The 57,671-nt window shown below is 64.6% G+C and carries 41 protein-coding genes, 2 tRNA genes and 3 pseudogenes (2 of these 46 running past the window's edge); 14 read left to right on the plus strand and 32 right to left on the minus strand.

Annotated elements, in window-relative coordinates; translation table 11 throughout:
* From AC1D2F_RS10375 to AC1D2F_RS10385, 3 genes are all read left to right on the plus strand, one after another.
* Window positions 1–297: the 3' end of a glycosyl hydrolase gene (locus AC1D2F_RS10375; RefSeq protein ID WP_229992689.1), read on the plus strand. It extends 576 nt beyond the left edge of the window; 297 of the gene's 873 nt are visible here — the last part of the coding sequence; the start codon falls outside the window, past its left edge; the stop codon is at window positions 295–297.
* Window positions 298–526: 229 nt separating this feature from the next.
* Window positions 527–1,357 carry a glycosyl hydrolase gene (locus AC1D2F_RS10380; RefSeq protein WP_229992690.1) on the plus strand — a complete coding sequence of 277 codons (831 nt, stop codon included), beginning with the start codon at window positions 527–529 and terminating at the stop codon, window positions 1,355–1,357.
* Between the two features lie 511 nt (window positions 1,358–1,868).
* Window positions 1,869–2,132, plus strand: a complete 264-nt coding sequence (locus AC1D2F_RS10385; protein WP_229992691.1) for an IS110 family transposase — start codon at window positions 1,869–1,871, stop codon at window positions 2,130–2,132.
* 113 nt (window positions 2,133–2,245) lie between these two features.
* On the opposite strand, the gene AC1D2F_RS10390 is transcribed toward AC1D2F_RS10385, so the two are convergent.
* Both AC1D2F_RS10390 and AC1D2F_RS10395 read right to left on the minus strand, forming a co-directional pair.
* Entirely contained in the window at window positions 2,246–2,626 is a 381-nt protein-coding gene (locus AC1D2F_RS10390) for a hypothetical protein (protein WP_476966673.1), read from the minus strand.
* Window positions 2,627–2,842: 216 nt separating this feature from the next.
* Window positions 2,843–4,516, minus strand: a complete 1,674-nt coding sequence (locus AC1D2F_RS10395; protein ID WP_364747994.1) for a sialate O-acetylesterase — start codon at window positions 4,514–4,516, stop codon at window positions 2,843–2,845.
* A gap of 225 nt (window positions 4,517–4,741) precedes the next feature.
* On the opposite strand from AC1D2F_RS10395, the pseudogene AC1D2F_RS10400 reads away from it, so the two are divergent.
* Window positions 4,742–5,669: pseudogene (locus AC1D2F_RS10400) on the plus strand (IS110 family transposase); the annotation flags it as partial.
* A gap of 213 nt (window positions 5,670–5,882) precedes the next feature.
* On the opposite strand, the gene AC1D2F_RS10405 reads toward AC1D2F_RS10400, so the two are convergent.
* Entirely contained in the window at window positions 5,883–7,232 is a 1,350-nt protein-coding gene (locus tag AC1D2F_RS10405; protein WP_290369324.1) for a UDP-glucose dehydrogenase family protein, read from the minus strand.
* Between the two features lie 424 nt (window positions 7,233–7,656).
* Window positions 7,657–8,571, minus strand: coding sequence for a hypothetical protein (locus AC1D2F_RS10410; RefSeq protein WP_229992694.1), 915 nt, complete (start codon window positions 8,569–8,571; stop codon window positions 7,657–7,659).
* Window positions 8,572–9,156: 585 nt separating this feature from the next.
* Here AC1D2F_RS10410 and AC1D2F_RS10415 point away from each other — a divergent pair.
* Window positions 9,157–9,315 (plus strand): annotated as a pseudogene (locus AC1D2F_RS10415) (IS481 family transposase); the annotation flags it as partial.
* Here the strand turns inward: AC1D2F_RS10415 and AC1D2F_RS10420 are convergent.
* Window positions 9,307–10,683 carry an ATP-grasp fold amidoligase family protein gene (locus tag AC1D2F_RS10420; protein ID WP_364747997.1) on the minus strand — a complete coding sequence of 459 codons (1,377 nt, stop codon included), beginning with the start codon at window positions 10,681–10,683 and terminating at the stop codon, window positions 9,307–9,309. The pseudogene AC1D2F_RS10415 and the gene AC1D2F_RS10420 sit on opposite strands and share 9 nt — an antisense overlap.
* Window positions 10,684–10,946: 263 nt before the next feature.
* Here AC1D2F_RS10420 and AC1D2F_RS10425 point away from each other — a divergent pair, with 263 nt between their 5' ends.
* A complete protein-coding gene (locus AC1D2F_RS10425; protein ID WP_229992696.1) occupies window positions 10,947–12,299 on the plus strand; it encodes an alginate O-acetyltransferase AlgX-related protein in 1,353 nt (450 codons plus the stop codon).
* A 91-nt stretch (window positions 12,300–12,390) separates the two neighbouring features.
* Here AC1D2F_RS10425 and AC1D2F_RS10430 read toward each other — a convergent pair whose 3' ends face one another.
* The 13 genes from AC1D2F_RS10430 to AC1D2F_RS10490 form a co-directional block, all read right to left on the minus strand.
* Entirely contained in the window at window positions 12,391–13,506 is a 1,116-nt protein-coding gene (locus AC1D2F_RS10430) for a hypothetical protein (RefSeq protein ID WP_229992697.1), read from the minus strand.
* A 47-nt stretch (window positions 13,507–13,553) separates the two neighbouring features.
* Complete coding sequence (locus tag AC1D2F_RS10435; RefSeq protein ID WP_229992698.1) at window positions 13,554–16,568, minus strand: glycosyltransferase; 3,015 nt, start codon at window positions 16,566–16,568, stop codon at window positions 13,554–13,556.
* A 228-nt stretch (window positions 16,569–16,796) separates the two neighbouring features.
* Window positions 16,797–17,708, minus strand: a complete 912-nt coding sequence (locus tag AC1D2F_RS10440; RefSeq protein WP_364748003.1) for a hypothetical protein — start codon at window positions 17,706–17,708, stop codon at window positions 16,797–16,799.
* Window positions 17,705–19,999 carry a glycosyltransferase family 2 protein gene (locus AC1D2F_RS10445; protein WP_476966674.1) on the minus strand — a complete coding sequence of 765 codons (2,295 nt, stop codon included), beginning with the start codon at window positions 19,997–19,999 and terminating at the stop codon, window positions 17,705–17,707. Before AC1D2F_RS10445 ends, AC1D2F_RS10440 begins: the two co-directional genes overlap by 4 nt.
* Before the next feature lie 12 nt (window positions 20,000–20,011).
* The gene (locus tag AC1D2F_RS10450) at window positions 20,012–21,934 is read right to left on the minus strand and encodes a glycosyltransferase family 2 protein (RefSeq protein ID WP_476966675.1); all 1,923 of its coding nucleotides are present in this window, start codon (window positions 21,932–21,934) and stop codon (window positions 20,012–20,014) included.
* Between the two features lie 4 nt (window positions 21,935–21,938).
* Window positions 21,939–22,754, minus strand: a complete 816-nt coding sequence (locus AC1D2F_RS10455; protein WP_476966676.1) for a hypothetical protein — start codon at window positions 22,752–22,754, stop codon at window positions 21,939–21,941.
* Window positions 22,755–22,767: 13 nt separating this feature from the next.
* Entirely contained in the window at window positions 22,768–24,078 is a 1,311-nt protein-coding gene (gene wecC, locus AC1D2F_RS10460) for a UDP-N-acetyl-D-mannosamine dehydrogenase (RefSeq protein WP_476966677.1), read from the minus strand.
* Between the two features lie 6 nt (window positions 24,079–24,084).
* On the minus strand, window positions 24,085–26,007 hold the full coding sequence (locus AC1D2F_RS10465) for a glycosyltransferase family protein (protein ID WP_476966678.1): 1,923 nt from the start codon (window positions 26,005–26,007) through the stop codon (window positions 24,085–24,087).
* A gap of 3 nt (window positions 26,008–26,010) precedes the next feature.
* Window positions 26,011–26,901 (minus strand): ABC transporter ATP-binding protein, encoded by an 891-nt coding sequence (locus AC1D2F_RS10470; RefSeq protein ID WP_476966679.1) that lies wholly within the window; start codon window positions 26,899–26,901, stop codon window positions 26,011–26,013.
* Entirely contained in the window at window positions 26,888–27,781 is an 894-nt protein-coding gene (locus AC1D2F_RS10475) for an ABC transporter permease (protein ID WP_476966680.1), read from the minus strand. Before AC1D2F_RS10475 ends, AC1D2F_RS10470 begins: the two co-directional genes overlap by 14 nt.
* Window positions 27,778–29,517 (minus strand): glycosyltransferase, encoded by a 1,740-nt coding sequence (locus AC1D2F_RS10480; protein WP_229992706.1) that lies wholly within the window; start codon window positions 29,515–29,517, stop codon window positions 27,778–27,780. Before AC1D2F_RS10480 ends, AC1D2F_RS10475 begins: the two co-directional genes overlap by 4 nt.
* Entirely contained in the window at window positions 29,514–30,773 is a 1,260-nt protein-coding gene (locus AC1D2F_RS10485) for a glycosyltransferase family 4 protein (RefSeq protein WP_229992707.1), read from the minus strand. The genes AC1D2F_RS10480 and AC1D2F_RS10485 overlap by 4 nt, the downstream gene beginning before the upstream one ends.
* A 5-nt stretch (window positions 30,774–30,778) precedes the next feature.
* On the minus strand, window positions 30,779–31,021 hold the full coding sequence (locus tag AC1D2F_RS10490) for a hypothetical protein (protein ID WP_229992708.1): 243 nt from the start codon (window positions 31,019–31,021) through the stop codon (window positions 30,779–30,781).
* A gap of 70 nt (window positions 31,022–31,091) precedes the next feature.
* On the opposite strand from AC1D2F_RS10490, the gene AC1D2F_RS10495 reads away from it, so the two are divergent.
* Window positions 31,092–31,331 carry a hypothetical protein gene (locus tag AC1D2F_RS10495; protein ID WP_229992709.1) on the plus strand — a complete coding sequence of 80 codons (240 nt, stop codon included), beginning with the start codon at window positions 31,092–31,094 and terminating at the stop codon, window positions 31,329–31,331.
* Window positions 31,332–31,620: 289 nt separating this feature from the next.
* On the plus strand, window positions 31,621–32,121 hold the full coding sequence (locus tag AC1D2F_RS10500; protein ID WP_476966681.1) for a DUF3515 family protein: 501 nt from the start codon (window positions 31,621–31,623) through the stop codon (window positions 32,119–32,121).
* A 2-nt stretch (window positions 32,122–32,123) separates the two neighbouring features.
* On the opposite strand, the gene AC1D2F_RS10505 is transcribed toward AC1D2F_RS10500, so the two are convergent.
* The 4 genes from AC1D2F_RS10505 to murA are packed head-to-tail and all read right to left on the minus strand — an operon-like array spanning window position 32,124 to window position 36,419.
* On the minus strand, window positions 32,124–33,254 hold the full coding sequence (locus tag AC1D2F_RS10505) for a D-alanine--D-alanine ligase family protein (protein ID WP_414645557.1): 1,131 nt from the start codon (window positions 33,252–33,254) through the stop codon (window positions 32,124–32,126).
* Between the two features lie 17 nt (window positions 33,255–33,271).
* Entirely contained in the window at window positions 33,272–34,339 is a 1,068-nt protein-coding gene (locus tag AC1D2F_RS10510) for an NAD(P)H-dependent glycerol-3-phosphate dehydrogenase (RefSeq protein ID WP_229992712.1), read from the minus strand.
* On the minus strand, window positions 34,336–35,082 hold the full coding sequence (locus AC1D2F_RS10515; protein WP_229992713.1) for a lysophospholipid acyltransferase family protein: 747 nt from the start codon (window positions 35,080–35,082) through the stop codon (window positions 34,336–34,338). Before AC1D2F_RS10515 ends, AC1D2F_RS10510 begins: the two co-directional genes overlap by 4 nt.
* Before the next feature lie 11 nt (window positions 35,083–35,093).
* Window positions 35,094–36,419: a UDP-N-acetylglucosamine 1-carboxyvinyltransferase gene (gene murA / locus AC1D2F_RS10520; RefSeq protein WP_229992714.1), complete on the minus strand. Its 1,326-nt coding sequence runs from the start codon at window positions 36,417–36,419 to the stop codon at window positions 35,094–35,096.
* A gap of 644 nt (window positions 36,420–37,063) precedes the next feature.
* Here murA and AC1D2F_RS10525 point away from each other — a divergent pair.
* Both AC1D2F_RS10525 and AC1D2F_RS10530 read left to right on the plus strand, forming a co-directional pair.
* Window positions 37,064–39,526 carry a discoidin domain-containing protein gene (locus tag AC1D2F_RS10525; protein ID WP_476966730.1) on the plus strand — a complete coding sequence of 821 codons (2,463 nt, stop codon included), beginning with the start codon at window positions 37,064–37,066 and terminating at the stop codon, window positions 39,524–39,526.
* A 156-nt stretch (window positions 39,527–39,682) separates the two neighbouring features.
* Window positions 39,683–40,867 (plus strand): annotated as a pseudogene (locus tag AC1D2F_RS10530) (IS30 family transposase).
* A 206-nt stretch (window positions 40,868–41,073) separates the two neighbouring features.
* Here the strand turns inward: AC1D2F_RS10530 and leuD are convergent.
* Together leuD and leuC are read right to left on the minus strand one after the other, a co-directional pair.
* The gene (gene leuD, locus AC1D2F_RS10535; protein WP_476966682.1) at window positions 41,074–41,676 is read right to left on the minus strand and encodes a 3-isopropylmalate dehydratase small subunit; all 603 of its coding nucleotides are present in this window, start codon (window positions 41,674–41,676) and stop codon (window positions 41,074–41,076) included.
* Between the two features lie 107 nt (window positions 41,677–41,783).
* On the minus strand, window positions 41,784–43,238 hold the full coding sequence (gene leuC / locus AC1D2F_RS10540) for a 3-isopropylmalate dehydratase large subunit (protein WP_229994611.1): 1,455 nt from the start codon (window positions 43,236–43,238) through the stop codon (window positions 41,784–41,786).
* Between the two features lie 129 nt (window positions 43,239–43,367).
* On the opposite strand from leuC, the gene AC1D2F_RS10545 reads away from it, so the two are divergent.
* Together AC1D2F_RS10545 and AC1D2F_RS10550 are read left to right on the plus strand one after the other, a co-directional pair.
* Window positions 43,368–44,087, plus strand: coding sequence for an IclR family transcriptional regulator (locus tag AC1D2F_RS10545; protein WP_476966683.1), 720 nt, complete (start codon window positions 43,368–43,370; stop codon window positions 44,085–44,087).
* A gap of 13 nt (window positions 44,088–44,100) precedes the next feature.
* A complete protein-coding gene (locus tag AC1D2F_RS10550; RefSeq protein WP_229994610.1) occupies window positions 44,101–44,637 on the plus strand; it encodes a DUF1697 domain-containing protein in 537 nt (178 codons plus the stop codon).
* Window positions 44,638–44,673: 36 nt separating this feature from the next.
* Here the strand turns inward: AC1D2F_RS10550 and AC1D2F_RS10555 are convergent, their stop codons facing one another.
* The 4 genes from AC1D2F_RS10555 to AC1D2F_RS10570 form a co-directional block, all read right to left on the minus strand.
* Window positions 44,674–46,323, minus strand: a complete 1,650-nt coding sequence (locus AC1D2F_RS10555) for a GTPase (protein WP_229994609.1) — start codon at window positions 46,321–46,323, stop codon at window positions 44,674–44,676.
* Complete coding sequence (locus AC1D2F_RS10560) at window positions 46,320–48,092, minus strand: dynamin family protein (RefSeq protein WP_414645558.1); 1,773 nt, start codon at window positions 48,090–48,092, stop codon at window positions 46,320–46,322. The genes AC1D2F_RS10555 and AC1D2F_RS10560 overlap by 4 nt, the downstream gene beginning before the upstream one ends.
* A 130-nt stretch (window positions 48,093–48,222) precedes the next feature.
* Window positions 48,223–48,298: transfer RNA gene (locus AC1D2F_RS10565), tRNA-Glu, on the minus strand.
* A gap of 129 nt (window positions 48,299–48,427) precedes the next feature.
* Window positions 48,428–48,499: transfer RNA gene (locus AC1D2F_RS10570), tRNA-Gln, on the minus strand.
* 594 nt (window positions 48,500–49,093) lie between these two features.
* On the opposite strand from AC1D2F_RS10570, the gene AC1D2F_RS10575 reads away from it, so the two are divergent.
* Both AC1D2F_RS10575 and AC1D2F_RS10580 read left to right on the plus strand, forming a co-directional pair.
* Window positions 49,094–50,452 carry an IS110 family RNA-guided transposase gene (locus tag AC1D2F_RS10575; protein WP_476966684.1) on the plus strand — a complete coding sequence of 453 codons (1,359 nt, stop codon included), beginning with the start codon at window positions 49,094–49,096 and terminating at the stop codon, window positions 50,450–50,452.
* 318 nt (window positions 50,453–50,770) lie between these two features.
* Entirely contained in the window at window positions 50,771–52,063 is a 1,293-nt protein-coding gene (locus AC1D2F_RS10580; protein WP_476966685.1) for an ISL3 family transposase, read from the plus strand.
* Between the two features lie 116 nt (window positions 52,064–52,179).
* Here the strand turns inward: AC1D2F_RS10580 and AC1D2F_RS10585 are convergent, their stop codons facing one another.
* From AC1D2F_RS10585 to AC1D2F_RS10600, 4 genes are all read right to left on the minus strand, one after another.
* On the minus strand, window positions 52,180–54,906 hold the full coding sequence (locus AC1D2F_RS10585) for a sialate O-acetylesterase (RefSeq protein ID WP_476966686.1): 2,727 nt from the start codon (window positions 54,904–54,906) through the stop codon (window positions 52,180–52,182).
* A 138-nt stretch (window positions 54,907–55,044) separates the two neighbouring features.
* A complete protein-coding gene (locus tag AC1D2F_RS10590; RefSeq protein WP_364748027.1) occupies window positions 55,045–55,758 on the minus strand; it encodes an HAD family hydrolase in 714 nt (237 codons plus the stop codon).
* Window position 55,759: 1 nt separating this feature from the next.
* Window positions 55,760–57,295, minus strand: a complete 1,536-nt coding sequence (gene gltX, locus AC1D2F_RS10595; protein WP_476966687.1) for a glutamate--tRNA ligase — start codon at window positions 57,293–57,295, stop codon at window positions 55,760–55,762.
* Between the two features lie 140 nt (window positions 57,296–57,435).
* Window positions 57,436–57,671 carry the end of a fumarylacetoacetate hydrolase family protein gene (locus AC1D2F_RS10600; RefSeq protein WP_364748032.1) on the minus strand. 541 nt of this gene lie beyond the right edge of the window, so 236 of the gene's 777 nt are visible here — the last part of the coding sequence; the start codon falls outside the window, past its right edge — the gene reads right to left on this strand; the stop codon is at window positions 57,436–57,438.

Raw genomic sequence — 57,671 nt, forward strand, 5'->3', positions numbered from 1 at the left:
TCCGAGTCCTTCCTGAACAGCGTCCAGGAGCTCTACGACCGGTACGAAAAGCCCATCTGGATCACCGAATACGCCGTCGCGGACTGGAAAGCCTCCGAAAAGTCGCCCACGCGCTACACCGAAAAAGAGATCATGGCGTTCATGAGCGAAACGGCCGCAGGGCTCCGCCAGATGCCGTTCGTGGAGCGCTTTGCCTGGAAGACCCGGGCCGAAGGGGACCCCATCATGGGCGCCTCGGCCCTGTTCCGCAAGGACGGATCGCTCTCCCCCACAGGCGAGCTCTACAAGTCCCTGTAGGGGGCGCGCCGCGCCCGGGACGCCAACATCCGACGCCGTGGTGAGGCTCACCGTCCACTGAGAAAACCTTGCGTTTTTCCTGCGCTTACCCGGGAGTTTCCTGCGTGTTTTCCGTGCTAGGTTTGCTCGAGCTTGAGTGCCGGGGGAGTTGATGCACGTCGCCCGTGGTGCCGGCTAACAATCTGGTCCCTACCGAGAGCGACTCATGGAACGCCGTAAGTTTCTTACCATGCCCTTGGCAGCTATGGCCGCCCCGGGGGCTCTGCTGGCTGCCAACGCGGCAACCGCCGAAGCGGTTGTGAGCGTCCCTTCCATCACCACGCCCGCCAACACCTTGAAGGGTTTCGGGCATGGCGGCAAGGACGCTTTGGCGCTCCAGCAAATCAAGAGCCTCAACCTGAAATGGCACTACACCTGGGGTTCGCACCCTAACGTGACCACCACCCCTGCCTTCGTGCCCATGATCAAGAGCGCCAAGACGATGCTGGAGCAGGACGCCCTTGGCTATGTCACACGCCAGTTGGCCGAAACGAAGGCCACGCACCTGCTCGGCTTCAACGAACCCGACGTCGTGGCACAGGCGAACATGAGCGTGGACCAGGCCATCAGCCTTTGGCCCAAGCTTCAGGCAACGGGCCTACGGCTCGGCTCCCCTGCCACGACCAGTCCGAGCAGCACCTGGTTGGCGGCTTTCATGGCGAAGGCAAAGACGAGAGGCCTCCGCGTAGACTTCATGACCACCCACATCTATGCCTGGCCCCGGGCGGACGACTTCCTGAACAAGCTCACCATGATGCACGAGAAGTACGGGAAGCCGATCTGGGTCACCGAATACGCGGTGGCGGACTGGGACGCCACCGCGTCCAGGCCCTGCAAGTACTCCCGCGCCCAGACAGAGGACTTCATGCGGGCCACCGTAGCCGGAATGCGTGCGCTCCCCTTCGTGGAACGCTTTGCCTGGAAGACCCGCCCAGCAGGCGACATCAAGATGGGATGCTCCACCCTGTTCAACGCGAACGGCACCCTCACCAGCACCGGACGCCTCTACGCGGCGCTGTAAGGCTCTGTAGAGCCTCCCAACAGCGTTCCGGGCCTTGCGGACCTTGGAGCGGCTGCTCTAGCCAAGGAGGCCCCACCGGAGATTTATCCGGTAGGGCCTCCCTCATGTTCGAAGTTGCCGTGCGGTGGAAATATACGGGCAGACTGCTTCGAAGGCACTGGCCGGCCGTTATCGCGGGGGCGCTCCTGCAGCGCCGGCTTGGTGTAATCCGGTGCCTCCGGCCGGGGGCGGCGTTGGCGGGCCTGAACCCGGTCGATGATGTCCTTATCCGGACAGGCAGGCAAGGGCAGGAGCCTAAGGAGCCGGGGCCATCTGTTTCACAGCGTCCGTGGGTTGCCATTAGCAGCTCCCTTGGCCTGACGCCTTCTCGGGGGTGCGATGGCAGTGTCACATGTGAGGTTTGGGAGGTCGAATCAGGGCCCTACTGGGTTCGTTCTGGCCCGGTATCTGCGTGCTGCGGGCATCAACTGCGTCGTTGCGGCGTCCTCGAAACTGCTGCCCCGGGGACCGCGTGAAAACCGACCGCCGCGACGCCCGCGTGTTGGCCGAAATGCTCGCGGTCGGCTCGGTCACCGAGGTCCGCATCCCGGATCCGGACGAAGAAGCACTGCGGGACCTGTCACGGCTGCGCTCCGGCACGGCCGGGGACCTCGCGCACGCCCGCCAGCACTTTGACGAACCGGCACTGCAGTTCACCTACGACGCCGACGTCGAACAGGCCGGAACTGCTCACCGCGCACCCCAGATTCCCCGTGCCATCACGGAGGACCCCTAGAAACCGCCCAGGGGCCGCGGGCCTGCCGACAGTGAACATTCCCGCCGCCGGCGGGATAGTGGTCAGTGGCCGGAACGTCCCGATCCCCGTCGCTACGGGCAACAGCTGACCAGCTAGCCAGCAATGGATGAGGTGTTACCCAACGCGGGACAGTAGATGCTCAGGGCAAGGTTCTCGATTTCAAGCGAAGACCCCTCGAGCGGGGGCTTGTAGCCGTCGAAGCGCCGCTGGCAAGCCTCCGCAGCCCGACCGTAGAACGTCTCGGCCTGCTCGGGAGGGACGTTAGAGCTCAGGCCCGAGCCGTCCATTTTCTCGTGGAACAGGGCTTCCTTGTCAGCGGAATGCCACTGCTTTGCAAGCTCGATAATCTTCGCTGAGTCCGCGGGCGTCGCCTTCGTGTAGTCTCCGGTGAAGTGGACCTTGCCCTCGGCGAGTTGGTTGGGAATGGCGGTCGGCGGCAGTTGCCCCGGAGGCAGCGCCGCGTCCGGGACCACGGCCGAGTCCGTGGATTCGGCCGCGGTCCCCGGCGGCGGCGCTGACGCCGTCGTGGCAGCCGGGCTTTCCGGGGCCTAATTGGTGCCCTGAGACTGACCGGTGCATCCAGTAAGCCCAAAGAGGCCGATTAATGCTACAGCAGTGAGTAGTGAAACCTTCATGGTTGTTTCCCTGGTTCGTTGATCTGAAAACGCGAAGCGGCGTACGGCCGCGCGCTACCCCGCCACTTTAGTGCCAGTGGACTCTTTGGTGACCGTGGAGTAGCCGGTCTTGGAGCCTGTGACCTTGACGGTGATGGTCCTCCCCGCGTCACCAGTGCGGACCTTATAGGTGGAAGCTGTGGCATCACTGATCAGAACGTGYGAGCGGTACCAACGGTACGTCAGCGTCACCGGCGCAGGTCCCCAGGCGCCGGGCACGGCCGTCAGGGTGGACCCTAGCGCCGCGGTGCCCGTGATCTTGGGAATCGGCGCGGCGAGAGTGCCCTTGGCGATGGTAGCGGTGGCGGGGGACGTCTTGGAGGCCGTGTTGAAGGCAGTCTTGGAGCCAGTGACCTTCACGGTGATGGTCCTGCCCGCATCACCGGAGCGCAGCTTGTACGTGGCACTGCTGGCATCGCTGATCAACGTACCGGACCGGTACCACTTGTAAGTCAAGGTCACCGGCGCCGGGCCCCAGGTTCCGGGCACGGCGGTCAGGGTGGACCCGACCTTCCGGGTGCCGGCAATCGTCGGCGTGGGAGCCGCGAGGGTGCCCTTGACGATCGAAGCCGTGGCGGCAGATGTCTTGGAGACCGTCGGGTAGCCGGACTTGGAACCGGTGACCTTCACGGTGATCGTCGCACCCAGATCACCGGCGACAGGAGTGTAGGCGGCGCCGATGGCGCCGCTAATCGCGGTCCCCGAGCGGTACCACTGGTACGCCAGGGTCACCGGCGCCGGGCGCCAGCCGCCAGGCACCGCTGTCAGAATGGCCCCGACCTTCGCCGAACCTTGGATCGACGGCATCTGAGCGTTCAGGGAGCCGTTGTCGACGACGGCGGCGGCGGTGGCCTGCTGGTATCCGGATAGGTAGTTTTTGCCCAGGAATTCGACGCCGGTCCGGGAAAAGTGGATTATGTCGCCAGTATTCGTGCCGCCAGCCATGGCCGCGGCAAATCCGGTGTACGGAACCCGCGACGGGGTTTCCCGGTGCGATCTGTCGACGTTGAGCCGGACCGGATCTGCTGCGATTCCCTCAGGTGCCATTTGCCCCACCACGACGGGGAGGTTCGGGACCGCCAACTGGGACCGGAAGTAAGCAATGACTGTATCCAGCCTGGCATTGTAGCCGGAAGTGGTCAGCGTCGCGTTGTTTTCCCCCTGGTGCCAGAGGACGCCCTTGAGCTCAACCGTACGACCGGACGCCTTGGCCGCCGCGATGCCTTCGAGGGTCTGTTTTACCGCCAGCGCGGAAAGATCGAGTTCCGGGGCGGAGGCCGCGCCGGGAATCCACGTGAGGGTGGACGCGGCAGTGGTGAATCCCGTGCCGCCGTGCGCCGCCGGGATGAGCAGCACCCCGACGTTGCCGGGCTGGGTCTTCAAGTACTCACGGGCAAGAGTTGTGGCCGGCGAAAGCCCGGTCGCGATGTCGTGCATGTCCAGGGGCACACCCGCCTTCTGAAGCTCGCGGTCACTCGCGCCAAACTCAAAAATCCGAGGGTCCGCGGGGTCATCCGTGCTACCGGCGGGCAGGCCCCGCCCGGACATATTCGACTGCCCCGCCGCCAGGAACACATGCAGGACGGTGAGCGTCTCCGCTGCCCGCGCAGGCGCCACGCCCGCGAGCATCAGGGCAGTAACCGCCAGGCCGACCAGCAGCCCTCGAATCCCGCTCGCCAAATTCCTCATTACGGATCCCCATTCCGTCAATGGGCGGCGCACCACCCGAACCTGCAAAGACGCAGAACCCTTAACCCTAGCCCTAAAACACCCTGCCCTGTCCGCGGTTGACGGTCGAGTCGCCGATTAGTTCCTTTCTGCGGTGTCCCTGAGTCTAGATCGGTGACGGAAACCACCGGCACCTATATGCCCTGCTAGTCATTGCATTGGTGGTCGGCCTGATCTTCGGAGGGCGGCCGCCGCCGAGGTCAATACATCTCGACGGTGACCAGATGGGCGTCGACCAAAAACGAGGTTCTGGCCTTGCGCGGGCATCTGCTGTGTGAGCAAGTGACGCTGGTGGTGATGGAAGCCACCAGCGACTATTGGAAGCAGTTCTATTTCCTGCTGGAGGACGGGCTGAACGTGATGCTTACGAACGCCCAACAGGTAAGGAACATGCCCGGGCGCAAGACCGACGTCTCGGACGCGGCGTGGCTGGCCCAGCTCGGCGCGTTCGGACTCGTGCGTGCCTCGTTCGTTCCGCCCGAGCCCGTCCGTCAGCTCCGGGACCTGACACGCACGCGCACGATGTCCATCCGGCAGCGCGGCAGTGAGATCCAGCGCCTGGAGAAGCTGCTGGAAGACGCCGGGATCAAGCTGTGTTCCGTGGCCACGGATCTGACAGGTGTCTCCTCCAGGGCGATGCTGGGGACCCTCATTGAGGGCCAGGGGATCCGGCCGTACTGGCCGATCTTGCCGTCTACAGCCTGCGAACGAAGATTCCCGCCCTGACCGAAGCACTCAACGGAAGATTCAACGCCCACCATGCGTTCCTGGCCGGACTGCACCTGAACATCATTGACGGACACACCCTGGCCATAGAACAGCTCAGAGCCTGGACTGAAGCAGTCCTGGCACCCTTCGGCCCGGGACCTGCCGGTGTACTTCGGCGCCAAATACCGGCGCCTCGCGGCCAGACGGGGACCCATGAAAGCCCTTGTAGCCGTCGAACATGCAATACTTACCGCGGTCTGGAACATGCTCAGGACCGGGGAACTCTACAGGGCCCCGGACCCGACTACTACACCCGCCTGCAACCGGCCAAAACGCGGGCACGCGCAGCCAGCTCGAATCCATGGGTTTCACGGTCACCATCGAACCCACACAACAAACCGCCTGACCGACCCCTTGGGCGGCCCGATACATACTCGCCCACGCCGTCGCACACCATCCGCGGTCACCTTAATTTTCGTGGGAGCCTTGACACTGCAGTCACCAAAAAGACTCGCCAACACCCCCGTCACCGCGACCGGCGGGCATAGACGAACGTCCCCCGGAACCAAAACTCCAGGAGCCGTTCATCTATGCCTCTTGACAACCGAACCTACATAAATCAGTTGGCGGAAGCGGCCAGGTCCAGCAGTTCGCTCTTGTGGCCGAGCGAGACGATGTCCCAGCCGGCAGCGCTCCACTTGTCGTGGTCCAGGACGTTGCGTCCGTCGAAAATGCGCTTGCGCGAAACCGCAGCAGAGAGTTCCGCAGGATCGACGTTCACGAACTCGGTCCATTCCGTCAGCACCATGACCAGGTCGGCGTCAGCCGCTGCCGTGGCGAGCGAATCGACGTAGTTCAGGCGCGGGTACCGTTTGCCGGCGTTGGCGTTCGCAGCGGGGTCGTAGACGCTGACGTCCGCTCCGCTGTTGAAGAGCCTGGCCGCCACGTCGAGGGCCGGTGAATCGCGGACGTCGTCGCTGTTGGGCTTGAACGCGACGCCGAGGACGGCAATGCGCTTGCCCTCGAGCGAGCCGAGCAACGTTTCGGCAACGTGGACCGCACGGTCACGACGGCGGAGGTTTACTTCGTCGATTTCGTTCAGGAACCGCATGGTGCTGTCCAGGCCGAGCTCGGAGACCCGGGCCTGGAGCGCGCGGATGTCCTTGGGCAGGCAGCCGCCGCCGAAGCCGATGCCGGCGTTGAGGAAGCGGCGGCCGATCCGGGCGTCGAGGCCGATAGCATCCGCCAGGGTGCGGATGTTGCCGCCAACGGTCTCGGTGACCTCGGAGAAGGCGTTGATGAAGGAGATCTTGGTCGCAAGGAACGCGTTTGCAGCGACCTTGACCAGTTCCGCCGTCTCGAAGTCCGTGGCGATGAACGGGGTGTCGCGGCTGATGGCGTCGGCGTAGACCTCACGCAGGGTGGTCTCGGCAGCGTCGGAGTCAGAGCCGATAACCAGGCGGTCCGGACGCAGGGTGTCCTCCACGGCGAAGCCTTCCCGCAGGAACTCGGGGTTCCAGGCGAAGTTGACCTGAACGCCGTCGCGCGATTCTTCGGCGACGAGGCCCTTCAGGCGACGTGCTGAGCCAACCGGAACGGTGGACTTGCCGACGATCAGGGAGTCCTTCGTGGCGGCACGTGCAATCGCTGTCACGGACGCGTCAACGTAGGTCATGTCGGCAGCGTGCTCGCCGGCCCGCTGAGGGGTACCGACGGCAATAAAGTGCACGTCACCGAAGGCGCCGGCTTCTTCGAACGAGGTAGTGAAGCGCAGGCGGCCGGATTCTGTGTGCTTGCGCAGCAGTTCGGGCAGGCCAGGTTCGTGGATGGGTAGTTCGCCTCGGCTGAGGCTATCGATCTTCTCTTTGTCGACGTCGACACCCAGAACTTCGAATCCGAGTTCCGCCATGCATGCCGCATGGGTCGCGCCGAGGTATCCCGTACCGATCACGGTTAGTCGTAGTGTCACTAGTCCCCCAGTAGCCGCAGTTGATTTCTTTGCCTTGGGCGCCAAACAGCGCAACCAAACGCGTCCACTATATAACTGTTGCTCGCGATATCCGATTTCAGTTCGCCACCGTGACCAACGTCATCCCTCTACAACTGGTGTCGCGCACTTGAAGGCCGGATGTCTTGAGTACTGACGCATGATGCTCGCGGGTCTCGATTCCCAAATGGCCGCGGACATTGACTTTCCGACGACAGAGCAAGGCCTGCTGACGACGAGCGGCGCCGGGCTGGGCGGTGGAAGCGCTGGTCCGCTTAGCGGCTCCCAAGCCCGACAGGACGTCAATCCACGTCCACGGTGCCGCTGGATCATCACGGAACGACCAATCACGGAACGATGGACTTCGGGCCCTAATCAGCTTGCTCTGATGTGCTGAGCCCAGAGGCTATACGTAGAGGACGCTACTTATGTCGCAATAGTTCGATCTTCTGTTGATGTTGTGACCCCAGAACCCACCGCCATTCTTGTGGTGGGTCTCGGTAAGTTCGCCGTAGAAGCCCTCTAGCAGATCGTTGAAAGTCGGAATCACGTCGACGGAACGGAGCCCTGCGAAGAAATCAGCCTTTTTCTCCTGAGGATTCAACCAATTACCGCCGCGCCCCTGATCCACCTGTCCCACGGAGAGCTCGTATTGACGCCTCTGCGCGGCCCTCTCCAAGGACATTTCTTGATCCACACTTCTCAGATGGAGCAAACCCAAAGACGTCTCGTACGCAAAGTCCTCGCGAGATCGGTGCAGCCCAGCACCGAATTCACTGCGGGCCTTCCAGATTACGGGCTTTGTGTACCCGGAGGCGAAGAATCCGTAGCCGCGCTGCAATTCAATGTCCTGAGACGGATCAAAAGGCGCCTCTTTCTCCGTGTGCTGGACAATTTCGAAGCCGATTGGCGCGGTTATCCCGTCCAAGGACTGCAGCTTGGGCAACACTTCATCGGCGCCGATCCCCAAGCCGACGAGCAATTCGTCGCAGTCCGTTGCTACGACGATGTCATAGCAGTGCAACAACATCTTGGCAAAGCCGGACATCGCCATCGCCTTGAAGTCGTCGTCAAAGGGCACTGGGGGGATACTGACAAAATTGAGGTTTACACCGTTGTAGCCGGGGCTATTGGCCAGAGACTCCGACAGCGATGGGCTGGAGGCGTGGTCGATCACGTAAAAGGCCGCTTCTGGACAGATGCGAAGCCCGTTTTTTACCCACGCCTCAAGCAGGATGGTCTCATCCCGTGCCATCGTAAGGAAGGCAATGGGAGCCTGGCGGCTTCTCGCCGGCCAAAACTCAAGGCGAAAATCCGCCATTCTAAACTCCACTCGATAGTGATCCAGGCAGATGCTGAATAAGATCAACGACAGTCGCCCTCGCTTCTGAGGGTGTGCGCGGTCGAGGCCCCCAACAGCATAGAACAACTCAAGTGGCTTCCGTACTTTCGCCGTCGCCTCGGGCTGCAGCACCCGTGCGTCGTCGCGCGCCCGCTTTGCAGCGACCGGTGTGAAGGGCTTCCTGGCGCCGTGATGGGCAATCGATTCGTTGAGATAGGCTGAATCGCCCTATTAATGTCCGAGGCTGCGAAGCAGAGGGGTGAGCGGCCACACGGAGCGCGATGCGTTTAGAACCAGGACGACGGCTCAAATCCAGTATGACCAGGATGAAGGAGCCGCAGTGAAGGAATCGGCTCGATTTCGTAGAATCCGACGCACAGTTCGAGGCCGGCGGTACGGCCGTGCTGATCGAGAGGATTCCACCAAGATTAATGGGTCTGAGTCGGGAGTCCATCAAGCGGCGGTCGGTCCCTCTCCTCAAGTACCGAGCAGTGCAACACAAACTAGTCATCGCCAGGATCGCCAGGTGCGCAGCCCAGCCCAGCCCCGCCCAAGCCGGAAGGCTGGGCCTACCGGCAGCCGTTCACATCCAATCAGGCCCGCGCTGATGCCCTGCAGCCATGGCTAGACGTCTACCACATCCACCGGCCCCACAGCAGCCTCGGAGGCAACCCACAAATCAGCAGGTGCAACCAAACTACTGACTGTGTACATCTAGGCTGACGCGTGCGCCGCCTCATATCCGGCCACAACCCGCCGGGCATGTTCGTAACCTCCGTCTGCCAAGGCCTTGAGAGTTTCCAGCGCGGACTGGTCACCCGAACTCAACCGCACCTCCGCCGCCCGCGAGGTGTGCCACGGGTTGCCCGCTGATCGCTCATCATGGAAGGCGGTTGCGGCTTCCTCAAACTCAGCCAATCGCCGCGTTCCATAGAAGTGCTTACCGCCGCGTCGGACGGCGGCCTGAATGTTAAATGCCTGGCTGCCATCGCCGCTGAGGTGGCCGATGACGTAGGCCGCCAGGCTAAAGACGGCCTTTGTAGAATCCTGCACCAGCAGAGCGGGCAGGAGTTGTGCATAGCGGGCATCGCCCTGTGACGCGCCGCCGGAGAGCCTCGCCACGAGGTGCTCGTCGGCCACTATCGTCGCGTTCGGCGACAGATCCTGCCGGAACTTGTCGAGGTCGATATCAAACCCGGACAAGGCTGCAGCACGACCAGTCAACATGGCAGCATCGAGGGCCCGGATGATGCGTTCGCTGTAGCGGAGCATGCCTGTGTCGTCGCCGCCGGAGGCGAAGGTGAACTCGCCGAAGACGGGACCGTTGGGCCCGTCGTAACAATCCACCTTAACAAACCGGGTTTCGAGGTTCAGCGACAATGTCGACGCCATTTCCAGCATCGCCCCCGCGAACCGTGGGAGGACGTGCTGCTCCGGCAGCCATCGATTCTCATCAATCGAATAGTCCTTCCCGAGCTCGAGCGGGATAAATGCCCCGTCGAACAGGGCAACCCGCGGCGGGGACACATTCCGGTCGATTTGGGTGATGTGGCTGACCTGTCCCCGGAAGGCATAGATCTTATAGTCCAACGGAACGGGCTTGCCTGCCGGCAATGACGGAATGCATTCCTCAGCGAGCCAGTAATCAGGCGCGGCACCCACTGCCTTGATGTCGGCGGCAGCGAGGACCTTCATCCTCAACAGGTCGAGGTAGGAGCCTTCGCCGAGCTTCTCAAGCACGTAGACACCGGAAGCCGAATGGCGGTTCGGCTGCTTGATCACGAGCCTGTCCCCGAACAGCTCCCCCGCTGCCAAGGCCTCGGCCGCGCTGCTTGTCCGCGCATACCGCGGGACGGCATATCCGGCCTGCTCAACGTACTTGTAGGCCGTTTCCTTGTCGTCCAGTTCCCACGGTACGGGATCCAGCCCAGGATCGTTTCGCTGGTTGAACCTCTGGCGCATCAGCCCCAGGAACGAAATCCCGTCCATGTGCAGTTCCTTCCCTAACTCTTCGCGCGTGGGCGGACATTGTTTGCCGACCGCCGTTCGGTGGAGTGTCAACCGGCACTCTGCGCTGAGTGCGGTCATCATAATCTCCCCGCGATCTAGCGGTGGCGGAGCACCCAATCGGAGTTCTTGACGGAATTGACCCATCAGAGTGTCGGCGTGATCTCATCGCATATCCTACGCTGGCGGCGGACATGCTGCGTACGCTCCCGGCGGGGACAGCCGGGAAGGCCCTGGAGGCCCAGCATCTGAAGGCACACTGGCCTCGACCACGGCCCGCGACACCCGGCGAGTAGCGCGCCCTTGGTGTGGAAGAATCGAGTCCAGAAAACAGTGATGAGGGAAAAATGCTCAAAGGCTACGTCGATTCAATCTCACCGAACAAGCGGTCGCTCACTGGCTGGGTTCAAGTAGGAGAGGGCGGTGAAGACCCGGATCTCTGGCTCGATCTCGACGGCGAACAGGTTGGAAAAGCTGTCTTCGGTGCCGAACGCGCGGACGTCCGTTCCGCTCTGGGGCTGGCCAACAAGTCCTTCACCCTGACTCTCGAGACACCTGTCCAGAGTCAGAACGTCCTGGCGAAGGCTCACCAAGTAGCTGCGGTGGCCGACGGCGTGAGGAGTTTCATTCCGCTGGGTGGCAGCGCCTACCACCAGATGCTGGCAGATTTCGTCCGGGCCTCGGCCGCCAACGTCAGGGGTGCGCGCGAGGTGATACTTGATGCCCTCGAAGTCAACGAACTCAAGCTCTCAAAGCACTTCGCGGAAGTGAGGGAGTCGTCGGAGGCAGGCGAACTCTCCTACCTTGGATTTCCGGTCGGGTTGCGGTCCAGTGACGACGTCGGACAGATTGGCAAGGACGGCCACCTATTCCTGACGGGCGGCAGCAACGCGCTGCGAGACCAGTACAGGGCGCCCGAAGACGCGGCGGAGGAGGCCCTGCTGGAAAAAAGGGCCACTATGTGGGCCTCGGCGATCCGCACCAACAGCGAGGTGCTGGACGATCTGGGAATCCCGTTCCTTCAGGTCGTCATACCCGAGAAGTTGACGGCCCTGCGGCACCTCGCCCCGCTGGCAATAACTGGCCCGACCCCGCTGTACCGTCGCCTCGATGAACTCATGGCGAATGAGCCCAACTACGTGAGTTTCCTGAGCATGTTCGAGGGCTGGTCGGGTGATATCGGAGCTTGGCAGCGGAACGACACTCATTGTTCCCCGGCCGGCACGTTGGCAATGGCACGTGCACTTCTGGATCGGCTCCCCGGCTGCGATCCAGCCATTCTTGACGGAGTCGAACTGACGGGAACCATATACCGCAACGGCGATCTGGCGCCGAAGTTCTTCGATATCCCGCTCTGGGACAAGCAGCAAATTCCTGCCCCTGGAACACTGGGTGATCCAGAAATCGAACTCGCGTTCTCTCATAGTCCGGGAAATTTCGTCGGCTCGCACAACGTCTGGACTAACGAGAGCGCGCCGATCAAGAAAAAGGTGGTTGTCTTTGGCAACTCATTCTTCGGTAGCGTGACGAGCCCAACCCGGTTGAGCTGGTGGTTCGCCCGTCTCTTCAGCGAATACCACCTGAAGTGGGAAAACACCGTCGACATGGACTACGTGCGGGACGTCCGTCCTGACTATGTCATCGCGCAGTCAATCGAGCGGTTCCTGGTACGGCCACCGAGGATCCCAGGCACGAGCTAGCGGCATAACCGAAGACCCCGGCAGATTCAGTCTGCCGGGGTCTTCGGTTACCGTCGCGAAAGACGTAAGTCCTCTCGTGCTGCCCCAGGGCTTACTTCTGGCTTCCGGCAAGTCGTTGGGTTGCCCGGAGCCAGTTCCGCACGTAGTGTCCGACCAGGTTCTGCTGCCGCGAATGCGCACTCGCCTCTGCTCCTTCCAGCGTCGAAGGCGCCGCCGGGCGTTCGTCCAATGTCAACAACACTTCCTGAAGAGCAGTCGACAGCGTGAATCTCGACAGGTCCCCGGACTTCAACTCGACCGCAAAGTCGGTCGCTGCTTCAATGCCGCTGGCCAGTTCGGTTGCGATATCTTCCGGACTCTTGACTGCGAAGCCCCTGCCCGAAAAGTTATGGAATTCCGCCACGGCAAAGTTTTCAGCATCCAGCCAGCCAGGGCCACCGAACTTGTCGTAGCAATATACCGGCACACCGGCCAGCATCGCGTACTGTACCGTCTTGCCAATTGTCACCACCCCGTCCAGCGCAGCAAGCGTCTCGGGCGTGACGCGGGCGGCGACCGAGTTGGCCACATCGCCACTGCCAATGGGCAAAAAATCCACTCCGGCCGGCGGGTCTTCCAGCACCTTACCCAGCTCGCCAGGGACATGGTTAGAAACGACGCCGATCAACTGCTTCCTGCCCCGGCTCGGCTTGCCCGCCGCTCCGAAGGCATCAGGGGCGGGGTTGGCAAATACCTTCATCCGGGCCGGGTCAAACGCCTCTGCCGCCCCGTCTGCGAGATGCGCCTCCAAGGTCTCTGCAGAGTTGTAGACGTGCAAGCCCGCAAGCTTGGCCTCCACGACTGCTGACCACGACGATTCCAGAGGGTGGGCAGACGACATGTGATTGAACACAAACGCCGTCACGCCCGGATTCTGGAGGAGCCACTGAGGGACGATCTGGTGATGGATCCATGCCAGTTGCGGCGGATCGCTCTCTAGCACCTTTGAAAGCTGGTCGTCGTCGATGTCGAAGTAGGAAATATTGGCGCGGTCGGTCAAATGCGACAGTACCGGCCTGCCAGCGCTCCATGTTCCGATGGTTACCTTGGAGCCCGCAGCAGCAAAATGCTCCGCGAGCTCCAAAGTGACCATTTCCGAACCGCCGTAACTTACCAAGTGAGCTTGGGAAATAAAGACGTGGGAAAGCGGCGATGTGCTGTTATTCATGTGCGGGTCTCTCAGTTGGTTCCCGTTGCCTTGGCGAACAGTCGTATCTACAGGGCAGGCGTGCTGTCGTTGTCGGCACCATCCGACACTGATTTCCGGTGCGCCCGGGCTGCCTCCAGCAGGGTCTCGGCACGCTTGTCAAAGTTGTGTTCGTCGCGGATCATCTGGCTGATAGCAGCCATCTCCGAATCATCGGGGAAGCCGCTCGGATCAGCCAGAATTTCGGCAAGCTGCTCGAGCGAAGCATATGTCCGGACGGCGCCCTTGAAGATCTCGTCGATACCGTCCACGTCGTCACTGATCACCCTCGCACCGGAGGCCACGGCATCGTAGAGGCGGTTGTTGGCGAAGCCCCACCTTGCCATGTCTTCAAAATGATCGTTGAGGACAATTGTGGACGAGTTGTAGACAGCAGCAAGGTCATCGTTGTCGATGAAATCGGCCACCACCAATTCTGCCGGGATGAACTGCTCCCACCGGGGGCCCCACACACTGACATTTTGGCCAAGGCCAACACAATCGGCGACGATCTTGCGCCCAATTGGTTTTCGCGGGCCCCCCACGAAAGTCAGGTCGAACTGGGGGCTTCCCTCAGTCGCCGCCGTCGGGTGGAATCGCTTCGGATTCGTGGCCTGAGGCAGGTAATGGGCTTCGATCCCCCACTCGCTGCGGACATACTCGCACCAGATTCCGGACGCCCCGAAAATGAGGTCGAACTCAAGGAGTTCTTCTTTGGCAATCAAGTCCGGCCGGCTGATCGCCCACAGGATATTTGTCTTTCCTGGCTGAGGATCGCAGCGGTGCAGGCCGCGAATGACCACCACAACATCGTCCAGGTGATTGGAGGGCCGCGCGAGGGCTGCGGCCCTGTCGACCACAACCTCCTGGCCGCGGGCAGTGAGTGCCTCTGCAAGGTCCGCCGCATACGGAACGTCGCCCCAGCGGTCTCCGCCGACACTGAACTCAGCGCCGATCTTGATCGCCCATCGCAGACGCTCCGCCGGATCCGACCCGGAGGTCTGCCTGACGACTACCGGCGCCGCAGGCTGGAGCCTCGGGTTTCGTGGCGCAGTGAACGCAACGACGTCCAGGCCAATGTCACGGTAGTGGGCTTCAACCGGCCGCGCAGGCTCCTTGGATGCACTCAGCCAATCCGCATCCGCGGCGGACAAGGAAGGGTGCTCCGCATAAGCATCCGCCGAATGGTCTACTGCGACCGCTGCGCCCTCCACGACGAACTCCCCTGCCCCGGAGTTGCCGAGCCTCCGCAGAAAATCGGTCACTGCCGCTTCGCCGGCAAAGATCGTATTGAATCGTCCTAGCCGTTCGAACGCCTCCCTTCGCACCACAAAGGCGGCTGGTGCCAACTCGTCAACCACCCTGCCGCCGTGGCGCCGGGCATCGGCAATGTTCAAGCCCCGGAACAAGGGGACGGCGAGGCTGTTGCGGTGCGCAACAGCGCCAGCGGAGACGACGACTCCAGCGGGATCGGTCAACAGGGGCTGTGCCGCAACGACGGATGGATGGTCAAGCTGTTCCAGGAGCTTGTCTAGGGCACCGGCGCGAAATTCGACATTTTCCTTGGCGAACAGTAGGTTCGCTCCGTCAGCGTGGACGGAACCAATGTTGTAGGCGATCGCTTCCGTGTAGCGTCGCGGCAGCTTGATGTATTTTAAGCCGGACAGGCCAGCGAGAGCGGCCCGCAGGCGCAGCGAAGTGCGGAAGCCCTGGACCTCGTCGAGCACAACCAGTTCGACCAAGTCGGCGTCGACAGTTTCCTGGATCCGGCGAACATTCCGGATCGCCTGGTCGATGTTCTCCGTGATGCGCATTATTACCGACAGGGAAGGAACCCTCACCCGTTCCGGAACAGAATCAGGAACAAACCGCCCTTGAACGTTCTTGCCCAGTACCGCGTATTCCCAGTTCCCGGACTCCTTGCGGGTGATTCTGTCATCGTTGTCGTCGTCTACGTAATCGCAACCGATAAAGGGGAAGTACTCGATGCTGGTCGTCTCGGTAATCCGAAGGACGAGGTCATAGTCAACCCAGCGGCGCAGAGAGTTGTCGAAACCGCCCAACTCCCGGATAAAGGACGTCCGCACCACGAGAACATTGAGATCCACGTAGTTGCGCACCAAGAGTTGATCAGCCGTGATGGGTTGGCCGGTGAATTCCAGCCGGCCGTTCAGCATGCGTACGGCAGAGTAGCCCGCCTGGCCGCCGCTGGCAATGAGCCCGGCATGCATGTTCCTAAGAAAATCCGGTCGCCAGGTGTTGTCGGAATCCAGGAAGGCCAAGAAATCTCCCCGGGCCTCCTCGATACCCCGGTTTCGGGCTGCGCAGACTCCCAGGTGATCCGCCTCAATCAAGCGGATTCGGCTGTCCAGAAGTGCGTACGCGCGCACGACGTCCCGCGTCCCATCGGTACTGCCGTCGTCGACTACGATGAGTTCCCACGCCTTGAGGCTCTGCTGGCGTACCGACTCGATGGCATCCAGAATCGCAGTTTCCCGGTTCCAAGCAGGCATGACGATGCTCACTACCGGTGCCGACCCATTTGACGCCAAAGGTACATGTTTGACGCTCTGAAGCCATTCCTTCTCCGTCACTTCGGACCACGTAGGGAGGCGCAGCGGTTTCTTGCCAACCTCGTAAGTCTTGGCCGTCAGGGCGTGGGCAATAACGATCGCCCTTACTGCCGGCCAAGCCGGGGCTGAGCCGGGCAGCTTGTCTGGAACGGGCAGGGCTCGTGCCTTACCGGGACGGTACCGTGACAGCAGCACGGAACCCGCTGTGCCAGATTCGTCGAGTCCAGCGGGGTCAAAAAGCCAAGACCACGGGTGCTCGCGCGACTCCGGGCTCCGCAGGTAGGCCAGCAGGGACTCGACATCGCCGGTCTTGTAACGGTCCCGAACGGGCGCCGGAAACATCCCAAGATCAAACAATGGATGGAAGCTAAGTCCAGCCTTCATGCCATATTGAACGAAGTGACGTGCAGCCGCCGTCTTCGAGACGAAGTCCCTCCCGCACTCTGCGGCGTAGTACTCGGCGTCGAACACTTCCGTTTTGATCAGCCGCAGGCTGCGGGCTGAAATGGGGTCAAGGACTTGGCTCGAGGCGTTCATTAGTCACGTTTCCTTAGTCTGTTGCAAACTTAGCTGGCGTGCCGTCCGGCGGCAGCATCATCAATCTGGCTCCAACTCGCCGCCCGTGATCCGGACAGCGAGCCGTCGTCAGCCGGCCTCATCGACGCTGACCACGGTTATTGCGGGGCTTCTACGCGAATCTCATTTCCCGTCGTCGGCGAGGACCCCGAGCTCCTCACCGAAGAACGCCTTGTGCGCATCCTGGACGTTACTGCGGAAGCGTCCGCGGGACGGCGGTTCGTGCCCTTCCTGAAGCTCCTGCGGCACGAAGTTAATGCGGCCGGATTCGTCCAGTCCGCCCAGGACGGGATCCACGCCGCGCGCTTCGGCGAAGGGGGTGTAGTGCTTCTCGAAGTGCGAGGCATCAAGGGTGTTCTGCACATACCAGACGAAGTTCCGGTCCCGCGTGTTTGAGTAGAGGTGCCGAAGGTCCAGCCGCATGCGGTTGTTCTCTTCCATGCTGTCGTAGCTCTCGAACTCGGGAAAGCAGACCCTGGAGAAGGTCCGAACGGCCTGCCGCTCGTAGTCCCCCACTCGGGTTTGCGGCGAGAAGCAAACAGCCAGGGAACCGCTGATCTGCCGGGAGATGGCCAATGATGCGAAGCCGCCGCCGCTGGAGCCGGTCAGCAGGATTCGCTCGTATCCTGCGACCGCTGCAATCTCTTTGATCAGCTCTGCCACGTCCGAGGTTAGGTCCTGTGCTTCATTGCCGACGTACCACGCCAGCGGAATGCTGCTGCTGAGGTTCAGGCTGGAATCTGCGATAAAGAGCTGGGCGGCGTCAATGGATGCCAGCGACTTCCGCCATTCAAAGCGCGGGAGCTGGTACTTGGACCGCTGCAGTGAGCCGTGGAAAGTGACGATCAGAGTCTTCGACACTCTGGGCGCGTACAGTGCCACGATATCGAGCGGACCGCCGGAAGCAGCCGGGACCACGAATTCATACGGCTCCGCCGCATTGTGGTCAATCTCGCTGGCCGAGGCGATGCGGCGGATCTCTACATTGTTCCGCTCATCCCAAGCCGTTTCCTGGGTGGTGTTTTGCAAATTCACGGAGCCTCTCCTGCTTCAAAAGCGCCCACATTGGAGCCTGTCAGTGCCAGCGGAGCTTCCTCCGCCGGGGTGTCGGGAATTGTCAGCGTGTCCGGCTGCGCCACGTGGTCGCCGATGGACTTTTGTCCGTGCCCGGACTGCGTGATGATCCGCAGTGTCCGTTCATTGAGCGGAATCCACCGTATGGGGCCGCCAAACACGGCCAACAGGTTGCGTTCCACAGTCCCGACCTCGTACTTGTGTTCATCCGTTTCCCAGTTATAGGGCGGCTCGTCTGTCCACACAGACACTCGTTCCGCCGCATGCCCGCTGCGCAACTCGCGGCTGTACTGGAACGCGGTGGGATCGTAGACGTTGACCGCGGCAGACTGCACACGGTCCGTAACCTCCACCCGGACAAGACGCCCGTCATGGAAAGCCTCCATGACCTCGTCAGAGAATGACCGGTCGATGGCGGCCGTGTGAAGAATGCTCGGGTAGTGCATGAGTCCAACCCGCTGCCCCTTTCCGACCGCAGACGCCAGATGTTCCAGCATCAGCACGCCCACGAGGGAATCAGCGCCGAAATCGCCGACAAGCAGGATATCAAGTTCCAGGTCCTGCTGCTTCGCACCCGCCGGCAGGAACCGGGACGGTGCCGGGAACACCCGCTCGGCAAGCGGGAAGTCCAGGTAGCCGGAGTGTTCGCCCGCCTCGATCCTCTTGTGCCAGTGCTCGTAAGAGTCACGGTAGGACACGCGGTCCGGCGACCTGTAGCCGAGGCGGAAATCTTCCATGGAAAGGTTCGAGGCGCCGACGAGGGACAGCGTCAAGGGCGCCTCGCTTACCTCGAAGGGCTCCTCGCTATTGACGAGGGCCTGGTAGCGGAGAATGAACTCCGTGTCGGCGGCTTTGCGGACGGAATCCCAGTGACCCAAGTGCTCCCGGATGGTGGGAGTGTGGAACATTGTGGATACGTGGGCCGGCGTGATGAAGGCTCCGCGCCATCCGCGGTAGTGGAAGAAAAGGTCTTCGTCCGCGCGCGTCCAGGGAGCGGACACGAGTCTTCCGTCGGTCTGCTCCTGTGACCCCCGGACCAAGAGGGCGATCTTCTGCGGGTGCTGCCAGTCGTCGCCGTCGAAAATCGTCATGAACTCGCCCTGGGCCATGGAGTAGCCAATATTGCGCGACGTGTAGGCACCTGCGTTGGGCTCGTTGAGCACCACCTTGATGCGCCCGTCCACTGCCGGCCATTTGTTGAGCCGTTCGGCCGCATCCCCGCCGGAACCGTCGTCAACGATGATGATTTCGATGTTGCGGTAGCTCTGGTCGACGGCCGACTGAATCGCGAGATCCGTGTACTCGTCCGGCTTGTAGACGGGCATGACAATGCTGACGAGAGGTCCGTCCGTGACCGGTGCCGGCGCTTCCGCCTGCAGGCGGAGGAAGGCCGGGGCGGTACCTTCGGCCAGCGAAAGCCGGGACAGCCCCGCCAGCTGGTAGATGTCGTTGATTTCGGCGAGCCACTCGTCGACATCGACTGAATTGTCCTTGAACGGGTTGGCTGCGTTGGCCCGGTAGAGGTGGAGGTCGTTGGAGTTCATTTCGTCGGCCTTGTAGAGGCCCTGAAGCCGAATTACTTCCTCCCCCTGCCCGGTCCGGGCTAAGGCGTCAAGGAAGAACTCCCCGCGCCGCTTTTCCCGGAACGGCTTGGCTCCGAGTCGCTGAAAGACGTACTTGTACAGCGTGGCTGCGTTGAGGATGTCGTCCTGGAGGATGTCCTGCCGGAAGCAGAGGTCGCCCAAGTGCAGCAGCACGGAGCGCGGTGTCTTGTCCAGGACGGGCTTTACGCTGCGACGGGTCTTCCCCCCGATCCGGTACATTTCCAGGGCTACGGCCATGTCCCGCCAGCCCCATTGGCCGGTGGTTGCCGTGGCGACCAAGATATCGCGGCCGTCAACGGAACGCAGCTTGGTGAGGCGCTGGGCAAGCCGCGCCTCCGGGATGCGGGAGCGTGCACCCCACTCGACAAGGGCACCGGGGCGTGTGTCCTGCTGAACCGGAGCGGGCTTTGCCAGTGCGGCAGATGCCCGCTTCGCCGCCCGTCGGGACGCCTTCAGCAGACGGTCCACGTAGAGCGCGCCGACGGCCAGCGCGGCCGCGAAGACCAGCACCAGCAGGCCTAGGAGCCACGGGTTGCGTGCGTATGCAGCCACCACTACCAAGGCAAGGAGGACGGCGAACGCGGCGGCGGCCACCTTTTTCTTCGGGGACAGCCGCGCAATTCTGCGGAGAGCTTGTTGAAATTTCATTCCCTGAGCCTTCTAAGTATGCGAGTGAGTAGTAAGTGCGGATTGAGCCGGGACTGGAACTGGCACCCGGGCGAAGTGGCTGCGCATGGAACCCAGCCGCGCTCCGGAAGGTGAGCTCGGAACAGCGTCGATCTGCGGCGGCGGCTGGAATCCGTCCCACTGTTCGGCCACACTCTGTAAGAAGATGCTGTCTTCCGGATTCCAGGTATGGCCGCCGTGCGAATCCGCCCCGGAGTGGCGGTGCATCATGTAATTCTGCCCGTGGGAGCGGTAGATGAGTCCCCCGGAGGCCTGGACTGCTTGTAGGAGGCAGCGGTCAACGGCGCGATGGACGGGCCGCCATCCTCCCAGCTGACGCAGCTCATCCCTGCCGAGCATTATAGTGCCGCCCGCGACGTGGTCCGAATATTGCTCCCCGAGTGGGGGCCTGCGCGTGGTGATGTCCAGGCTCTCCAGGTAAACGAACTCAACCTGCGCGCCCACCAGGGTGGCGCCGCTGAATTCCTTGGCGTGGACGAGGTCGCGCAGGTGGTGCGGGCCGTACCAGTCGTCGTCGTCCATCTTGCAGACGAGATCGCCGCTGGCGGCGCGCACGCCGGCGTTCAGCACGTCGCCAAAAATCATGTCGGCCGGAACGGTGCGCACCTGCAGCTCGCCGGAAAACGCCTCGACGGCGCGCCGGACCTCGGGCAGGTCGGTGTCGAACCCGTGCAGCACCACCACCACTTCCAGTGCCTCCCAGCTCTGGCGTGCCAGCTGGTCCAGGGCGGATACCAGCTTCTCGGGCCGGCGGGTGGCCAGCACCACGCTCACGGAGGGCACGGGAAGCAGCGGCTTGCCGAGCTGACCCAGCAGAGTGTTCCAGACGGCCCGCGGGCTGTAGAGGTCCAAGGCCGTCCGTCGAAGCTCGATCGACTTCGATTCCCGCAGCACCCGGGGGTCGCCGGCGTCGAAGGCCTGAATGCGGTCCACCAGCTGCTCGCCGAGCAGGGACCGGACGGGGGCAGGCAACGCCGTCGTCAAGAGGGGCACGCCCGCGACGGCCAGCTGGCTCAGGCGCCGCGCCAGCTGCCAGTCCAGGCCGCCAAAGAGGTCTCCATCAACCTCAACGTAGTTGTGCTCCCGGAGGGCCGCGAGATCGGCTTCGCTCAGCTCTCCCCGGCGGCCGAGCTCGATCGGCCGGAGTGCCCGCGTCGCCTTATCCGGGTACGGCAGGAATCCCAGGGGAGACACGACGGCGGTGTCAACAGGGGGCAGTACCGTCCCCGGCGGAGTCCAGACCGGCGGTGTGACACGTAAGGGCTGGTCCGAGGCTTGCTCGCTGAGCTGCTGGGTGAGCTCGCCGGGTCCGATCAGCACGTCGACGGAATAGATGTCATCCGGCTCGGGCTGCAGGAGCTCTTCGGTCATGAAGCTGCCGAGTGCGTCGCCGGCGAGCCAGGCGGTGGCGGCGGGATCGGTGATGCCGACCCGCAGTCCGCCCAGCACCGGCCGCGGCGCGGCAGGCGAACAGCAGCCCAAGGCGGCGAGGGCCGCAGCATGCACATTCACCCATTTGCCGCCTTCGACCACCACTGCGAAACCGAGCCCCGGCACGGTCATGGCGGATGTGCCGGCCTTGACCTGGAGGCTGCGCGGAGTCCAGACCGGCAGGTCGGCGGCCGGGAAGAGCCCGCGGATGACCAGTACGAAGCGTTGCGCCCGTCCCTCGCTGCGGAACAAGGGAAGCAGCATCCGAGCCTCAGAGAGAGATTGCGTCTGCACAACGTAGTTGTCCCACCACAATTGATCAGCAGGAAGGGCATGATCCCAGTCGGCCCCGCTCCGGGGATCGCGGTGCTCCCAGTCCGTGCGGGCATAGTCCAGCCCGAGGTCCAACGCCAGCTGCGCCATGGAGTGGTCTGCGGAGCCGACCGCGACGCTCTTGATCTGCATGCTGCTAGCTCCCCGCCCGGCCTGTGCGGGCCTTGAGCCGGCCAAGGATATAGGCCGGGCCCTTGCGGGCAATAGCGCGGGCACGCGAGACGCCGCGGTTCGGGGCAAGCCCCTGCTCCAGGCGGCGGCGCTCGATTTCGGACTTCCTCAGACGGGCCTCCAGCAGGCGGATCTTCTGCTCATAGTCCAGGCGCGTGGCGCTGTCGGCCAGGTCCCGGACCACGATATTCAGGTCAAGGGTTGCCGCGGCGCCCTTGCGCAGGTGCAGTTTGGGCTTGGGCCGCCGGAAATCGTGCAGGCCCAGGGCGCTGCCGGAAACCCAGCGTTCGCCACCGGCGCTGCGCGCGGACTTCTCCGGGTCGCCGGCTTCCGACAGCTCCCGAAGGGTCGCCGTCTGCCACAGTTCGATTGCGCCCGGCTGCCCGTCCACCAGGGCCCTGAGGACCAGAGCCTGGGTCTGGCGCAGGGTGTCGATCATGGCTTCCAGTGAGTGCAGGCCCAGGGCCGTTCCGGCGCTGAGCACCAGCGTGTAGGAGGACTCGGCAAGCTGTTGTCCGTCAGCCCGGAGAAACGAAAAGCGGCGGTCGGTGGAGAGCCAGTCTTCCAGCTTGGGCCGGCTGCCGTCCTCGACCAGAATGTCGACGGCGAAGTCCTGGCAAGCAGAGCCGAAAAGCGAGGCGACGGTTCCAGCAACTTCCAGATCCGTAGCCTTCGCGGCCCGGATCAGGATCCGGACAAGCGGAGTCTCGCGCCGCGGCGTGTGCAGGGCCTTGAGTGCAAAGCCGGCATGGCGCAGCTCTTCCTCAATGGACGCTGACACGGCGTGGCTTCCCCTATCCACCGACGCTGGCCCCTACGGGCGTGTGCGGCCGGCTGGCGTCCGCGGGCTCCTGCTGGTTCCAAATGCCCTTGGTATCGATGACGAGTTTTCCTTCGAGGGACAGGGGGTCCAGGGTCAGGAATTCATCGTGGTCCACCAGGAGCATCACGAGGTCCGCCGCGGCGACGGCTTCCTCCATGCCGTGGAGCCTGGTGAGGCCGGATGCTGCCAGCGCCGTCGGGAGTTCCTCGACGTTCGGGTCAACCACCAGGATGGCGCTGTCAGGCAGCTGCCGGACGAGTTCCTGGACGATCGTCACCGACGGCGACTCGCGGACATCGTCGATGTTGGCCTTGAAGGCCAGGCCGAGGACAGCCACGGTGGCGCCCGGCTGGTCGGCCAGTGTCTGCACTGCCTGCCGGACCACGTGGTACGGCTTGGAGTCGTTGACTTCGCGGGCCGTCCGGATCAGGGCGGAGTGCTCCGGGACGGCGTCGACGATGAACCAGGGATCAACCGCGATGCAGTGTCCGCCCACGCCGGGGCCGGGGCGAAGAACGTTCACGCGCGGGTGATGGTTCGCCAGCTCGATCAGCTTCCAGACGTCGATGCCCAAGTTGTCGCAAATCAGTGAGAGCTCGTTGGCGAAGGCGATGTTGACGTCGCGGAAGGTGTTTTCCACCAGCTTGGTCATTTCAGCGGTGGTGGCATCCGTGAGCAGGATTTCACCCTGGCAGATCACCTCGTACAGCCGCTTGGCCAGCTGGGCGCCCTCTTCGGTGAGGCCTCCTATCACGCGGTCGTTGGTGACCATTTCGACCATGATCCGGCCCGGCAGAACGCGCTCCGGCGAGTGCACAATGTGGACATGGTTTAGTCCGGGGCCCGCTTCGAGGGACAGGTCCGGCCGCAGTTCCATGAGGTAGGTGCCGAGGCGTTCGGTGGTGCCTGGAGGCGACGTCGATTCCAGGACCACGAGTTCGCCGCCGCGGAGCTTGGGCGCGAGGGCCTCAAGGGCGCTGCGGAGGTAGGAGAGGTCGGCGCCGTTGCCCTCCGCCAGCGGGGTGGGCACGGCAATGATGAACGCGTCGGCCACAGGCACGGTGGACATGGCGACGAGGTTGCCCAGGCTGACCGCACCTGAGACCACCACACCCATATCGGGTTCCACAAAGGGAACCTCTCCCCGGTTGACGGCGTCGACGGTCGACTGCTTCACATCGACGCCGGCTACGCGCTTGCCTTTGGCGGCAAAGCTGGCCGCGGTGGGCAGGCCGATGTAGCCAAGTCCGATGACGGCAACATCAAAAATCGTCTCGTCCATGTTTCCCTAAACTAAAATATGGTCTTCGGGTGAACCGAAGAACTGAATCTTTGAAGTAGCCAAAAGCTCTTCATTGGTGATGGGCCAGGTGTGCGACGACACGTTGGCGCCGCGCATCTGGCAGTAGTTAAAACGGTCCGCCGAGTAGATCCGGGCTCCCGACTCGACAATGTCGGTCAGGAAGCGCGAGTCCTCTCCACGTTGCAGCTGCTGGAACGGAAAGCGCCTGAACGTGTCAGTGGCGGCGAAAATTGTAGGTCCGGAGACTGCTTCCACGTAACGGTGTTCCAATTGCGGGTTGCGCAGGATCGTAGCACCAGCTCCGGCCAGATGCATGTAATGCGCCCGCTTTCCCACCACCTCGGCCTCGGAATACATCATGGCGTGGACCTGGTCGCCCAGGTACAGGGGGCTGTAGATGTCGTCGTCGTCCCATTTGGTGGCGAACCGGCCGTCGGCACGCGCCACGACGGCGTTGAGGCACTCACCGAGCACCGTTTGCTGCGGCTCATGCAGGACCACGGTGTCCGCGATGCCGGCCAGCTGGGACTTGCGGCGGAACGCGGCTTCGTCTATTTCAAAACCGTGGGCCAGGTACACGAGCTGGACATCGACGCCCTGCTGGGCGGCCACCCCGGCAATGACATGCTCGAGTTGCTGCGGGCGGAAACTTGAAACGAGGACAGAGATCTGGGCGCGGGGTGCCGGGGCGGCCAGCGAGGGCCGTGCCGCAGCGGCGATGGACTGTGCCCGGTGGCTGAATGTATGCTCCGCCCAGATTCTGCGCTGGGCCTTGTGGACGAGGCGCTGGGCATAGTCCGGGTTTGCGGTCAGTGCCCTCAGCAGGTGCGCGGCGTCTTCGCGATTGTCCGCCGTGGGGATTTCCCGCTCCGGGAAGAACTCCGTGATGGCCGCGCTGGGGGTCGAGACAACGCAGGAGCCAGCCGCGGTGATCTCGAAAATCCGCCGGGCGCACATCGACGGCGAGTCCGTGACGGAGTTGACGTTGAGGAACACCTTGTACGCCTTGTAGGCGGTCAGCATCTGTTTGTAGGACAGAGACCCCACAACGTGCTTCTTGAGGATTCCGGGGAACTGATACTGCGGCTGCCTGCCCAGCTGCCGCGAAAAGATCTCAAAACCGGGGCGTTTGCCCGCGGTCGCGTCAACGGCTGCACCCAGCAGGTACTCCATCTGGCGCCGGCGGTCCTCGTATTTGTGCGCAAAATACATTCCGGCGAAGGCGATCTCGCGGGCGTGCCAGCCGTGCCGGGGCCGGGCCGGGTTGTGGATGCGGGGCTGCGCGGCGAAGGGCAGCACGGAAATCCGGCTGTGGCCCAGGTCCTCCCGATAGCTGGGCAGCATGTTGGCATCGGTCGTGAAGACGTGATCGAACAGTTTCGCGGCGGGCAGGAAGTCCTCGTAGTGCGGCGGGTCTTCCTTGTTCCAGAACACCGCCGGGACTCCGGAGACCCGACATCCGTCAACGAGCTCGCGGAAGACCGCCGAAGGGCCGGCGGGGCCGGTGATCTTGCCCCGCCAGAGCCCTGCGTTGCCTGCCCACGCGGATTCGACGACGACGAAGTCCAGCGCCTCGTCGCGCAGCTGCCGCGCCCAGCCGTCGGGCCTGAGCGCCACGACGGTCCACTCGGCGGCGAACGCCGCCGCGGAAAAGTCATCCATGATGATGCCCACGCGCAGCTGCGGATTCCGCGGCTGCGCAACTCCAACAGCAGCTTCCCTGAAGATCAGGTGGCGGCCGCGTCCGATTCCGCGCCAGGCGCCTTCCGCGCCGCGGACACCGGCCAGGCTGGCCTCGTCACGCTCGGCCATGCTGCGGTGCAGGTAGCTCTTGACCTGTCCCATGCCGCCTTGGCGGGCGTGCCACAGCGCACGGCGCCAGTAGGCCGTCTTGTCTCGAAAACTCATTCTCTACCTGGACCGCTTCCAGCCGTTGGGAAGCAGGGTGGTGCGCATTTCGGGGAGGCTTGCCATCAGCTCAGCCCGGATCTTGCGGCCGTAGTCTGCGTTGCCCTCGTTGATGCGCCAGATGAAGTTCCGGTATTCCTTGGCAACTTCGTCGGGCGTTCCGTCCATGATGAAATCGCCCTTATCGATCCAAAGGGCGCGGTTGCACATGGACGTAATGGTGGAAAGGCTGTGGCTGACCACGAACACGGTTCCGGCCTGGCTGGTCACGTGCTCCATCCGCTTCTTGGAGCGCTCCTTGAACTGGGCATCGCCGGTGTTGAGGGCTTCGTCGATCAGCAGGATCTCGGGATCAACTGCCGCGGCGATGGCGAAGCGGAGGCGCGCGCCCATGCCAGATGAATAGGAATTCATCGGGTGGTAGACCTCGTGCTCCAACCCGGACATCTCCACAATGTCATCGAACTTGGCATCGATTTCTGCGTGGCTCATGCCCATGGCAAGGCAGCCGAGCCGGATGTTCTGGGCACCCGAAATGGAGCTGATCAGGGCCGCGTTGACGCCCAGGAGGATGGGGTTGCTCGCGGCATAGACAGTGCCGGAGTCCGGGATGATCAGCCCGGCCAGAACCTTCATGAGGGTGCTCTTGCCTGAGCCGTTGCGGCCAATGACGCCAATTGAATCGCTCTGATTGGCCACGAAGGAAATCTTGCTCAATGCCGTGGTGCGTACCACGCTGTCGCCACGGCGCGGCGTGCGAAGTTTCTTGAGGAACGAAGTCCGGGCGTTGGTCCGCCCGGGAGTCTGGTTCTTGGTCCGGTAGACGACCGAAATGTCGTCTACTACCACTGTTGGCTCCGCGATGTGGCCGATTGTCACGTCAGACACGTCCATAGCTTTCCTCTCCGCGCCAGAAGACAAACAGTCCGGCGGCGACCGATCCCAGCGCCCAGAGACCCAAAACGGCCCACGCCCGCCAGGTCGGTGTTGTGTCGTAAAGTAACGAGTCGCGAATGATCTTGATGACCTGGAACACGGGGTTGACGTCCATCATGGTGCGCATGATGGGGTACTGGTCGAACCTGGTCTCAGCAAAGAAGACTGCCGAGGCATACATCCAGAAGCGCACAACGAAAGAGATCAGCATGCTCAGGTCCGGGATTTTCAGGATCAACGGTGCCAGCAACATGCCGATCCCTAGATTAAATAAGAATTGAAGCAGGATCGCGGGGACAATCAGGAGCCACCGCCACGTGATCTCCTCGGCCGGTGCCGTGAAGATGATGAAGAGCAGCATGACGATCGTCACGGGAACGTTGGAGATCAGTTCCCGAACGTTGAGGGCAATGGGCAGTGCCGCCCGGGGGAACTGGAAGGCCCGGATCATGGACGTATTACTGGTCAGAGATTTAGCCCCGCCCAGGACGGACCGCGTGGTCATCTGGAAGGTAAAGACGCCAATGATCAGGTAGCCGACAAAATTGTCAATGCCCTTGCTGGTGCCTAAGAGCAAACCAAAGATTAGGTAGAAACTGAGTCCGCTCAGTAAGGGCGTCAGAACCAGCCAGGCAGTTCCCAGGTGGGTCTTGTCGTGCTCGCTCTGGACCCGCGCGCGGGCGTCGAAGAAGATGAAACTCCGGCGGTCCCATAGCTGGACCAGATAGTCCAGGAAGTCGGGCCGCTGCCCCACTTTGCTCAATCGGACAAGGTTTACGGGCACAGAGACGGTGGGCGTCTTGGTCTCTTCCGCCCGGCTCTGTTCTTTGGTGCTCATCTGATGGTTACTCCCAGCATTTCCAACTCTCTTGCCAGGGCAACCGCGTTGGCGGCCCATGTTCTCTCCCGCAGCACTCGCCCCCGGCTGGCAGCGCCAAGCGCTGCCGCCAGCGGTGCATCCGAGAGCAGTTCCCGGACCGCTGCAGCGAACGATGCAGGGTCTCCGGCAGTCGCAAGGCGGCCGGTTACGCGGTCCTCGACGATTTCCGCCAATGCAGGCAAGTCGCTGGCAACAACCGGCCGGGCAGATGCCATGGCCTCCACGGGCTTGAGCGGTGTCACGGAACGCGTCACCTCCAGGTCCTTGCGCGGCACAACGAATACATCCAGCGCTTGATGGTACAGGGCTGTCTGACTCCGGGGCACGCGGCCCGTAAAGACAATGCGATCGGCATATCCGCTCCGCTGCGCCTGAATCTGCAGCGAAGGCATGGACGAACCGTCTCCGACAATCAGGAGACGGAGCTGAGGCATGTCCTCAGCCAGCAGCAAAAACGCGGCGAGGAGGTCCTCTATGCCTTCATAGGGTACCAAGCTGCTCACTGTGCCGATAAATTGTCCGTCTTCTGCGAGACCGATCTCACGCCGGGCGCTGGCCTTATCCAGGGGCTCGGACAGGAAGTTCCCGCCGACAGCGTTAGGGGCAATGATTACCCTATTTTCGGGGATTCTGGCAGCAACAATGTTCGCCTTCATGGCCGTCCCGAGGGTCAGCACGAGGTCCGCATCCTGCATGACCTCCGCTTCCCGGCTCTGAAACAGCCGGTACTTCTCGCTGTTGCGGGCCTCCGGCCCGCGGGTGGAGGCCCAAGTGTCGGCCAGTTGGCCGCGGACCTCATAGACCCAGGGTATCCCGAGGGCCTCGGCCACGGCCCGCACCACCAGACCGTTGACGTAATGCGTGGTGGTGTGCAGCACGCTCGGCTTGAACACCAGGGCCACGGCGAGCAGTTCTTCCGCCTGCTGCTGCAGCCGGGCATCAATGGTGTGTGCCATCTTGGCCGGCAGGAGCCGCTGGTAACGGATTCCGTCCACGGTGTCCATGGTTTTCGCGAGGAGCTTCCCCACCTGAACGGGATAGCCCATCCTGGTGACCGCCAGCACATCCCATCCGGCCTCCTGTTGCGCCAGCAGGGTGGAGTGGGAGCGCTGGGCGTAGCCGCTGGCTGTGTGGGGCAGCGAGTTCGTCAGCAGATGAAGGATCCGACCGGGCACCGGTGCGTAGGGGCGGCGCTCCAGCGACGGCGATGCGTTCGTCAGGATCGCCGCCTCGGCCGCCAGACGGGCGCGTTGCCGCAGTCCCGCAGCTCCAGAGCCGTCGAGTGCCGCAACAGCTTCGCTGACGTCGCCGTCGTACCAGAGACGCCGCGCCCGGGCCTGCTTCACATGCTGCGCCGTGCCGGCCTTGGCAAGGAGGACGTCCGACACCGCCGGGAGGTTCGCTGCGAGGGCGACGTCGGCCAGGCGGCGCGCCCGGTCCCCCTCGACGGGTCCGTCGGCAGCGAGGCGCAGCCGGCGTTCGACGTCGGCCTCGTCCCCGGCGGCGAGTGCCGCGAACATCACGGCCGCCGAGGTGGAGTTTTTCGGGGCCCAGCGGCAGAGGCACTTCGCGAGGGGAAGCACGGCCGAGGGCAGCCTGCGCGAAAGCTGCAGGAACAAGATGACGGGATCATCAGTCAGGTGCTGGCGGACCACGCTCTGGGCCAGCCGGACGTTGTTGAGCAGCTGCATCATCGGCTCTCGCGGGTTTCCGCGAGCAGTTCGGTGATGAGTTCCATATAGCGGCCGGCGAGCTGCTCGTATTCGGCGTGCGCTTTGACCCACTGGCGGCTGTCGCCGTTGCGGACCAGGCGGCCGCGGTCGGCAGCCAGTTCGCGCCACAAAGCGGCCAGCTCTTCGGGATTGCTTGCCACGATGTCGCCGGCCTCGGCGTCCGAGACGATTCTCGCGGCTTCGCCACGCACCACGGCAGTGATGTGCCGGCCGATCGCCAGAACCTCATAGGTCTTGGACGGCACGGTGGTCTCGAAGGATTTCCAGTCGTCCCGCAAAGAGACGATGCAGGTGTCCGCCGACGAGTAGCGTTCCAGCATGGCGGCCCCGGTCAGGGGCGGGTGGAACGTGACAGGAGCTTTCAGCTCACGTGCCAGCTTCTCCAGCGCCGGCCTCTGGGTCCCGTGGCCCACCATGTGCAGGTGCATCGATTCCCCCACCAGGGCACTCGCGAGGATGGCGACGTCGAGTTTCTGACTCTCGCCGTGGTTCCCCAGATACAAGGCCTCGAATACGTCCCTTTTCTGTTCCGGGGGCCCAACCACCGGGATGGAGTCAAGGTTCACGCCGTTGCTGACGGTTGCCACGTTGCGGACACCGCGGGAGCGCAACGTCGCCGCGAACCCTTCGGTCACTGTAACCACAAGGTCCGCCCGGTGCTGGACGAAGTCCACCACGTGCTCCACAACGCTCTTGACACTGCCTTGGACGAGCCGGGCGTCGCGGGCCAGGTCCGGCCAGGCATCCCGCATTTCCACGATCAGGGGGACGCGGCGCAATTTTGCCACGGCATAGCCGGCAGCAAGCGAGGGCAGGCCGGGGGCCGTGACAATAACGACGTCGGGCTTGCGGACCATCATTCCGGCGGGGACCGACAAAAAGGCCGAAAAGCACTGGTCAAGCAGCCGCGCGGCACGGGAGTTGCCGTGGCGCAGGTAGGGGACGTGAAGAATCTTTTCGGTGAACTGGCCGTTGCGCTGCCGGAATGGCCTGCCAGCCATCCAGCGCGGGAGTGCCCGCCGCCCGAAGGGGTAGTGCGCCACCGGAGTCACGACATCGACGCCCCAACCTGAGTGGGAGAACTCCTTGATCATGGCGGTCCAGCGGCGCTGTGGAGGACTCTGTTCGGGCCAGTAGGAGTGCGTGATCAGCGTGATCTGCAGGCTGTCATTCACGGACTTAGGCGAAATCGACTCCACGAGGGCTTCATCCTGCATGGATGTCAGGACTTACCGGTCCGGGGTACGCCGGTAGCCTTTTTCGATCCAATGAACCGGAAGTAGGCAAAGCCCATGCCCAGCAGGACCAGCACGGTGATGGCCTGGACGGCCAGGGGGCTGCCCGTAGCGACGGCTACTGCAGCCTGGACTTCAGGTTTCACCATCACCGGAGGTTTGGTGGGGGTGGCGATGACGGCGGGAGCCGTAGACGGCGCCGGCGTCGGGGTGGGCGTCGGTGTCTCCACTGGGACTTCCTGCACAGGAGCCGGGACGACGGGTGCCGGGGCGACGGGTGCAACGACAGGCGGCGTTTCAATGACGGGCGCAGGCGCCACGACGGGCGGAGCCGCCGGCACCACGGGCGGAACCACTGGCGTAGGAACGATCACTGGCTCGCTCGGTACCGGCGACGGCTCGTCCGCGGGCTTGGTCGGCGAAGGCGACGGCGTATCTGTTGACGGCGGCTTGGTCGAGCCCGTCTTGGTGGGCGTCGGCGCCGGAGTGGGCGTCACCACCACCGTTGCAGGGGCGGTAGGCCCGGTTTCCTCGGCGTAAGCGGCTGTCGCCGTGGCCACGACTGAGGCGGCAAGGAGCAAAGCTCCCAGCCCGGTGCGTATGGATTTATTTCGGCTGCACGACGTCATCGACAGTCCCTCCCCCACAGTGCGAGATTGAATCAGGTGTGCGTTATGCGGCCAACACTAACGTCATTGTCGGCAGAGCCCCAGTGGTGCACGAGGTCCCAGTCTACTCGAAGGTAAGAGTCAGGCTGTTCATTTGTGATGCTACCCGCACTCAGGAAACTGTGGCCGCAGCGCCACGCGGACCGGGTTAAGCTGGATGAATGCTCCAGTTCAGCCGCCGTATTTCCGCCCGCATTGCCCTGGTTGCGGCGGCCGCCGCAACCGGCTTGTCCTTGACGTCATGCTCCCCGGTGGTGGACGTAACACCCGCCAAGGATGCCGCGAACGCGGCCTGCGCGCCTATGATGCTGGCCCTACCGGACGCAATCGGCGATGCCAAGCTGCGCAAGACCAATGCCCAGGCCAYGGCGGCCTGGGGCGATCCGTCCGCAGTGATCCTTCGCTGCGGGGTCAACGTTCCGGGACCCACAACGGACCGCTGCGTCAGCGTCAACGGCGTCGACTGGGTCATCAAGGAAGGCAGCCCCGTGTGGACGCTGACCACGTTCGGCCGGGAACCGGCGACGGAGATCCTGATGGATCCGGACAAGATCAGTTCGGCCACCGTGCTGGCAGACCTCTCCTCCGCCGCGGTGAAGATCCCAGCAACCCGGAACTGCGTGGGCCAGGAGGACCTGCAGAACCTGCCGACTAGCAAATAGAGCTAGCGCAGGCCGGTCTTGCGGTGCAGGGCGAGGTGGATCAGCTCGTCAATAAGCTCGGCATAGCCCAGCCCTGAGGCCTTCCACATCTGCGGGTACATGCTCTTGGGCGTAAACCCGGGCATGGTGTTGATCTCGTTGATAATCAGTTCGCCATCAGGGGTGTAGAAGAAGTCGACCCGGCTCAGTCCCTCACCGCCGACGGCGTCGAAGGCGACAGCCGCCAGTTCCCGGACCCGGGTGATCGCTTCCTCGGGGAGGTCGGCCGGGCAGCTGAGCGCGGCGGCGTCGTCCACATATTTGGCGTTGAAGTCATAAAATTCGTGCCCGCCGCCGGCGACGGAAATCTCGCCGGGCATGGATGTGCGGGGAGCATCGGTCCCCCGGCCCTCCAACACGGCGCATTCAATTTCGCGTCCCGTGATGCCGGCCTCGATGACCAGCTTGGGATCGTGCTCGCGGGCGGTCTCTATTGCGGCGTCCAGGCCCTCGATGGAATCCACCTTGGAGATGCCCATGGAGGACCCTGCCCGGGCCGGCTTGACGAACACGGGGAAGCCGAGCTGGTCCACGCGCTTGCGGACGGTCTCCGGATCGTTGCGCCACTGCCGGTCGGTGACGGCGATGTAGGGTCCCACGTGGAGCCCGGCCGCTTCAAAGACCACCTTCATGAAGTGCTTGTCCATGCCGACCGCGGACGCCAGCACGCCGGCACCCACGTAGCGGGTGTCGGACAGTTCCAGGAGGCCCTGGATGGTTCCGTCTTCGCCGAAGGGCCCGTGCAGCAGCGGGAACACGACGTCGACGGCGCCGAGCTCCTCTGGGACCGTGTTCGGGGAGGCGACGATCAGCTGGTGCTCGCCGCCGATCTCGGCCAGGGCCACGGTCTGAGCCGACGGCGCCACCTCGGGCAGCGACGACGCCGAGAGTGACCACTCGTTGGTCTCGGCGGAGGCCAGAACCCACTGGCCGGTCTTGGCGATCCCGATCGGGATGACGTCGTACTTGTCCTTGTCGATGGCGCCCATGACACCGGCTGCTGTCACGCAGCTCACGGCATGCTCGCTGGAGCGGCCGCCGAACAGCACCGCCACTCGGGGTTTGGACTGGCCCGTACGGCCTTCTGTGGTCATGTTGTTCTCTGACACTCTCAGTAATCGCCTTCGGGTTTCAGGTCCCGGGACAGCAGCAGCGGACCCAGTTCGTCTACGGACAATTTACCGCCCAGCACAGCGACGACGGCTGCCGTGATGGGCATGTCGACGCCGAGCTTTCCGGCAAGTTCGTGGACCGCCTGGCTGGACTTGATGCCTTCGGCCGTTTGCTTCATTTCGGCAGTGACCTGCTCGAGGGTCAGCCCCTTGCCGAGCAGCCTGCCTGCCGTGTGGTTTCGGGACAGCGGGGAGGAACATGTGGCCACCAGATCACCCAGGCCGGCGAGTCCCGCCATGGTCCGGGCTTCGCCGCCCAGGGCGAGTGTCAACCGGGATGTTTCCGCGAGGCCCCGGGTGATGACCGAGGCCTTGGTGTTGTCCCCCATCTGCTTGCCCTCGCAGATTCCTACGGCCAGGGCGATGACGTTCTTGACGATCCCGCCGATTTCGACGCCGACAACATCGTTCGTGGTGTACGGGCGGAAGTAGGGCGCGGTGCAGCTGCGGGCAATCCAGCCGGCCGTGACCGGATCCGTGCAGGCCACCACGGACGCAGTTGGCTCTTCCCGGGCGATCTCCATGGCCAGATTGGGGCCTGAGACTACGGCGACACGGTTGGCCGGAAGGTCAAGCTCCGCGCAAATGACCTCGCTCATGCGCGCATCCGTGTGGAGTTCGAGGCCCTTCATGAGGGACACCACGACGGCGCCGGGCGCCAGCATGTCCTTCCACGCCTTCAGTTGCGGCCGCAGGGTCTGCGCCGGAACGGCCAGGATGACGACTTCGGCGCCGGCCAGGACCTCGGCGACGTCGGTGGATGCAGTAATGCTGGACGGCAGCGTGATGCCCTTAAGGTACTGCTCATTGCGGTGCTCGGTATTGATCTGGTCGACGACTTCCGGGCGCCGGCCCCAGAGGCGGATGGTTCGTTCGACGCCGGAGGCCGTGGCGGCGTCGGCCACGACCTTGGCGAAGGTGGTACCCCAGGAGCCAGCCCCTAGGACGGCAACGGTGGTGGCGGATTCGGATCCGCGGCCGGTCGCCGTCGTAAAATCCGCCGTCACGCTGTGACGTCCGGGTCAATGCGGCCGTGCGTGGGCTGATTGTGGGCCGCCGGGTCCCAGCGCTGCGCGGGCGGCTGTTCGCCGCGCAGTTCCGCCAGGAGGCCGGTAATGGCGTCCATGATGACATTCGTGGCGGCCGTGAGCGTTGCTTTGTCCAGCGGGCGGCCCGCAAAGGCGCTCAGGTCCACTGGATTCCCGACCACCAGGCGGGAGGTCTTGCGGGGGAAGATGTAGAAACGCTTCGCATACCGCGGGAAGACCTCTTGGGCACCCCAATGGGCGATGGGAACCACGGGAATACCGCTCTCCAGCGCCATGCGCGCGGCACCCGTGTGCCCCTTCATCGGCCAGAGTGCCGGGTCCCTGGTGAGGGTTCCCTCGGGGTAGATGATGATCGCCCCGCCCTCGTTCACGATCTCCTTGGCCAGCTGCAGCGAACGGTTCGCTCCCGCCGTCGAGCGTTCCACCGGGATCTGCTTGGTGTTCCGCAGGACAGCGCCCAGCACTGGCACGTTGAAGAGGCCGGCTTTGGCGAGGAAGTGCGGCATCCGTTTCTGGTTATAGAGCATGTGCCCCACCACCAGCGGGTCGATCTCCGTGCAGTGGTTGGGCGCGGCGATGAAGCCCCCGGCGGGCAGCTTTTCGAGGCCTTCCCACTTCTTGTTCATCAGCAGGTTCATCACTGGCCGGATGATCCCGGCGACCGTCACAAACGTGGCGTGGCTCTTGGCCGATTCCTTCACTTCGGTCCCCGCTACTTGGCCGACGTGATGTCGAAATCGGCGCCGAGGCCCGCGAGCTTCTCAGTGAAGCGCTCGTAGCCGCGGTTGATGATGTCGATTCCGGTGACGCGGGAGGTGCCGGTGGCGGCCAGGGCGGCGATGAGATGGCTGAATCCGCCGCGCAGGTCCGGGACGTCGATATCGGTGCCCTTGAGCTGCGCCGGTCCGGAGATTACGGCCGAGTGCAGGAAGTTGCGCTGGCCAAAGCGGCACGGCACGCTGCCGAGGCATTCGCGGTGGACCTGGATGTTGGCGCCCATGCGGATCAGTGCATCGGTGAAGCCGAACCGGTTCTCATACACGGTCTCGTGGACGATCGAGACGCCCTCGGCCTGGGTCAGGGCGACGATGAGGGGCTGCTGCCAGTCCGTCATGAAGCCGGGGTGCACGTCCGTTTCGAGCACCAGCGGGTTGAGCTTGCCGCCGCGGTGGTAGAAGCGGATGCCGTCRTCGCCGATGTCCATTCCGCCGCCGACCTTGCGGTAGGTGTTAAGGAAGGTCATCATGTCGCGCTGTGTGGCGCCTTCGACAAAGATGTCGCCGCGGGTGACCAGGGCAGCGGATGCCCAGGAGGCTGACTCGTTGCGGTCCGAGAGGGCCCGGTGGTTGTAGCCGCCCAGGTCCCGGACGCCTTCAATCCGGATGGTGCGGTCAGTCTGGACGCTGATGATCGCGCCCATTTTCTGCAGCACCGCGATGAGGTCCACGATTTCCGGCTCGGTGGCCGCGCCGGAGAGTTCGGTGATGCCCTCGGCGCGCGTGGCGCTCAGCAGGACCTGCTCGGTGGCGCCGACGGACGGGTAGGGCAGGACAATCTTGGCGCCCTTGAGCCCATTGGGCGCGGAGATGTGGATGCCGCCTGGACGCTTTTCCACCACGGCACCGAACTGGCGCAGGACATTGAGGTGGTAGTCGATCGGACGGTCGCCGATCTTGCACCCGCCCAGATCGGGGATGAAGGCCTCACCGATGGCGTGGATCAGTGGCCCGCACAGCAGGATCGGGATGCGCGAATCGCCGGCGTGGGCGTCGATGGCCGTGCTGGAGGCGGTCTTGGCGCCCTTCGGGTCAAGCGTCAGATCGCCGGTCACGGGGTCCTTGTCGACCCTGACGCCGTGGAGCTGAAGCAGGCTCGTGACAACCTCGACGTCCTTAATTTCAGGCACGTTGCGCAACACCGATGGCTCGTTGCCCAGAAGGGCAGCGACCATGGCCTTGGGGACAAGATTCTTGGCCCCGCGAACGGTGACGCGACCAGTTAGCGGGACGCCTCCGCGGATTGTCAGAACACTACTCATATACCGGTTTCCTCACGACTACTCGCCCCCAAATCCTTACAAAGGCTCCAGCTAAGCATAGGAGCATCCGTTACCGATCTGAAATACGGAGCGGTGCAAGATACCCGTCCAGGGCGCGGTGAGCACGGAAAATGGCGTGCAGCCGGGCCGCTGATGTGGCTGAGGGGCTGGACGGGGGCAGGCTGGCTTTCGACTGCTGGGGGCGGACGTGGCATCGAGGCGGGGGCAGCGACGTCGCGGCACCTGATCCCAGCCATTGCGCCAGGCCCGCACCGTTTGCCGGCTCTCGTCTGAGAATGCGCCCCTAGCGAGCCACCATGCCCGCTCTCTGCATACCCACGTCCGCCGCCCAAGGTTTTCCCATGCTGCTCTCCCTAGAGTCTGTTTTGCCATGGGGGAAGTACCGCAAGGAGGCGCAGATGGAACGTTGGGCGGCGCACCGGCAACAGCGCACGAACGGTAGCCATGGAAGTCCACCGGCCAATGCAGCCTTGGAATCTGCTAGAAACCCCACTCCTGCAATTTGCCAAGCAACGCCAAGTGGGATGCGAGCTGCATTCCGGCGGCCGCGGCCTGCGATCCTGAGGGTGCTGCATGCTGAAATTCGCCGCGTGTTCTTACTTCTTGTCGGATCGCTGCTAATCATGGCGTTCGTGGCACTGGTTCTGCACATACCCGCGGGCGCGGCGGGCTCGCATGTGCACAGCGCGGGGCTGCCAGCGACGGCGGCGACCCTGGACAGCTCCACGGACGTGACCGGAACGCACATTCACAACACTGTGCTTCCAGCTGCCGCCTTGGAGGCCGCTCCGGCTCCTCTGCCACGGACCGGATGGACCGCTTCAGCCAGCGACGAGGAAACCATCCGTGTGAACGGCCAGGCCAGCAATGTGCTGGACGGAAGTGCCACCACGATGTGGCACAGCCGGTGGTACCCGGCGCCGGCGGCGGCATTGCCGCACACCATCACGATCGACACCAAGGCGACCCGAAGCATCGGGGGACTCCGCTATATCCCGCGTTCTGACGGCGCGAACGGTCGGGTCGGCAGCTTCGAGATCCGGGTGAGCACCAACGGCACCACCTGGAGTACGCCGGTCGCTCGCGGGACCTGGCCGGACACCAATTCTGAGAAGGAAGTGACCTTCGCTTCGGTCAGCACCCGATACGTCCGGCTGATTGCGACCACAGAGGCCGGCAACCGCGGCCCGTGGAGCAGCGCCGCCGAGATCAACCTGCTCGCCGGACAAACCACGCCTCCAACCGATGTGCTGCCGCGCACCGGCTGGGTGGCCAGCGCCAGCGATGAAGAGGTCACCGGCGCGAACGGCCGAGCCAGCAATGTGCTCGACGGCAGTGCATATACATTCTGGCACAGCAGGTTTTCCCCGGCGCCGGCGGCGCCGCTGCCCCACTCCATCACGATCGACACCAAGGTGACGCGAGGCATCTCGGGTTTCCGCTATCTCCCGCGACCTGACCCACCGAACGGGCGTGTCGGCGGCTTCGAGATCAGGGTGAGCACCAACGGCACCACCTGGAGTACGCCGGTCGCTCGCGGGACCTGGCCGGACACCAATTCGGAGAAGGAAGTGACCTTCGCTTCGGTCAGCACCCGATACGTCCGGCTGATTGCGACCACAGAGGCCGGCAACCGCGGCCCGTGGAGCAGCGCCGCCGAGATCAACCTCCTCGGCCCGTCGCTGGGGTCTTGGGGTCCGACGATCGGCTTCCCGATCGTCCCGGCCGCGGCGGCGCTATTGCCTGGCAACCGGCTGCTGACCTGGTCGGCCTATTCCCCCACCGCCATCGGTGGCAGCAGGGGCTATACCCAGACGTCCATCCTGAACCTCAGCACCGGCGCGGTGACCCAGGCCCAAGTGGCCAACACCGGTCATGACATGTTCTGCCCCGGAACCTCGCTGCTACCGGACGGGAAGATCCTAATCAGCGGCGGCAGCAACAGCTCGAAGACCACCCTGTACAACCCTGCGACGAACGCCTGGACCCCGGGGCCGGACATGAAGATCGCCCGCGGCTACCAGTCCAACGTGACCACATCCACCGGTGAGGTATTCACCATCGGTGGGTCGTTTTCGGGCGGTATCGGCAACAAGAACGGTGAGGTGTGGTCCGCCGCCGGCGGCTGGCGAACGCTGACGAATGTGCTGGCCGACAACATCCTGACCGCCGATCCCCGTGGCGCCTACCGTTCCGACAATCACTCCTGGCTGTTTGCCGCCCCCGGTGGCCGGGTGTTCCACGCGGGGCCGAGCCGCCAGATGAACTGGATCTCCACCACCGGCAATGGAAGCATCACCTCCGCCGGGCCGCGCTCCGATAGCCCGGACGCGATGAACGGCGACGCCGTGATGTACGACGTCGGAAAGATTCTGACCGTGGGCGGGTCGACCGCCTACGAGAAAACCCCGGCTACGGCGCGGGCGTACACTATCGACATCAATAATGGGGTCAAAGCGGCCCGGACCGCAGACATGGCCGTCACCCGGTCGTTCGCGAATGGCGTCGCGCTGCCCGATGGCCAGGTGTTCGTGGTCGGCGGTCAGGCCACCCCCGTTGTGTTCACCGACACCGCCGCCAGGATGGCTCCAGAAATCTGGAGCCCGGCGACCGGAAAGTGGACCACGCTGGCCCCGATGGCCGTCCCCCGCACGTATCACAGTGTCGCACTGCTCCTCCCTGATGGCCGGGTTTTCGTCGGCGGTGGCGGGCTGTGCGGCAGCTGCACGATCAACCATCTGGACGGAGAGATTTTCACGCCGCCCTACCTGCTGAACGCAGATGGCAGTGCGCGCACCCGGCCGAAGATTTTGACCGCACCGGCCACCGCCGCAGCCGGCAGCACGATTGCTGTGACCACCGGAGCGCCGGTCACCAAGTTTTCCCTGATGCGGATGAGCACGGTGACGCATACGGTGAACACCGACCAGCGGCGGATTCCGGTGACCGCAACTGCGGTGTCGGGCAACACCGCTTCGCTGAAGTTGCCGGCGGATCGCGGCGTGCTGGTCCCGGGCACGTATATGCTCTTCGCATTGGACGGCAACGGGGTTCCCAGCATCGCCTCGACCATCTTGATCAGCTGATGACGCCGCACGTCAGCATCAATCAGCCGGCCAACGTCGTTGCGGGTACTACTTCAGATCCTCATTGCTTGCTTCCATTGCGCTATCACTTGGAGTCCTCTCGGGGGCGGGCAGAGTCATATGGTCGCAGCAACGCTCTCATCGATGGAGCGTTAGATGGCCAGAGTGTTTTCCCTGGATGCGCGCACTGAGTTCTTCGATTCGGTATGCGCAAGGATGTCGGTCCTGGGTGCCGCCCGGCGTGTCGGTGCGTCGGGCGGCACCGGGACGAATTGGTGGGCCGAGTCTGGTCAGATGACGATAGTTATGGGTCCCGGCGGCGGTCTCGCGGATCCGGTTCCCGCCCCGGAAGGGCCGGGAGGGCGGGCCTTGAGCGCGGAGGAGCGGGGCATGATCCAGATGGGCCGGCGGAGCGGGCTCAGTTATGCCGGGATTGCCAGGGCGATCGGCCGCAACAAGTCCGTGGTCTGGCGTGAGGTGAACCGCAACACGGGCCCGGACAGGGAGTATTACGCCTCGGTGGCCCATGCGAAGGCCCATCAGGCCCGGCGCCGGCCCAAGCCGTTGAAACTCGCCCTGAACGAGCCGCTCTGCGGGCTGATCGGGGTGTGGATGGATGACGGGTGGAGCCCGAAACTGATCTCCTCGATGTTGGCGTTTCACTTCGGCGGTGATCAGACTATGCAGGTGAGCCACGAGACGATCTACTAGGCGCTATACGTTCAGACCCGCGGAAGTCTGCGGGCGGACCTGGCGGAAAAGCTCAGCCTGAAACGGAAAAAACGCGTTCCCCACACCGCGGACCGGCACCAGAACAGCCCCTATAAGGAAGCGTTCAAGATCAGTGAGCGCCCCGCCGAGGCCCAGGACCGGGCGGTCCCCGGGCACTGGGAGGGGGACCTCATCATCGGCTCCGACGGGACAGCGATCGGCGCCCTGGTCGAACGCTCGACCCGGTTCACGATCCTCCTCCACCTCCCCGGGAACCACACCGCCGACACCGTTGCGGCCGCGATGATCCGGGAGATGGGCCAGCTCCCGGACCACCTGCGACGGTCGATCACCTGGGACCGGGGCTCGGAACTCGCGGAGTATGCCCGGATCCAGACCGTCCTGGACACCACGCTCTACTTCTGCGACCCGCACTCACCCTGGCAGCGCGGGTCCAACGAGAACACCAACCGCCTCCTCAGGTTCTGGTTCGAGAAAGGCTCAGACCTCTCCGTCCACACCCCCGAGGACCTCCGTCTGGTCGCCGCGAAACTCAACCGCCGCCCCCGGCCCACCCTCAACCTCGAAACCCCAGCCAGCCGGCTGAACCAGCTGCTGCACGCAGCCTGAACCCCGGCGTTGCTCCCACCAGTTGACTTTGCCGGCCCGAGAGCCACGACAAAGCCTAGCGCAATGGGTGTAGGCGCGAACATGAGCCCGCACAAAGACGAGTGCCGCCGTCGAGTCTTGAAGACTCGACGGCGGCACGTCATCACTTGGCGGTTGCCCGAGACCCTGCCGTCCTGGGCTCCAGGTTGGAGCCCAGATCTGGAGCCTCAGGACAACCGGGCAGGCAGCGTCTTGGGCTTGAAGGAAGGCCGGGTCGCCTCGTACGCGGTGATATCGGATTCGTGCTTGAGGGTCAGCCCAATGTCGTCCAGGCCTTCCAGCAGGCGCCACCGTGTGTAGTCGTCAATCTCGAACGGCGCCACAATGTTGCCGCACTGCACGGTCTTGGACACGAGATCCACCGTAACTTCGGTGCCAGGGGCGTTCTCGAGTTCTTTCCAGATGAGCTCGATGTCGTCCTGGGCAAGCTCGGCGGCGAGCAGGCCCTGCTTGCCCGAGTTGCCCCGGAAGATATCGGCAAAGCGGGAGGACAGGACCGTCTGGAAGCCGTAGTCCTTCAACGCCCACACGGCATGCTCGCGGGACGAGCCCGTGCCGAAGTCGGGGCCGGCCACCAGAACGGATCCTGCGCTGAACGGCGCCTGGTTCAGGATGAAGGACGGGTCTTTGCGCCACGCGGCGAAGAGCGCGTCCTCAAAACCCGTCCGGGTGATGCGCTTGAGGTACACCGCGGGGATGATCTGGTCCGTGTCGACGTTGCTCTGGCGCAGCGGGACACCGATTCCGGTGTGGGTGGTGAACTTTTCCATGGCGGATCCTTGGGGACTGTATGGATGGGGGCTGTATGGATCGGGCTGTGCGGATGGGGGCTATGTGAATAGAGCCTGTGGGTCCGGGCTTCAGATCCGGGCAGGAACTACGCGGCGTCGACTCGGACCGCCGCGGACTCCGGAGCAGGGTCCAGATCCGACGGCGAGCTCAGCGTGCCGCGGACCGCCGTGGCCGCCGCGACTACCGGCGAGACAAGGTGGGTGCGGCCGCCCTTGCCCTGGCGCCCCTCGAAGTTGCGGTTGGACGTTGAGGCGCAGCGCTCCCCCACCTCCAGCTGGTCCGGGTTCATGCCCAGGCACATGGAGCAGCCGGCAAAGCGCCACTCGGCACCGAAGTCCTTGAAGACCTTGTCCAGGCCCTCGGCTTCGGCCTCGAGCCGAACGCGGGCGGAGCCTGGCACCACCAGCATGCGCACCGCGGGATCCTTGGTGCGGCCCCGGATGATGTCAGCGGCGGCCCGGAGATCCTCCATCCGGGAGTTGGTGCAGGAGCCCAGGAACACCGTGTCCACCCGGATGTCCTTCATAGGCGTGCCGGCCTCAAGCCCCATGTACTGCAGGGCGCGTTCGGCGGCGGCCTTGGCGTTTTCATCGCCGAAGTCATCCGGCGACGGAACCTTGGCGGACAGCGACACGCCCTGGCCCGGGTTGGTTCCCCACGTCACGAACGGCTCCAGGGTGTCGGCGTCGAGGTCCACCTCGACGTCAAACGCCGCGCCGTCGTCGGTGCTCAGCGTGTTCCAGTATTCGACGGCGGCATCCCAGTCGGCGCCCTGGGGCGCATGCGGGCGCCCGTACATGTAGTCGTAGGTGGTCTGGTCCGGAGCCACCAGCCCGGCGCGCGCGCCGGCCTCGATGGACATGTTGCAGATGGTCATCCGGGCTTCCATGGACAGCGCACGGATGGCGGAGCCACGGTACTCCAGCACGTAGCCCTGTCCGCCGCCGGTGCCGATCTTGGCGATGACGGCCAGGATGATGTCCTTGGCGCTCACGCCGGGGCGCAGCGTGCCCTCGACATTGATGGCCATGGTCTTGAACGGCTTCAGGGACAGCGTCTGGGTGGCCATGACGTGCTCCACCTCGGAGGTGCCGATGCCCATGGCCAGCGCTCCGAAGGCGCCGTGGGTTGACGTGTGCGAGTCGCCGCAGACTACGGTCATGCCGGGCTGCGTGAGGCCCAACTGCGGGCCCACCACGTGCACGATTCCCTGCTCGGCGTCGCCGAGGGAGTGCAGGCGGACGCCGAACTCCTGGCAGTTGTTGCGCAGGGTCTGGATCTGGGTGCGGCTGGTGAGATCGGCAATTGGCTTGTCGATGTCCAGCGTGGGAGTGTTGTGGTCCTCGGTGGCGATGGTGAGGTCCGGCCGGCGCAGCTTGCGGCCAGCGAGGCGCAGGCCTTCAAATGCCTGCGGCGACGTCACCTCGTGCACCAGATGGAGGTCGATGAAAAGGAGGTCCGGCTGGGCGTTGGCTCCTTCGCCGTCCCCCTTGCGCACTACGTGCGCGTCCCAGACTTTCTCGGCCAGTGTCTTTGCCACGGCCTGCTCCCTTCACTGCGGTAAGTATTGGCGTTCCTACGGACTACTGCCTCCACTGAACCAGCACAGCCAAGTAATACGCCAGCGCGTTGACTTGCATCTCAGATAATGAGACGTCAATATCATTACATGGACAATTCTAGTGGAGTCGGTGTCATCGATAAAGCGGCCCATGTGCTTGACGCACTTGAGGCCGGCCCCACCACCCTGGCGCAGCTGGTGGCGGCTACGGGACTGGCCCGGCCCACCGTGCACCGGTTGGCCCTCGCCCTGGTGCACCACAGGCTTGTGAGCCGCGATATCCAGGGCCGTTTCGTGCTCGGGAACCGCCTGGTGGAGCTGGCCTCCGCAGCCGGCGAGGACCGCCTCATCGCCTCCGCCGGCCCCGTGCTCATGCAGCTGCGCGATGCCACCGGCGAAAGCGCCCAGATCTTCCGCCGCCAGGGCGACTGGCGCGTCTGCGTGGCCTCCGCCGAACGCCCCATTGGCCTGCGCGATACGATCCCCGTTGGCACCCAACTGTCGATGAAGGCCGGCTCCGCCGCCCAGGTGCTGCTGGCGTGGGAGGACCACGACCGTCTCCTGGAAGGCCTCCAGTCCGCCCGCTTCACCCCCACGGTCCTGGCGGGAGTACGACGCCGGGGCTGGGGCCAGAGTCTGGGCGAACGCGAGCCGGGGGTCGCCAGCGTTTCGGCACCGGTCCGCGGGCCGTCCGGCCGCGTGATTGCCGCAGTGTCCATCTCCGGCCCGATCGAGCGCCTGACCCGCCAGCCGGGGCGGCTGCACGCCGAAGTGGTCTGCAACGCCGGCCGTGTCCTGACTGAGGCGCTGCGCAAGACCAACGATTAAGTATGCTGTGCCCATGAACAGCTATGCGGTGTTCCTGCGGGGCATCAACGTGGGCGGCATCAATATCAAGATGGCCGATCTCAAGAGCGCACTGAATTCGCGGCCGTTTTCAGATGTAAAGACCCTGCTGGCAAGCGGCAACGTGGTGCTGGCCAGCGAGCTGGATCCGGGTGGAGTCAAGCAGGAGTTCGAGGCGTGCCTGAGGGAATCCTTCGGCTACGACGCCTGGGTGGTGGTGCTGACCGCGGCCCGCGTGGCAGCCCTGGTGGAGGCCTGCCCCTATCCGCCCGACGACGCGTCCACCCATACGTACCTGACGCTCGCCTCTGAGGAGGCTGTGCTCTCGGAACTCTTTGAGTCAGGCAGCGGCCTGGACGGGGCCCAGATCACCCGGCTGGGCCCGGAGGCCCTGGCGTGGCTAGCGCCCGCCGGCGGAACCCTCGACAGCCCTTTCAGCAAGCTTTCCTCGAAGGCCAAATACAAGGCTGCCACCACCACCCGCAACCTCCGCACCATGATCAAGGTCCGCGACGCCGCAGCCGGGCTTTAGCGCGGCGGCCAGCGGGCGAGCCGCACAGGCGGCACACTAGCGCCCCGCAGCGGCCTTCAGAGCGGCGGTGAACTTCGCCAGGCGGCTGACCTCACGTTCCACGGGCGCCACCACGAGTCGCTCCGCGACATCGGCGACGGCGGCTTTCAGCCGCTTCCTTGCCACGGCACTCCGTGACGCCGCCGCGGCACCGACAATAAACCGCGCCGCAATTGCCAGGACGATGCCCAGCAGCACTCCCCCGGCGATCATCACGGTCGGAACCGGCCACCCCTGGACCCGCGGGACCTCGGGCACCGGCAGCTGCAAGTAGCCCAGCGCGGCCAGGACTCCGAGCCAAGCGAACCCGGCCAGCGCCGTCACCAGGGCGAGCCACTGAACCGTGTTGAACACGCCCCACCACCAGGACTTCCTGCCCGCGGACAGGTCCGTGGAGACAATCGCCTGGTCCACAGCGTCCGGCAGCCGGTCACTTCCTTCACGGGCAGCGCCGCGGATGGCCGCCCGCCACGGCCCGGGGGCACCAGCGGACGCCGCCTCGGCGAATTCCCGGACGGCGGCATCGGTCCGCGCCCGCTCCGGCGCCCCTGCGGGAGGAAGCGAGGTCCGGTTCAGCTCAGGCTTGGCTCCCTCGCGGCGCAGGTTCAGTCGCCGCAGCGGATCCGGCCGAAATCTGGCCAGCCAGCGGGTCACGGGCCAGCCCGTACGCCGGGTGGCCTCCAACCGGTAGGACCGCGCGACGGCGTCGACCACCAGCGGCACATTGGCGGCGACGGCCAACTCCCCGGCCAGCCGTGCCTTGGACGCGCTCGTCGCTCCGGCCGCCATCCCGCCACCTGCCGCTTTCGGGTCGCCGGCGGATAATCCTGACGCCTCTGCAAGCCGGGCGGCGGCCTGCGTAACATCTGCCGCGAGTCGCTGTGACATTGCCTGCCGCTGCACCGCTGCCTGGCGGATGACGGCCCGGACCTTGTCTACCCCTGTCCCAAGCACCGCGGAAGCTGCGTGGACCTGAATCTTGCCCAGCCCGTCGCGCGCCAGGATGTCTTTGAGGGATTCCAGGACCGGCCGGACCTCGTGTTCCGGGAGCCTGTCGATCTGGTTGAGCACAACGATCGTTACGGCTCCGTGCGAGGACAGCGGTGCCAGGAAGTCGTCGTGCACGGCGGCGTCGGCGTACTTCTGCGGATCGAGGACCCAGACGAGGACGTCCACGAGCCCCACCATCCGCTGCACGATCTCCCGGTTGGCCGCCCTCGTCGAGTCAAAGTCGGGCAGGTCCAGCAGGATCAGCCCGGTGCCGTCGTCGGCGAACCCTTGAACCGGGCCCGCGGCATGGCGCTTCCGTACCTCCAGCCAATCCAGCAGCGCCTCGCTGCCCTGGACGCCCCAGATGCCCGCCAGCGGCTCGGTGGTGGTCGGTCGGCGCACGGCCGCCGTCGCGATCTCCTCCCCGCTGACGGCGTTGAAGAGCGATGACTTGCCGCTGCCGGTGGCACCAAAAAACCCCACCACGGTGTGGTCTCCGGACAGCGCCCGCCGCGAACTCGCGCGGTCCAGCACCTGCAACACCGGGTCCAGAGCCTCCTGCGGGAGAGCTCCGGACGCGAGCTCCCTGGCGCTGTTGAGCGCCGCAAGCCTGCGATCGAGCTGGGATGTCTCGCGGGCGGCGCCAAGACGGCTCATGCCGTGGCCGCCAGCCGGCGCAGTGCCGCCGCACGCCCGGCAATGGCTAAGGGCTGCACGCCGCCGTCGACGTCCAGCCGGGTCAAGAACCGCCGGCACTCCGCCGCCAGCAGGCTCTGGCAACGCAGATGCAGGTCTTCGCGCGCGGTCCGGGCAAGCCGGCGGACGGCATCCTCCCCGAACACTGCCTCCAGGAGGCGCTGGCCCACGACGGCGGTGCCGCCGGCGACGCCGATTTCGAGCCCGGTCAGGCCCGCGGTCATGGAGAACACCACGATCATGAGCGCCGCGCCGAGGCCGTTGATGCCGAAGGACAACCAGCGGGCCTGGGTGCGCTTGCCTTGGCCTTCGGTGCGGATGAGTTCCATCAGGCTTCCCTGCCAGGCGCGGATCTCGGCCGCCACAGCGTCCGCGAAGCCCTCGGATGCACCCGAGGGATCGTCGGTGCCCAGCAACTGCCTGCCCGCGGGATCCGAACGCCAGCGCTGGTCGGTGTGCTCCGCGGCCTTGGCGGCTTGATCGACGATGACGGCCTGCAGTCCTGTTTCGATCGCGGTTTCCACCCTGACCGCAGGCTCCGGTTCGCCCCGGAAGAACGCGCCCACACGGTCCCGGAAGCGTCCAATGTTCTGTTCCATGGCGCGGAAGAACTCCCCTGTCCCGACGAAGTCCTGCCACCGCGCCAACACTTCGCCGCGCAACAGCGCGCCATCGCGGGTGGCTTCGAGGATCCTGGCCACGGCGTCGTCATACGCATTGCGGGCGTCGGCTACGAGAACATCGGCTGCGTGCTGCTGTTCGGACAGCGCCCGCTCCGCCGCTTCGACGCGGTGGGCGAGTGCGACGAGGGTGCCGTTGACGGTGCGCCGGGCAATCTCCGCCCGACCGGCGGCGTTCCCTGCCAGCTTGCCGAGCCAAACACGCAGCGGCTCCACGGCCGCCGCAGGAAGCATCCCTGCGGCATCCAATGACAGCTCCGGCACCACGAACATCCGGGCTGCACCGAGGCCTTCCCGGCTGAGCATCGCCTGCAGATCCGCGCTGATTTCCGCCTCCGCCGCGGGCGGCACCCGGTCCAGCACCACGGCCACCATGATGTCGCGGGAGGCCGCATCCAGGAGCAGGCGCCAGGGCACGGCGTCGGCGTAGCGGTTGGCAGTGGTGACAAACACCCAGAGATCGGCGGCGGCGAGCAACTGCCCGGCCAGCTGACGGTTGTTCTCGGAAATGGAGTCGACGTCGGGCGCGTCAACGAGGGCGATTCCGGGCGGGACCGCGGCGTCGGCGACCAGGACGAGCGACGTCACCGGGCCGGAGTGCGGAACGGGATCGGCGGGGGTCAAGGGCTGACTGCCGGTGTAGGTACCCCGGATGCGGCCCAGGGCCGGCAACACCCGCTGGCCCTCAAACCAGGCGCCGTCCCCGGGATGGTGCAGCAGGATGGGCTGGCGTGTGGTGGGGCGGATCGCGCCGGCCCGCGTGACGGGGTGGCCTACCAGCGCGTTGACCAGGGTGGACTTCCCGGCCCCTGTAGAACCGCCCACCACAGCCAGCAGGGGCGCGTCGAGGCTGCGGTACCGGGGCAGGATGTAGTCATCGAGCTGAGCCACTGCCTTCCGCAGCTCCTGGCGCATTTGGTCCGCCCCGGGCAGAGCGAGCGGCAGCCGGATTGTCGCAAGGTCCTGCCGCACTGCGTCAAGGAGCGCGACGCCGGATGCGGCCTCGGGGACGGTTTCATGGGAGCTCACAGCATCATCATGCCAGTTCAGCACGTGGTGTCTGTGGGGGGCACTGCTGACGGGGAACCACTGAGCGATGCGCAACGCGAAATGGGTAACGGGGATCCGAGGGCCAGGGAAAAGCAAAACGGCCCCGGGCAGATGCCCGGGACCGTTTCCGTGGTGACCCCAGCGGGATTCGAACCCGCGTTACCGCCGTGAGAGGGCAGCGTACTAGGCCGCTATACGATGGGGCCGCGTACTTCCTGAACAGCACTTCTGCCATTCAAGCCAAATGATTGTTTCATACATTTGGCCAAGGTTTCAAATCGGACCAGCCGATTCATAACCTCCGAAATTCAGCGGAAACCCGCAGATTTTCGAAGCTGGGATACCAGGACTCGAACCTAGAATGACGGTACCAGAAACCGTAGTGTTGCCAATTACACCATATCCCAATGGCACATTCGGTCCGGATGTTTAGGCCTAAACCCTCGCTCCCGGCGCCTCAGCACGAGTAATTACTTTACCCGAGAGTTATCACTTCCACAAATCGGCCGTCCCGACGCGTGCCGTACGCCCGCGAAGGTTCCGCATCCCCGGCCGTCTGAACGGCGCAGCCCCGGAAATCGCCGTCAATCCGGCTTGTATCTCTTAAGTACCCCCTGTTGAGGTGGGTGGTCGTCGTTTACGGTGGCCTTGGGAGGGGCCGGGGTGGTTCCGGTTTTCGGCTGGGCGTCATGGCCCGTGAAAGAGATCGTCGCCCCCGGCCTGTCTTCCAAGCAGACCCGATTGAGGGAATTGGTGGCCGGAGGAGAACGGTGCGCAGCACCGGTTTTCGTCCGGGCAGGCACCGGATGACTCACAAGCGCGGGAGCTGTATCCAACGCTTCCTCAGCAGTTGCGGGCGTGTGAGGGAGGTCGCCGCGGGCGCTCGAGTTAGCGCATGACGGTTCTCCTAAGGTGGGATGCCCGGCCTGGTGACTCGGCTGGTGGACCGGCAACGACGGGTTGTCCCATCGCACGTATTCGATGCGAGGAGGAGAACCATCATGCAGGATCAGGATAAGCCCGCCGGGCTCGTGCGGGCAGTGGCAGGTATCGACGCGGCCATCACGGCACGGCACCATATCGCGGTGCGGGAATTTTTTGATGACGGAACAGAGCATCTGAGCCGTTTCACGGTTGACCCGACACTGGCCGGGCCGGAGAGACTCTCGCAGCGGCTGGCCGCAGTTCCGGCACCGGTGACCGCTGTCGTGGAACCAACCTCGATGACCTGGCTGGCGCTGGCCCTCGCTGTCGAACGGGCCGGCGGTCAGATGGAGATGATCGGTGCCCGGCACTCCTCACGGCTGCGCGGGGCCATCATGGGCAAGAACAAATCCGACGTCATCGACTCCGAAGTGCTCACCCACGTCGGGGAGATCTTCGACCCGCCACCCCTGGTTTTGGCATCTCCGGGACAGCTGGCGCTGCGGCGGGCCGTGGTCCGCCGGGCCGGGGCCGTCATTGACGGCAACCGGTACTGGCGGCGGCTGTTGTCCCTGGCCCGGTGGGCCTTCCCCGAGGTATGGTCAGCGTTCGCCGGATCCGAATCAACAGCCCTCGCCGTGCTGGGCCGCTGGCCCCACCTTCGCTCCCTGGCCTCGGCGCGCTCGGCGACCCTGACGGCTGTGGTCGCCGAGCACACCCGAGATGTCGCCGACACACCCGCCCGCGCCACAGCGATCAAGACCGCGGCCCGGGGGTGGGCGGATTTCTGGGACGGTCACCTGGACCTGGACGCGCTGGCCGTGGATGTCAGCAAGCACCTGGCTGATCTGCAGGAGTCCCGGGCCAGGGTGGAGCGCTTCAGCTCCCATGCACGCCAGTGGTGGGAGCGTCTCTACGGCGATGACCCGCTGGTCCTTTCCCTGCCCGGCGTGGGCCCGGCAACCGGTCCCTGCATCCGCGCCTACTTCGGTGACGGATCCGGGTTCGACAGCGCCAAGAAAGCAGCGAACTATGTCGGGATCACCCCTTCAAACTGGTCGTCCGGGACGATAAACCAGTCCCGCCGGGCCATCAGCAAGGAAGGACCCGCTCCGCTGCGCCTTGCGTTCTACCAGGCCGGCAGCGTCGCCCGGACCATGGATCCGCAACTGGCCGCGTTCTATTACCGGCTCATGACCGAACACGGCCACTGCCACACCCAGGCCACCATCGCGGTGGCCAGGAAACTGGCCGAAAGAACCTGGAAAACCCTCACCACCGGGCAGATGTATGAGCTGCGCGACCTCGCGGGGCAGCCGGTCACCAAACGGGCCGCGAAAGAACTCATCGCCTCCCATTACACCGTCACGCCCAGGCAACGCACCCAGTCGCGGTCCCACACGATCGAAGCGAAACGGGCACGCCTGACACGGTAACTATCGCGACCACCGATACCGCTTGGCGACCCGACCCAGAGGCCACTGGCGCTCTTCCGCCCACCACCAGCCGCGGGGGCGTCAACGGGGCCGGCGAAAGTCCGTCCCGGACGTACAGCACCATCCGTCACCGGCCGAACACGGGTGACGGTGCACTCAGTCTGCCTGCCATCCAGAGCCCAAAAAAGGCTTGACAAGCGTTAGGGAATCTCTCCGTGGTTCGTGGGGAAATGATTCCGTGTCGTAGCTAAAAAAGGGGCCCGTGGCCCTGCTGGGATGAGTGTGTCTAGCATTCAGCCAGGAACAGGACCACGAGCCTTGACTGAGCCTACCGTTGTGGCGTTCGACGCTGCCACCAGCATCTTCAACCTGCCCGACTACCGCGTCATCTCCGCCACCGTGCTGGCTGATGGCCGGCGCCAGATCATCGTTGAAACAGACCAGCCACCGGGCTGCCCGAGCTGCGGTGTCGTCGCGACGCGGCGGAAGGAACGGCGCTTCCAGCGGATCCGGGACATCCCTGTCGCCGGCGCCGTAGAGGTGCTCTGGTCCAAGTACCGCTGGCATTGCGAGGAACGGGCCTGCCCGCGGCTCTCGTTCTTTGAATCCACCGCCCAGGTCCCGCGCCGTGCCCGTTCCACCGGACGGCTCCGGGAGCACGTCGTTGACGCGGTCATCAGTTCCGGCCGGGCCGTGTCCGAGACCGCCGCGGCGTTCGCGGTGTCCTGGTGGATGGTCCGTGCCGCGCTGACCGAAGCCTGTCTTCTCACCCTGCCGGACGTGGATGAGCTCAGGCCGCGGATGCTGGGCATCGATGAACACCGGTTCCGGTCGGTGCGGTATTTCCGGGACCCTGAGGCCAGATCGTGGGTCCGGCACGAGCCGTGGATGACGACCATCGTGGATCTGGACACCGGCCAGATCCTGGGCGTGGTCGACGGCCGGGACCACAGTGGCGTCGGGGACTGGCTCTTCGCCCGGCCGCTTCAGTGGCGGCTGGGCGTGCAGGTCGTCGCGATCGACCCGTCGGCGGCGTTCCGGAAAGCGTTGCGGATGTGGCTTCCCCGCACCGCTGTCGCGGTCGATCATTTCCACCTGGTCTCTCTGGCCAACCAGGCCATGACTGAGGCACGGCAGAACCTGTCCCAGCAGGTGAAAGGACGCCGCGGCCGTGGCGTCGACAAGGCATGGGCGCACCGGATGCTGCTCCTGCGGGCCGGCGACAAGCTCTCCGATACTGCAGCCCACCGGCTGGCTGAGGTCTTCGCCGCCGACGACCCGACYGGCAAACTGCAAGCCGTGTGGAAGGTCAAGGAGCAGCTGCGGGCGCTGCTGCGCACCGACTCTCTGGCCGACGCCGCCGTGGCGAAAGAGGAACTCAAGATCCTGGTTGAAGCAGCCGGACGGCCGGAGACCAACAAGCTCTACCGCACGGTCTGCCGGTGGTGGAACGAGATCGAAGTCCTCATCGTCACCGGCGCAACCACCGGCAAGGTCGAGGCAAACAACACCGGCATCAAGCACATCAAACGAACCGCCCGCGGCTACCGGAACCCCGGCAATTACAAATCGGATTTTCTCATGAGAAGTGCCGTCCGGACGGCGGCATGACACTCATCCGGGAATCCCCTTCCCCATGAACCGCGAAGAGCCTGCAGCGTCGCGGCAGCCGCACCGGCCAACGGCGGGTCAGCCCTGCCGCCGGCCTATCAGCCCTATCTGGCGACCTAGGATATCCCGGCCGACGTCTTGGAAACGGTCGTGTAGCCCGCCTTGGACCCCGTAACCGTTACCGTGATCGTGCGGCCCGCATCACTGGTGCGGGACTTGTAGGTGGCGGCGGTGGCCCCGACAATCGCGATGTGCGAACGGTACCACTGATATTTCAGCGTGACAGTTCCAGGACCCCACACGCCCGTCACGGCAGTGAGTGTGGACCCCACCTTCACCGTGCCCTGAATCGAGGGCACCGAAGTGGTCAGGGTGCCTTTAGAGACTTGGCTTGTGGCGGACGAAGTCTTCGTAGCAGACGTGTAGCCCGCCTGGGTGCCGGTGACCTTCACTGTGATCGTATGGACCACATCACCCGCACCCGGCTTATAGGTGGCACCGGTGGCTCCAACAATCGCAGTCTCTGACCGGTACCACTGATACGTCAGCATGACAGTTCCCGGACCCCACACTCCCGTCACGGCAGTGAGCGTTGACCCCACCTTCGCGGTGCCCTGAATCAAGGGCAGATTTGTGGTCAGGGTGCCCTTGGCGATCTGGCTGGTGCCGGCCGATGTCTTCGAATCAGACGCGTAGCCCGTCTGGGAACCGGTGACCTTTACGGTGATAGTCCGGCCCGCATCACTCGCACCGGGCTTGTAAGTGGCACCGGTGGCTCCCACGATCGCGACCTCCGACCTGTACCACTGATACGCCAGCGTGACAGTTCCAGGACCCCAGACGCCGGGAACGGCCGTGAGTGTGGACCCAACCTTTGCGGTGCCCTGAATCGAGGGCACCGAAGTAGTGAGGGAGCCGTTGGAGATCTGGCTTGTGCCGGCCGAGATCTTCGAAACCGACGTGTAGCCCGCCTGCGAGCCGGTGACCTTCACCGTGATCGTCCGGCCGGCGTCGGCGGGGCCGAGCGCGTAAGTGGAGCCCGTGGCGCCCGTTACCGCGATCTGCGAGCGGTACCACTGATAGGCCAACGTGACCGTTCCGGGACCCCAAGCGCCGGGAACGGCCGTGAGCGTAAACCCCACCTTCGTGGTGCCCTGAATCGAGGGATCCGCGGGGCTGAGGGTGCCGCTGGCGATCGGGCTGGTGCCGGCCGACGTCTTCGACACCGGCGTGTAGCCCGCCTGGGCGCCCGTAACCCTTAAAGTAATCGTAAGACCCAGATCAGCAGCTCCGGGAGTGTAAGTTGCACCGGTGGCACCTGCAATCGCGATCTGCGACCGGTACCACTGATACGTCAGCGCTACCGTTCCGGGACCCCAGGCGCCGGGAACTGCAGTGAGCGTGGACCCCACCTTCGCAGTGCCCTGAATCGACGGATTCCCGGGGTTAAGGATGCCGTTGGCGATCAGGCTGGTGCCGGCTGACATCTTCGACGCAGTCGTATAGCCCGCCTGGGAGCCAGTAACTTTCACCGTGATCGTTCGGCCTGCATCACTGCCAGCAGGAGTGTAGGTGGCGCCGGTGGCACCCGGAATCGCGACCTGCGAGCGGTACCACTGATACGTCAGCGCGACATTGCCAGGACCCCAGGCACCGGGTACCGCAGTGAGCTTGGAGCCGACCTGCGCGGTGCCCTCAATGACGGGCACCGCGGAGGTAAGCGTGCCGTTGGCGACCGCGCCCGTGCCGTCCGAAGTCCTCGAAACGGACGTGTAGCCCGCCTTGGAGCCGGTAACCGTCACCGTGATCGTTCCACCCAGGTCAGCGACGCCGGGAGTATAGGCGGCGTCGGTGGCGCCGCTGATTGCGACGTCCGAGCGGTACCACTGATACGTCAGCGCGACATCCTCAGGTCCCCAAACCCCCGGCACCRCGGTCAGCGTGGACCCCACCTTCGACGTCCCGCTGATCGTAACCTTCCCGGCGCTGACTGGGATCACGGTAATGTGCGCGGCCTGCCAGAAAGCGGAAAGGTAGGTCTCCCCCAAGTAATCTGCCCCGATCCTGGAGAAGTGGGTCGTGTCGTTTGCATACACTCCCCCGGTCATGGAGGCGGCGAATCCGGTGAAGGGAACGCGTGCGGGAGTCTCCTGGTGGCTTGTGTCCACGTTGATCCGGCCCGGCATGGCCGCGATCCCCTCCGGTGACATGCGGCCGACCACAAAGGGAAGTTCGGGCGCCCCCAGGGATGTCCGGAAGAAGGCAATCAGCTGATCCAGCTTCACGCTGTATCCGGCCGTGGACATCGCTGAGTTATTTTCGCCCTGGTGCCAAAGAACGCCTTTGAGCTCCGCGACGTAGCCGGCAGCTTTCGCTGCCGCGATGCCCTCGAGAGTCTGATTGACCGCCAAGGTGGGGAGGTCGAGCTCCGGAGCAGAGGCTGCACCCACAGTCCACGTAAGCGAGTCTAGGGCAAATGTGAACCCGGTTTGGCCGTGCGCGGCGGGAATGATGAGCACGCCCACATCGTCGGGCTGGGTTTTCAGGTAGTTCCGAGCCATGGCTGTGGCGGGCGAGAGTCCGGAAGCAGTGTCGTGCATGTCCAAGGGAACCGTAGCCGCCCGCAATGAGCGGTCCTTTGCACCGTATTGGAAGATCCTCGGGTCTTGCGCATCCGCGGGGCCGCCGATTGGCAGCCCCCGGCCGGACATATTCGACTGTCCTGCTGCCAGGAAGACGTGCAGGACTTTGACGGACGCCCGTGCTTGCACCGGCGCCACGCCAGCCAGCATCAGTCCGACAACCGCCAAGCCGATTACAAGACCTCGAAAGTGTTTGGCCATACCGCTGTACACGGATCCCCTATCCGTTGCCGGGCGCGAGCCGCCCTTGCCACTATTTGTCTAAAACCCTATTTAAAGCCAAACGAAATATTACAGTGCCTTGAGAAACCTGACTGACACTAAGACGCCCCCAACAGGCTACGCCAGCAGTTCCAGCAGGGAGCCGACCTCGCGCCCCACGAAGCCCGGGGCCGGTTCCCCGCCGCGGTTCAGCCAGACACCGATGAGGCCGGCCGCCGTCGAGCCTTCCGCGTCAAGGAGCCGGTTGTCCCCGACGTACAGCGTTTGGCCGGGGCCTGTACCGATCCGCCGGACCCCCTCGAGGTAGATGGCCGGGTCCGGTTTTGCGACGCCGACGGTATCGGTGCCCACCAGAACGGCGATCCGTTCCAGCCCGGCCGCGTCCAGCTTCACGCGCTGGTAGTCGTGGACGTTGTTGCTCACGGCCCCGTAGGGTATGCCGGCGGCGTCCAGGGCGTCCAGCAGCGGACCGACGTCGTCGAACGCCCGGATGTAGCCGTGTTGGCGGCTCGCGTAGGAACTCACCCAGTGGTGGGCCTGTTCGCCGTCCGCAAGTTCGACGCCGAAGTACCCCAGCGCCGCCCGGCCGCGGAGCAGCCGCTGCTCATTGAACGTCAGTTCGCCGGCCAGGTAGCGGTCGTAGAAGTGCGTGGTCTCGTGGGTGAAGATCCGCCCGAACCTCTCCCACCCGGCCTCGTCCAGGCCGGGCAGGAGGTGCTCGCTGACGTCGCGGAGGGCAGTCGTCATGGCGAACTCGAGGTCCACCAGGGTGTCATCGATGTCGAACAGAACCCCGTGGACCACGCCGCCGCCCAGGCCCGCTGCCAGCACGTCAGCCGCGGAAGGCGCGGAGGCGGGCCAGGGACGAATCCTTGCCCAGGATGACCATGGATTCGAACAGCGGCGGGGAGATCCGCCGGCCCGAGACGGCCGTGCGGACCGGGCCGAAGGCCAGACGGGGCTTGACGCCGAGGCCTTCGACGAGGGCCTCCTTCAGGGCAGCCTGGATGTTCTCGGCCGTCCACTCAGCGACGGGCTCCAGCGCGGACAGGGCGGCGTCGAGCACCTCGGTGAGGTTCTCCGGCAGGCCCTTGCGGGCGTCGTCGGCGACGTCGATCGCGTCATCGGCCTTGAACAGGAACGCGAGCATTTCGGGGGCCTCGCCCAGCAGCGAGATGCGTTCCTGGATCAGCGGTGCGGCCTCGGCCAGGATCTCCTCCTCGCGGGCTGTGAGGCTCTCCCCGACCAGGCCGGCGGCCTGCAGGTAGGGCACCAGGCGGCCGCGGAAGTCCTCAGCGCCGAGCATGCGGATGTGGGTGCCGTTGATCGCCTCGGCCTTCTTGATGTCGAAGCGGGCCGGGTTGGCCAGCACATCGTTGACGTCGAAGTGCTCGATCAGCTGGTCGACGGTGAAGATGTCCTCGTCGGCGGAGAGGCTCCAGCCGAGCAGGGACAGGTAGTTGAGCAGGCCTTCGGGGATGAAGCCGCGGTCCCGGAGCAGGAACAGGTTCGACTGCGGGTCGCGCTTGGAGAGCTTCTTATTGCCCTCGCCCATGACGTACGGCAGGTGGCCGAAGACCGGCATGTAGCTGGCGACGCCGATGTCCATCAGCGCCTGGATCAGCACCACCTGACGCGGCGTGGAGGAGAGCAGGTCCTCGCCGCGGAGCACGTGGGTGATCCCCATGAGGGCATCGTCCACCGGGTTGACCAGGGTGTAGAGCGGGGATCCGTCGGCGCGCACAATGACGTAGTCCGGGATGCTGCCGGCCTTGAACGTGATCTCGCCGCGGACCATGTCGGTGAAGGTCACGTCTTCATCGGGCATCCGGACGCGCAGGACGGGCTGGCGGCCCTCGGCCTTGAACGCGGCAAGCTGTTCCTCGGAGAGCTCGCGGTCGAAGTTGTCGTAGCCCAGCTTGGGATCGCGGCCGGCTGCCCGGTGGCGGGCTTCGACTTCCTCCGGCGAGGAGTAGCACTCGTAGGCGTAGCCGGCGTCGATCAGCTTGGCCACCACGTCCTTGTACAGGTCCAGCCGCTGCGACTGGCGGTAGGGCTCGTGCGGTCCGCCGACTTCCACGCCTTCTTCCCAGGTGATGCCGAGCCATTTGAGGGCCTCAAGCAGCTGCTGGTAGCTTTCCTCCGAGTCGCGGGCCGCGTCCGTGTCCTCGATCCGGAACACAAAGGTGCCCTTGGTGTGCCGGGCGTGGGCCCAGTTGAACAGGGCGGTGCGGATCAGGCCGACGTGCGGGGTACCCGTAGGTGACGGGCAGAACCGGACACGGACCGGGGTGTCAGTGGTGACTTCACCGGTGGAGGCAGCAAGGGCGGAGCTGGAAACGGCGTCGGACGCGGAAGCAGTAGTCATAGTGGTACCAACATTACCAATCTCTCCCATCGCTACTCGCCCGGAATGCCGCTACGAAAAAGGACAACCGCACCGTGGATCCACGGTGCGGTTGTCCGAAATCGGCGCTGCTTCTTCGGATTCTTCGGATCGAAAGGCGGTTAGCGGCGGACCACCGGGTTGGAGAGGCGTCCGATGCCCTCGATCTCGACCTCATAGCGGTCGCCGGCCTGCACGGCGCCGACGCCGGCCGGGGTACCGGTCATGATGACGTCGCCGGGGAGCAAGGTGAAGGCCTGCGAGACGATGGAAACGAGCTCCCGGACGCCGCGGATCATCTGGTTCGTGCTGCCGTCCTGGCGCAGTTCGCCATTGAGCCGGCCCTGGATCTGCAGGT

Source organism: Arthrobacter sp. P1_B3, assembly GCF_056406615.1.

Coding starts and splice junctions, on each gene's coding strand:
- AC1D2F_RS10380 (WP_229992690.1), top strand. CDS start 527: ATGCCCTTGGCAGCTATGGCCGCCCCGGGGGCTCTGCTGGCTGCCAAC.
- AC1D2F_RS10410 (WP_229992694.1), bottom strand. CDS start 8,571: ATGGCGGATTTTCGCCTTGAGTTTTGGCCGGCGAGAAGCCGCCAGGCT.
- AC1D2F_RS10420 (WP_364747997.1), bottom strand. CDS start 10,683: ATGATGACCGCACTCAGCGCAGAGTGCCGGTTGACACTCCACCGAACG.
- AC1D2F_RS10425 (WP_229992696.1), top strand. CDS start 10,947: ATGCTCAAAGGCTACGTCGATTCAATCTCACCGAACAAGCGGTCGCTC.
- AC1D2F_RS10430 (WP_229992697.1), bottom strand. CDS start 13,506: ATGAATAACAGCACATCGCCGCTTTCCCACGTCTTTATTTCCCAAGCT.
- AC1D2F_RS10445 (WP_476966674.1), bottom strand. CDS start 19,999: ATGAAATTTCAACAAGCTCTCCGCAGAATTGCGCGGCTGTCCCCGAAG.
- AC1D2F_RS10450 (WP_476966675.1), bottom strand. CDS start 21,934: ATGCAGATCAAGAGCGTCGCGGTCGGCTCCGCAGACCACTCCATGGCG.
- wecC (WP_476966677.1), bottom strand. CDS start 24,078: ATGGACGAGACGATTTTTGATGTTGCCGTCATCGGACTTGGCTACATC.
- AC1D2F_RS10465 (WP_476966678.1), bottom strand. CDS start 26,007: ATGAGTTTTCGAGACAAGACGGCCTACTGGCGCCGTGCGCTGTGGCAC.
- AC1D2F_RS10470 (WP_476966679.1), bottom strand. CDS start 26,901: ATGGACGTGTCTGACGTGACAATCGGCCACATCGCGGAGCCAACAGTG.
- AC1D2F_RS10475 (WP_476966680.1), bottom strand. CDS start 27,781: ATGAGCACCAAAGAACAGAGCCGGGCGGAAGAGACCAAGACGCCCACC.
- AC1D2F_RS10480 (WP_229992706.1), bottom strand. CDS start 29,517: ATGATGCAGCTGCTCAACAACGTCCGGCTGGCCCAGAGCGTGGTCCGC.
- AC1D2F_RS10485 (WP_229992707.1), bottom strand. CDS start 30,773: ATGCAGGATGAAGCCCTCGTGGAGTCGATTTCGCCTAAGTCCGTGAAT.
- AC1D2F_RS10495 (WP_229992709.1), top strand. CDS start 31,092: ATGACGGGCGCAGGCGCCACGACGGGCGGAGCCGCCGGCACCACGGGC.
- AC1D2F_RS10505 (WP_414645557.1), bottom strand. CDS start 33,254: ATGACCACAGAAGGCCGTACGGGCCAGTCCAAACCCCGAGTGGCGGTG.
- AC1D2F_RS10525 (WP_476966730.1), top strand. CDS start 37,064: ATGGCGTTCGTGGCACTGGTTCTGCACATACCCGCGGGCGCGGCGGGC.
- leuD (WP_476966682.1), bottom strand. CDS start 41,676: ATGGAAAAGTTCACCACCCACACCGGAATCGGTGTCCCGCTGCGCCAG.
- AC1D2F_RS10545 (WP_476966683.1), top strand. CDS start 43,368: ATGGACAATTCTAGTGGAGTCGGTGTCATCGATAAAGCGGCCCATGTG.
- AC1D2F_RS10550 (WP_229994610.1), top strand. CDS start 44,101: ATGAACAGCTATGCGGTGTTCCTGCGGGGCATCAACGTGGGCGGCATC.
- AC1D2F_RS10555 (WP_229994609.1), bottom strand. CDS start 46,323: ATGAGCCGTCTTGGCGCCGCCCGCGAGACATCCCAGCTCGATCGCAGG.
- AC1D2F_RS10575 (WP_476966684.1), top strand. CDS start 49,094: ATGCAGGATCAGGATAAGCCCGCCGGGCTCGTGCGGGCAGTGGCAGGT.
- gltX (WP_476966687.1), bottom strand. CDS start 57,295: ATGACTACTGCTTCCGCGTCCGACGCCGTTTCCAGCTCCGCCCTTGCT.